Below are 57,671 nucleotides of genomic sequence, written 5' to 3' on the forward strand. Positions count from 1 at the left end.
GTCTTACCTGACGCAGCAGACGCAGAGTTTCCGGCGCGATACCTTTGAGCTTGTCCTCATGTTCAGCGATAAGGCGGAACATAATCAGGATCTGTTTACGCTCGATAAAGACATCTTCGTCACGGGCACGGATAAGGCCGTTGTCTATCTCAAAATGTTCATTGAGCACCAGTGGCGATGAGGGTACCTCACTGGCCAGTACATTGTGCTCGAAGTGGGCCATCAACATCTGGTTCAATTCCCGTACCCGGCTCAGTGCCCGGTACAGCTGGCGCATCATTTTCTCAATGGCAGTATTGTTTTCACCACCAAAGCCCATACGACGGGCGACTTCCGACTGGTTTTCAATCTGCAGGCGGTTTTCGCTGCGACGCACGGCCATATGCAAAGCCCAGCGAACCCGCCAGATAAAGTTTTGAGCTTCCATCAATTCGGCGTATTCATCAGCAGTGAAGTAGCCCATCCTCCTCAGGGTTTGTTCATCCTGAGAGCCAAAATGTTTGTTGGCTATCCAACCCAGGGTCTGAATATCCCGTAAGCCACCCGGGCTGGTTTTCAGATTGGGCTCCAGGCTGAAACCACTGCCACTGGACTTGGTGTGGCGTCGGCTTTGTTCATCCTGTTTTAGTTTGAAAAAAGTGGCGCTGGAGTAGATATCCCGTTCAAGCAGGGTCGCTGAGATGATTTGGCTGTGTTCAGGATCGCCCGCCAGGCGGCGCATATCCAGCATGCTGGTGGCCGCGGTCACATCCTCGGCGCACAGGGACTTTGCCTGCTCAACCGAGAGCACCCCATGACCCAGGGTAATGTTGAAGTCCCACAGTGAGGTAATAAAGGATCTGAGCTTATCTTCCAGTTCCGGGCTTAAAGGGTCACGATGGAGTACACAGATGTCGATGTCAGAAAAGGGATGAAGAGTTCGGCGGCCATAGCCCCCGACGGCATTGAGAGAGAGGTCTGAATCTCCGAATCCATACTCTTGCCAAAGGGCGGTCAGCAGGCTGTCGAAGCAATCGGATCTGGCCTGCAATACCTCGCGGATTGCGTGATCTGCACAGTTATGGTCCAGAAACTCCAACTGATCCGCCAGCGCCTGTTTGATACCGCCGACGTCACTGCTTTGGGGCCAGTCGATACCATAGTGCAATCCGTTCATATTACTTCCCTTTGGTTTCTGCTCACGCCTTATTAGGTTAGGGAATAATCACTGCCGGAACAAGGTCAGCTCAGTATATCGCCACTGCAGACTGGCTTTTGGCTATATAAATTCAGTGGTTTGCATTCATCTTGAGAAATTGGAGTGATACATTGAAAGCTCAATTGGCGGTCGGTTCAGGCCTCCTGTTCCCATGCAAGGAGAGAAGTATGTTGAAAGTTATCCTGACTATGGTGTTGGCATTCTGGTCAATGGCCGGTTTTGCACAAACCCAGGGAACCCAGGAGGAGATTATTCAGGCCAATAAGGAGATTATGGAAAAGTCTCTGATGGAGCGTTACGTCATGGATGAGCTCAAAGCGCTTAGGCAAAACCAGCTGGATCTGGAGCGGCGCATGATTATTGAGATCACTGACCGCGAGCTGTCAGTGGCCGATAAATCCCTTAACTATGCCAATGTTACCGTGACCTACTTCTTCTACATTATCGCTGGTGTGGCTTCCATGATCGCCTTTATTGGTTGGCAGTCTTTCCGCGAGATTAAGGCCAACACCAACCGGTTGGCAGAGGAGCAATTGCAGGCGATTGCCGAGCAGTATGAGGCCAAGTTCAAGGAGCTGGAGCGGGAGCTTAAGCGCAAGACCCGCATTATTACCGAGAATAACCGCGAAATTGAGATCATCAACGAGGTGCATAACCTCTGGCTGAGGGCACAGGGGGCAGTGACACCTGAGCAGAAGATTGAGATTTACGACGAAATTCTTACCATCAGACCCGGCGACCTGGAGGCTTTGACCTACAAGGCGGATGCGGCCATGGAGATCCGTGAATTCAACTGGGCGCTGAGTCTGTGTAACCGGGTATTGGAAGTGGATAATGCCAACAGCCATGCTCTGTACCAAAGGGCCTGTGCTTTGGCATCCATGGGGGCGGATTCGCGGGCGATATCGGATCTGTCCCGGGCTATCTCTCTGGCACCTTCTTTCCGCGAACTGGCTCAGGATGAACCCGATTTCGACATGCTCAGAGGTAAGCCGGAATTTGAGCAGTTGCTGGAGTCAATCACCGAAGAGTGAAGCAGGCTTGATTTGAAAAATTAAACACCTGTCCATCTTTGTAACCGGCCCAAAAGGGTCGGTTCAGTTTCTGTACTACCTCATTGTAAATAACCACTTGCAGTGTGACGTATCTCACGCTCAGGCCTTTTCTTAGTGCTTGCCTGATCACCTTTTGTGATGCGGTTTTTACAGCTTTGTGATCATTCGCGCAGGCTGAAAATAACCTTTTGCTGACCCGCAATTTCCCTGATAGACTCCGCGCCCTTTGGCACCACTTCATGGACTGAGAATATGCCAATTCCGATGAATTTTGCAGTTGGTCGTCCGTGGTGGAGTCCGACTGTCAGTTGATTAAGCCTGATAGAGTCGAAAGATGAACAAATTGAACAAAGCTACCGGTGTATTGGCCGCTGGCTTCTTTATCAATATGTGTATCGGTATCCTGTACGCCTGGTCTGTATTCAAGCAGTCTCTGGTTGAGCAGGGTTGGTCCAATGCCGATGCTTCCATGCCTTACACAGTAGCGACTATCTGTTTTGCCCTGTCTCTGTTGGTTGCCGGTAACCTGCAGGACCGTATGGGTCCCCGTAAAGTGCTGATCCTGGGTACCATCATGGTTGGCCTGGGTATGATTATCTCCAGCTTTGCTACTTCTCCAATGACTCTGCTGCTGAGCTTCGGTGTGATCACCGGCTGTGGTATCGGTTTTGGTTACGCCTGTCTGTCTCCCGCGGCGATGAAGTGGTTCCACCCATCCAAAAAGGGTCTGGTTAACGGCCTGATTGCGGCCGGTTTTGGTCTGGCTGCCGTTTATCTGGCGCCGCTGACCTCAGTGCTGATCGAAGGTTTTGGTATCAATACCAGCTTCCTGATCCTGGGTCTGGGTGTGCTGGCTATTGCTGTACCTCTGGCCTGTACCATCAATAACCCACCTGCAGACTATGTGCCTGAAGCTCCGGCTGGTTACAAAGCCAAGAGTGGCAGCGCTGAAGTGAGCATGGGCTGGCGCGAAATGGTGAAGACTCCTCAGTTTTACTCTCTGTGGATGATGTATGCACTGGCGTCTTCTGCCGGCCTGATGGTTATCGGTAACATCACCTCTATCGCCGTGAAGCAGGCTAACCTGACTCAGGCTGCATTCTTGGTGGTTGTACTGGCTATCTTCAACTCTGGTGGCCGTGTTGCTGCCGGTATCCTGTCTGACAAGATCGGTGGCGTAAAGACTCTGCTGCTGGCCTTCATCATGCAGGGCGTGAACATGGCAATGTTCTCTACCTACGACAACGAAATTATGCTGATGGTAGGCGCTGCGCTGGCGGGTGTGGGTTACGGTACCCTGCTGGCAGTATTCCCTTCTATCACAGCCGACTACTATGGTCTGAAGAACTATGGCGGTAACTATGGCGTGCTGTACACCGCATGGGGTGTGAGCGGCTTTATCGGTCCTGTTGTGGCTGCAACTGCAGTGGACATGACAGGTAACTATGTGATGGCTTACACCATCTGCGCCGTTATGCTGGCCGTAGCTGTAGTACTGGCGCTGTTTACCAAACCAGTTACCGCTGACGACATTGCTGCTGAGCCTGTAGCAGCCTAATTGGAGTTTGGAGCAAATTTGCTTCTCTCCCAGGCACCCAGTTTGCTGTCTCTCCGCAGCTGCTGACAAAAAGTGGAAATAGACCAGGAATAGCTGGCGCTTAATCCGGGTCAGAAAAGGCCGTTGCAGTTTTGCAGCGGCCTTTTTTTCATTTCAGTAAAGCTAAATAAGCCGCCAGGGTGAAGCCCAGCAGTGCAAGGTAGTTGACCAGTATCAGGGGGTAACTGGATATTGGCAGACTGAGTCCTTGAAGACACATCAGTATCAGAAAACTGCTGAGCATCAATAGCAAACCCTGGTACCAATTGGCCGCGTAGAAGAAGCTGAGACAGATAAAGGTGGCAAACGCCAGTATGGTACCAAAGAAAAACAGAGGCATAAGAACGGCTTCAGCAGTCCCGGCCCAGGTCATACTCATGAAGTTGCCAGTTTTCCATTTGGGCTCAACCACAAAAAACCGAAACACAAAGGCCAGTATTGCCAACTGCAGATACCAGACGTAGCTTGCTGTAAAAAATGCTTTCATCGTTCCCTTTTTTGCTGTCTCTTTTTCCTCTCTTTACCCTGTCACAGTTTCTGCTTGAGATCATCTGACTGTGGTATGCCAATATGGTTTGAAAATCCCTGAAAGCAAAAAGCCATCCCGGAGGATGGCTTTGAAATGGATATTAGGATTTTATCTTGCCGCAGATAAAAGCGTTTGCCTCATCATTCAGTACCCGGCGGGACACATAGCTGCGACCTTTGCCGATATTGAGCAGGTAACCACGGTCGGTAGCGTCAATACTGTCTATCTGTTGCCAACGAATGGACTGGTTTACATAGTCTGAGCTGATGCGTATCCCGTCATCATCCAACTCGAAATTGACACTGTGATTGGCTGCCTTGCTCATGAGTTGGCGCCAAAGCCACCACGGACGGCGAAACTTAACACTGAGTCCTTCCACCGCTGCCAGACCGATAAACAGGTAACCGATCACGTCCTCAATCGGCATGGCAATCAATACGAAGCCGAAAACAACAAATCCCATGGCTTTGGCGTAAGGTCGCCAGCCTGGCTGTGGTTTGGCCGACTCATCGAAGCACTCTTCATAGTGGCTGCGGTCCAGCACGAACTCAGTTTGATAGTGAAATGGTTCACTCATAGCAAAATAAAAAGCTGATAGATTTTTGCCATTATATCTCCGACAGACTGAATTAGGCATTAAAGTCGGAATAACTGATAATCAGCGACAGTTAACGACACTCAGCGGATATTGGTGAATTGGAAAGTAAACGCGCACGGCTGGACAGATATCTGGCCAAAGCCCTGCAGATCCCCCGTAAACAGGTTCGATTGTTATTGATGTCTGGCAAAGTTGAGGTAGATGGCCAGCTTGCCAAAGATATGGACCTCTTGATAGATGAGTTCAATACCATCAGCTGTGATGGCAGGGTGTTGCAAGCCTGCTCGCCCAGATATTTTATGGTGCACAAGCCGGTTGGTGTGGTGTCTGCCACCAAAGATGATGAGCACAAGACAGTGCTTGAACTGTTGCCCGAAGCGGAGCGTTCCGGGTTGCATATCGTCGGTCGGCTGGATCTCAATACCTCAGGTTTATTGCTGCTGACCAATGACAGCCGTTGGTCCGAAGCGTTGATGCAACCCGGCGCCCACGTCTCCAAAGAGTATCTGGTCACTCTGGGTAACCCGCTGACGGAAGAGTATGCCCCGGCTTTTGCTGCCGGTATGTACTTCAGCTTTGAAGATATCACCACAGCCCCCGCGAGACTTGAGATGTTGGATAGCCATATTGCCAGAGTCGTGCTGACCGAAGGTAAGTACCATCAAATCAAGCGCATGTTCGGACGTTTTCGTAACCCTGTGGTGGCTTTGCATCGCAGTCGGGTCGGTGGTTTGAGCCTGGATGAAAACCTGGCTCCGGGTCAGTGGCGGGCGTTGACAGAGGATGAAGTACAGCTGGCGCTGCGGGATATTGGCTCATAAAAATATCGCTGCGACAATTGTTTGCTCCTCTAGCAACCTGCTTGGTATTATCCACCGGTACTGATCATCAAGCTGGGCAGCTTAGCTGCTGACGTGGCTTGCAAGATCAGTCTGACTTAGTCGGGGAGCCTGATGTCATTGAATGGCAGCAGGCTGAGACCGCTGTGCGGGACCCGTAGAACCTGATCCAGTTAATACTGGCGTAGGGAACTAAGCCCGGACACTGGAAAACCAGACTGAATGTGTCCGGATCTGCTTCCTTCTCTGCGCCCTTTGAGGGCAACTCTTTGAACACTCCTATTACCTTAACCATTGCCGGTAGTGACAGCGGCGGTGGGGCCGGCATTCAGGCCGATATCAAGGCGATTTCAGCCACCGGCGGCTATGCCTGCTCTGTCATTACCGCATTAACAGCGCAAAATACGCAGGGCGTCAGTGGTGTTTATCCTGTGGCACCTGACTTTGTGTGTCAGCAGCTGGACGCGGTGTTTTCCGATCTGGAAGTCAGAGCGGTCAAAATTGGCATGTTGGCAGACAGTGAGATCATCTCGGCTGTAGCGCACAAGCTCAGACAGTACAAACCCAGTTGGGTGGTGCTGGACCCAGTGATGGTGGCTACCAGTGGCGATCTGCTGCTTCAAACCTCAGCAATTGACACCCTCAAGCGTGAACTGTTGCCGTTGGCCAATATTATTGCGCCAAACCTGCCGGAAGCCGCGCAGCTGCTGGATCTGCCCGAGGTCACAGATCAGGCCGGAATATCCGCTATGCTGGATGCCTGTCAGACTCTGCTAACTCAGGCATCTCCACAAGTAAGCTCCCAGTCATTGTTGCTCAAAGGTGGGCATTTGCATCAGCAGCCCATGAGTCAGGACTGGTTGGTCACCCCCGCTGGTATTGAGTTGTTGCAGGCCCCCAGAGTATTGACTCGCAATACCCATGGGACAGGCTGCACTCTGTCGGCGGCTATTGCTTCCTATCTTGCCCAGGGAATGACCGTCAGCCAGGCGGTAACCAAAGCCAAACATTACCTTACTGAGGCATTGAAATGTGCTGACAAATGGCAGATAGGACTTGGGCACGGGCCAGTTGATCACTTTTTCAGCCTGCATAACTGAAACACACCACAGCCAGGATAGCTTGGCTAAACTTTATTGAGAGAAAGAGAGCCAGTCTGGATAAGAAGGAACGCTGAATGAAAGATCCCCGACAATATCTGGCCGATCAGCTTGCGCTGCTGAGGCAAACCCATCCTCTGGTGGTCAATATCACCAACTATGTAGTGATGAATAACACTGCCAATGCGCTGTTGGCGCTGGGAGCGTCTCCCATTATGGCTCACAGTCATGAGGAGATGGAGGAGATGCTGACGATCGCCGGCGCTTTGGTCATTAATATCGGCACCCTAGACAGACAATGGATCGCGCGAATGAAGCACGCTGCCCAATTGGCGGTACAGATGAACAAACCTTTGGTACTTGACCCGGTCGGTTGCGGCGCCAGTGAGCTGAGAACCCATACCAGCCGTGAGCTGTGTGAAATAGCCAAAGCCTTGGGGCCGAAATTTATCGTTCGTGGTAACGCCTCGGAAATTATGGCCCTGTCCGGTGAGATCCGCAGTACCAAAGGGGTCGACAGTTTAGAAACCAGCGACAATGCCCTGGGGGCCGCGATGGCGCTTTATCGTCAATATGGCTGTGAAGTGGTGGTATCCGGCGAAACTGACTATGTGGTGGGGCGGCGGATTTTTACCCTGCACGATGGTCATGACATTATGCCCAGAGTGACAGGCATGGGATGTACTTTCACTGCACTGACCGCAGCTTTTGCTGCCCAGCCTCAACAGGAATATCTCTCCCCCGGGCTGGCTTCTGCAGCTGTAATGGGCGTTGCCGGCAAGCTGGCTGCGGCTCAAAGTCAGGGGCCTGGCAGTTTTCAAATGCAGATGTTAGATGCTCTGTATCAGTTAACGCCTGAGCAGCTGGCGGCTTCAGTCACTGTGTCGGAGTTGTCATGAGCCCGGATTATCGTTTGTATCTGGTGACAGATGAGCGCCTCAGTGATGAAGCGCTTTGCCATGTCGTCACTCAAGCTGTTGAAGGTGGCGTAACCATGGTGCAACTGAGAGAGAAGCAGGGGAAACTCCGTCGGTTTATCCAGAGGGGGCAGTTACTCAAAACTATTCTGGCGGGCACAGAGGTACCTTTGATCATCAATGACAGGGTGGATGTGGCCCTTGCCATTAATGCTGACGGCGTACACCTGGGGCAGTCAGATATGCCTGCTGAAATGGCAAGGGAACTGCTGGGTCAAGATAAACTGCTGGGACTGACGGTTGAATCTATGGCGCAGTTGGAGCAGGCTCAGAGTCTGCCGGTGGATTATCTGGGGATCAGTACTGTGTTCGCTACGCCAACCAAAACTGATACCTGTTTTGAATGGGGTATAGCGGGGCTGGAGTTGGCGCAGAGTTGTTCTCGTTTACCCCTGGTGGCAATTGGCGGAATAGATCTGGCCAATATCGAGCAGGTCAAGGCGACCGGGGTAGCGGGAATTGCTTTAGTATCTGCAATTTGTGGTGCGGCGGAACCTCGTCTTGCTGCCCGGGAACTGCTGGCAAGGATATAAACCTGGTCTACGCTTATATAGATAGCAAGGGACAGGGAAGTTGTTATGCGGGCACCGGAAAAGCCGGAAAATGAAGTTGAGCGATTGCAGACGTTAAGGGCGTTGGGATTGTTGGATACCCCGCCCGAAACCAGATTTGATGCCATTACCAGAATGGCAAAGTTGATGTTTGATGTACCTACCACGGTGATCTCTCTGGTGGATGAAGACCGTCAATGGTTCAAATCCAAACAGGGAACTCACCTGACCGAAACTCCCAGAGATATTTCTTTCTGTGGTCACACTATTCTGGGGTCGGACATTTTCGTTGTCTCTGATGCAATAGATGACGACAGATTTGTCGACAATCCTCTGGTTGTTGGTGAACCGGGAATTCGTTTCTATGCCGGCTGTCCTATCCAGGCTCAGGATGGTTGTGTTCTTGGCACCCTTTGTCTGATCGATGTGAAGCCCAAGGACTTATCGGCCAAAGAGCGCCAGATTCTTAAGTCCATGGCGTCACTGGTGGAGTGCGAACTTGAAACCTTGCAAACGGCCCACCATGATGAGCTGTCCGGTTTGGTCAATGGGCGGGGCCTGGTTTTGCTGGGGGAACACTGCACTAAGCTGTGTCATCGTTCTGGCATCAATCTGACTATGCTGCTGTTCGATATCGATAACTTCGATGCGTTCAATGAAAGCTATGGCGAGGATATCGGCGACCTGGTGTTGATGGATTTTGCCATGTTGCTCAGAAAGGTGTTCCGGGAGTCTGATCTGCTGGCCCGCACCGGGGATGACGAGTTTGTGGTGCTGTTGGCCAACGCAGATAATGCCAAAGCAGGTTTGGCGTTGGAGAGATTCAGGCTGGCGGTTCATGACTATAATCGCCGCCAGAATCGTACCACCCATCTGAAGTTCACTTCGGTAGCGGTCGAGCTGGATCATGGCCACCATGGCGATATTGAAGCTTTGTTGGCGGATGCCTGGAGTCGGATGGCTAAACTGAGTTAAAAAACGCGGCAACTGCCGCGTTTTTTTATGACTGTACTTATGCCTGAGTTTTCTGCATCTGCAGCAGCCACTTGCCATAGATATAGATACCCACGGCAGAGATAGAACCAATAGCGGCAATGATGTACCAGGCCATACCGATATTATGAGCGTTGTATAGCGTCTGAGTCAGTTGCTGAGCGCTCTCGCCCGTATAGCTCACCAAAGTCGTAAAGGCTTCGCCCTGGGGAATTGCGGCAACTTCTGTCGCGCTCATGCCTTCCTGTTCAAGCATCTGGCGGGAGAAGTTTTCCTTGGAGGCATAGTGCTCATAAAGTTTGGGACCAAAGTAACCCTCCAGACCCCAGCCGATACCCTGAGGCAGCATCACAAAGCCCAGATACATGGCTTTTTTGCCTTCGGGGGCAATATTGCCCATGAACTCATTCTTTTTGGGAGAGATCATCATCTCACCCAGAGAGAACATGGCAATCGCAAGCACTATCATCCAGGCGGCATTGGTATAACCGATCAGCACAAAGGCAAAGATACTCAGCAGACAGCCGCCCAGCATCGCCGTGGTGATACGGTACTTGGCCGTCAGGGCGGCGACCAGGAAGCAGGTGGTCATGATCATACCTGCATTGAGGTTCAGCATGCCCTCTGGCATCACCTTGGTGCCTTCGTTGTTCAGGCCCAGCCAGAACTGCAGAATGCCATTGCTGGTGCCCTCAGGACCAAACAGGCTGGTCACAATCACACTGGTGTCCACCCATTCAGAGATATGAATAGGCAGTACATCGAACAGTGCGTTGAACAGGAACCAGAAGCCGGAAAACACCAGCATATAGTAGATGACGACAGGCTTTTTCAGTTCATGCCAGGCGTCTTTCCACAGTGCTTCCTGTTGGATCTCACCAGACTTAATTTTGGCGGCGCGTTCCAGCCGCTCCTCTTTACCTGGCTCTTTATAAGCCAGCAGGAACAGGAAGTTGAGAGAGATAATGGCTGCGCAGGCGTAGAACACATTGTCCCAGGACAGCTGACGCATATGCACCGCGACCAATGGGCCAAGGAAGCCACCGATATTCACTACCTGGTAGAAGATCCCCCAGGCCATGGAGGAGTTATCCCGTCGGGTCGCCAGTACCAGAGTGCCCTGAATCCCGGGTTTAAAGATACCCGTACCGGCTGCCAGTAACATGGCGCCACCCAGGAAGCCCCAGAAGCTTGGGAAGAAAGCCATACACAGGTAACCGGCTATCTTGATAATGGTGGAGGCAAAGATAGTCTCTTTATATCCCACCCGGTCAGAGATGCCGCCGGTAAACACAGGGATAAAGGTTTGCAGGATTGCCCACACTGAAATGATGATACCGTAGTCAGACAGTGTGATACCAAGACCACCTTCAGACACAGGGGCTTTAGCGTACAGACCGGCACTGGCTTTTACGCCGTAATAGGCGATTCGCTCTACCAGTTCCATACCGCCAACCAGCCAGAACACATAGCTCAGACTGGCAATGGAGGCCCACATCCCCAGTTGTTTGACCTCCCGCAGATCGTTGTCTGCAAGATTATTGTTGTTAGCCATACCCTTCCTTTGATTATTATTTTTTTGTTTATGGTTTTTCTAAATTTTGCACCGCTTAAGTTAAGCGATGTAGCGCAGCGGAAAACTGTAACGCGAAATCGTCCAAAAACCAAAGTTCCCGGCGTTGATTCTGGTGTTTTTAGCCAAAGGTGTGAGTGTGGGCAAAAAATCATCCTGAACTGCTCAAGCTTTCAGCCGGGCTGCCGTTTGATAGTAACGGCATCAGTTTCAACTCATTGAACAAATTTAGTTATTTGGGAATGAAACCTGCATAAGCCGATGTCAGTTACGGGTTTTTGACACAACCGGAACCCGTGTCCGGTATTTCAGTTGTCGCGAGCAAAACAATAACGAGGAACTCGCATGAAAGGATTATCAAATATGTCCATCCGCAGTCGGTTATGGGGTGTGATTGTGCTGGTGGTGATAACAGGTGTAGTCATATTGGCATCGCTGATGTTTAAACTCGGCAAGATCGAGAAGGCCTATCAGGAGTTTGAGTTGGGTGCTGTCGCGACTCAGCAGTCGATTTTATCCATCAGTCGGGATATGAACTATGTCTCCCGGTTGACCCGGGCGATTATGCTGGGGGACGACTACGACAAGAACTTTGCCAAACTGGAGAGTTACAGAAGTGCTATATATGGCCACTTCGACAAACTTGATACAGCGATCAGCCAAATATCCGATGTCGGCCAGCGAGATAAGTTGCAGCAAATTGCAGATCTTGCCCAAAAGGACACCCGCGCGTTTGTTGATGATGGCTACCAGCGTATGTTGGCGCTGGCGGACTCTCCAAGACGCACGTTCGACTTAACCCGTGCTTATCAGGAGTACCGGAAGGGAGCGACGCCGGTTGCCAATGCTGCCCGGGAGAGCTTTAAACAGCTGGTGTCCCTTGAGCAGTCGATTCGTGCAGACATTCAGCGTCATGCCAATGCCGAACTGGACAATACCCAATATCAACTGACCGTCACCCTGATCCTGATGTTTGCTCTGGTGTGCGGCATCATCTTTATGATTCTGAAATCCATTCTTGTTCCAGTGGTGACACTGCAAACCGCGATTGAAGAGATTGAGCAACACTCAGATCTCAGCCGTCGAATCCCGGTTCAGGGCAAGGATGAACTGGCTGCACTGTCAGGCTCATTTAACAATATGCTGGATAAGTTCCACCACAGTATTACCCAGGTAGCAGCGGCTGCCGCCCAATTGTCTGTATCCGCCAATGAAACCCGCAGTGCCACAGCATCGGCGCTGGAAGCGATTGACAACCAGAAGCGGGAACTGGACATGGTGGCCACCGCCATGAATGAGATGAGTGCCACAGTGACTGATGTTGCTCGCAATGCCGTCGCGGCTGCAGACGCAGCGACTGAAGCAGATACCAGTGCTCACAATGGGGAACAGGTTGTTGAGCAAACCGTTGGTCGAATCAAGCATCTGGCCGGAGAGGTGAATCAGGCATCTGATGCTGTAGTGGAATTGGAGCAGCACAGCCAGCAAGTATTCAATATTCTGGAAGTGATTCAGGCGATTGCCGAGCAGACTAACCTGTTGGCACTGAATGCGGCCATTGAAGCTGCCCGGGCGGGAGAGCAGGGCAGAGGCTTTGCTGTCGTCGCTGATGAGGTTCGGACGCTGGCCAGCCGGACCCAGGCTTCCACCGAGGAGATCCGTACCACTATCGATAAACTGCAGCAGGGCGCAGCCCGCAGTGCTGAGATGATGTTGAACAGCCGCCGCTACTCTGATGACAGTGTCGCCACGGCCACCAAGGCAGGTGAAGCACTGGGGTCTATCACCCGCAGCGTTGCCCACATCAACGATATGAATACCCAGATTGCAACGGCCGCAGAGGAGCAATCTCAGGTTGCCGAGGAGATTAACTCCAACCTCGTCAGTGTTCATCAGGGTATGACAATATCTGTTACCGGCGCACAGCAGATCCATGCCAACACTGAGGTATTGGCTCAGACTGCCAGAGAGCTGGAAAACATGGTGGGTGAGTTCAGAGTCTAGGTAGGCTTAGACGAGACAGTAAAAAGGCGCCCAGGGGCGCCTTTTTTGTGGGATTTGCCAACCTTGGCTGAGATAATCCCCGCATCTGCGCGGCTGCAGCAGTTAATCCGCGAATCTTATCCACTGGGAGTTTCTAACCATGTCTGAGTTATATGGTAAGCACGCGCATCAATACGATCAGGTGATTAAAAACAATATCTATAATGCCATGCTGGACCTGCCCAGTATGAAGCGTCTGATTGGTGATATCCGCGGACGTCGCGTTCTGGACTTAGGGGCTGGCTCAGGCGTTTATGCAGAGTATTTCCTGCAATCCGGCGTGTCAGAGCTGACCTGTATTGACCGCTCTCCCCACATGCTGGCTTTGCTTAACCAGAAGGTAGCCAGGCTTGGGGCTGAAGCCAGAGTTCATACCTATGCACATGATCTCGAACTGGGCCTGAAAGGTGAAGCCGACACAGGCTATGATCTGGTGGTCAGCGCCCTGATGCTGCATTACCTCGAGGATCTGCCCAGTTTCTTTGCTGAGGTTGCCAGAGTACTGAGAAATAGCGGTGAGCTGGTGTTTTCCACCCATCACCCCTTTGCGGATTATGAATGCTCCAGCAGTGGCAATTACTTCGAGCAGGAGCTGATCACTGAGGAGTGGAATACCGTGGGTGAGCCTGTGCAGGTGAGTTTCTATCGTCGCTCACTAACTGAGATTACCCAGGCGCTCACTGACAATGGCTTTGTCATCACAGCCCTGAATGAAGGGGAGGTTCTGCCTGAAGCCAAGGCCTTGAGCGAGTCTACCTATGAATATCTGAGTACCAGACCCAACTTCCTGTTTGTGAAAGCCCGCAAGCTGTGATTGGCAGGAAAAGTAAAAGGGCGCACAAGGCGCCCTTTTTTATTGTCGAAGGGAGTTATCAGGCGGTGGCCTGAGGTGCTGCTTCTTCCTGTGCAGCCAGCTCCTCTTTCTCACGCATCAGATCGTTAAAGCGGATACGGGCTTCCTGAGCTTGCTCAGAGGCTTCCAGTTTGCGCTCTTTGGCGTTGATTGCTTCGGTGGTCAGACGCTGTAACTCTTCAATCATCTCGTCTGGTGCATCACCCAGCTCCATACCTGACTCGCCTCGCTCCAGCGCCTCTTTACGGATGCGCTTCTTCAGCTTCCAGATAGCATTCAGGGCATCGCGCTCAGCTTCTGCGGCTTCAATGGCTGCATCGCGCAGCTGCTCGAACTTTGCCATGGCAGTACCTTCACGGCTCCATGGGTCCACTTCCGGCAGGTCTTCGATGTTGATAACAGGGTCGACATAGCCATCCTGATGAGTCAAATCGAGTGTGGCAGCTTTAACACCGGAGATCATCAGCATTACCGCGATAATCAGCAGTGGCAGACCGCCAACAATTGCTGCAGTTTGCAGGGTAGCCAGACCACCCATAAACATCAGCACTGAAGGCATGATTGACAGGGTAAAGGCCCAGAACAGGCGGTTCCAGCGCATTGGGTCTTCAGTTACATTGTTCTGAACCACTGAGGCCAGAATGTAAGAGATAGAATCAAAGGTGGTGGCGGTGAAGATGATACACAGCAGGGTAAACACCACAATTACACCATAGCTGAACGGCAGTTGCTCCAGCATGGCGAAAATCGCTCTGGTTGGGCCCTGATCCTGCAGAATGCCAACAATATCCAACTGTCCGGACAGCTGCAGCGACAGGCCGTAGTTACCCAGGACCATAAAGTACAGCGCACATCCTAGAGAACCGAAGAAAATAGAACCGGTTACCATCTGCTTAATGGTGCGACCACGGGAGATGCGAGCAACAAACAGACCCATGCTTGGAGCGAATACCAACCACCAGGCCCAATAGAAGATGGTCCAGTCCTGAGGGAAGTGGGTATCTTTAAAGCTGCCCATGCCGCCGAAAGGTTCTGCCCAGGTGGCCATCACAAAGAAGTTGGACAGCATACGGCCTATAGAGTCCAGGCCGGTTTCCAGCATAAATACGGTAGGGCCGGCAACCAGTACGAAGGCCAGCAGTGCCAGCGCTCCCCAGAAGTTGATATTGGATAACAACTTAATACCGCCATCCATCCCCTTATAAGAGGAGTAGGCGAACAGAGCAGTACACAACATCAACACGCCAATCTGGCTGCCGGTGCTGGTAGGGATATCAAACAGGTAGCTGATACCTTCGTTAATCAGAGGCGCTGCCAGACCCAGAGTTGTCGCGGCACCCCCCAACAAACCGAAGATAAAGAGTACGTCGATAAATTTACCCAGCTTACCGTGGCTGCGAGCTTCGCCAATAACAGGCATCAGTGCGGCGGAAACCTTAAGCACAGGCTGTTTACGTACATAAAAGAAATAGGCGATAGGCAGAGCAGGGATCAGGTAGATGGACCAGGCGATCGGGCCCCAGTGGAAAATGCCGTATGTGGCAGCCCAGCGCACCGCTTCTTCACTTCCCGGTTCCAACTGGAATGGGGGATTCATGTAGTAGTAGGCCCATTCAATACATCCCCAGTACAGAATACTGGCACCGATACCACCACAGAACAGCATGGCTGCCCATGAGCCGGTGGCGTATTCAGGCTTTTCATCCGGGTCGCCCAGTTTGATCTGGCCGATGTCGGAGAAAATGATGTAAATCATAAAGAAAAACGCGGCTAACCCGAGTGTCAGGTAAGCGAAGCCGAGTTTATCAGTCATAAATGTTTTGGCGACGGCGATCCAGTCTGCCCCTTCCGCCGGGAATAGAGCCAACGGAACAATCACAGAGACCAGCAAGGCCAATGCGCCAAAAAAAGTGGGTTTATCGATTAGTTCGAAATGCTTCTTCATCGCTGTATATCCTTCAAAACAGCTCTTGGGAAGAGTTGATTGCGTCACCCTTCCCTAGGTTCTAACTTGTTATTTTGATTTTTGACAGAAGTCCGTAGAACGGGAAATCTGTGATGGAGTTAACTCTCAAATCGCTTTTCTGTCGACAAAAATGTTGTGTCGCCAAATCCTTTTTGTGATTCAGGTCAACTCAATGATACAGGGTGTTACCAGTGTGTCTTTGTGGTGTGCTAGGTGTGGGTGGTGTTGTGGCTTTTGTGTCGGTTTTTTGGGTATAAAATTCAGGTGTGATGAGCGATGAGGAGCAGTGGTTACTCACTTTTTGAATAAGTGTGATGGCCGACCATTACATCATTACGATCGGCCATAGGTGTCACTCTATTTTTGCTCCTGGGGCAGTTGAACCGGCCCCAGACCGATACGGCATTTCTGGAATCCCTGTTTCCAGCCATCCAAATAATCTGCTTTGGTTCCGGTTAGTTTGGGCGCATTGCCCCAGTCGCTTTCTGGTGTGCCCACATTCTGCAGTGCAGCCTTACACCCCATGTCGACACCATAGGCGCGCAGGTCGGTATAGGTCACTCCGGCAGCAGATGCTGGCTCCCGAGGTTGCGAACTGTTGCATCCTGCCAACAGCCCGATACTGAGCAGCAAGCCGGTCGCGGCTATTACTTTTGCCATAACGACCCCGGCCTTATCTGGCGTTGGTAGGGGCGGTTAATTCCGCTTTACCCACCACATGCTGCAGGATGTTGTAACCAGCCAGCGCTGCCGTGGCATTGCCGGGAAGTTCGATTTTGTCGGTATCCAGTGCATACAGAGTAATGTGGTACTGGTGTGGTTTGGAATTTGGTGGAGGGCAGGCGCCGCCATAACCTTTAAAGCCGAAATCATTGGTGATCATGGTTGCGCCTTTTGGCAGCTTTGCGCCACCCTCGACACCGGCACCTGCCGGTAAGCCTCTGGCGTCAGCAGGCAGATTGATCACCAGCCAATGCCACCAACCACTGCCTGTGGGTGCATCAGGATCATACATGGTTAAGGCAAAGCTCTTGGTGCCTTTGGGAACATCCGACCAACTGAGTTGAGGAGAGATATTATCTCCTGTGCATCCCCATTGATTGAAAATTTGTGGATTTTTAAAGCTCTGGTCATTGGTCACTGAGTCACTGGACAAAGTTAACGCCTGACAGGCCATGGAAGAAAAGAGTAAACCTGAGAGAGTAAGCAGTTTGATGCCTGTATTCATGGTGCCTCCTTGTCCCCTCCTGCAATATAAACAGCATCAGCCGGGAGAGGTGGGAAAAGGGAACCATGAGTCTAACGGTTTTATCGGGCAGGTTTGATTTTGTGAAGTCGATTTAATACAAAAGCCCCGCTTGGCGGGGCTTTGTCTACTGGCGTCCGGGACTACAGCTTACCGGTTAGGCTGGCGTACTTCAGCAGCAACTCATCCTGAGACTCTTCATGCTCGGGATCCGGGTCAATACAATCGATAGGGCATACAGACACACAGGTTGGCTTATCGTAGTGACCAACACATTCGGTGCACAGGTTGGGATCAATCTCATAGATCTCTTCGCCCATGCTGATGGCCTGGTTGGGGCACTCAGGCTCACACATGTCGCAGTTAATGCAACTGTCATCAATGATTAAGGCCATAGCCTTCGAATACCTCAGAATTTCTGCCCAGAAACAAGCCAAACCTTGTGATTGACTGAGTCTGTATGGGCGCGGTCATTAATGGCGGGATTTTAGCACAGCCGGGCTTGTGGACTGCAACACTATTAAGTGTGATGTTAATTTAGCCACACCAGATTCTGATTCCAATCCCTCTTTGTTCTTTGTCCCGCAGCAACAGTGGTGTACAGAAATTGAACAAATTGCTTTTGGCTCTGTCCAATTGCTGAACCCTGTTGGGAAACAACACAAGGAAGAAGATTATGACCAAGCGAGCTATATGGGTGTTATTTGGCTTATTGACGCTGGCCTCATGCTCTCAGTTGATGAGTGCCAATACCGGCAAAAAATCTGTCTCCAGCAGTCTGACCAGCTTTCTCTATCCGGATGAATCTGCGCGGGTAGAGCATCAACCTCAAATGCCGTTGCTGCGGCTTCCTGTAACTGTTGGACTTGCGTTCGTTCCCCCCAAAGATCAATACAATGATGCTGTTCATCGCAAGGCTGAACAAGAGCTGCTGGAAAAAGTTCGAGAGGCTTTTGTGAAACATGAATTCATTGACCGTATCGAGATAATTCCCAGTACCTATCTGCAGCCAGAAGGCGGGTTTACCAACCTTGAGCAGGTCTCCCGATTGTATGACGTCGATGTGATGGCGTTGGTGTCCTACGACCAGTTGTCTCAGTCCACAGAGAACAATGCCGCAGTCCTCTATTGGACGATAGTTGGTATGTATCTCATTCCCGGGAATGAAAATAAGGTACAAACCTTTGTAGATACAGCTGTTTTCGATGTGTCCAGTCGCAAGATGTTGTTCCGGGCGCCTGGGTTGAGCAAGGTGGAGGCGGCATCATCGGCCATCAGGTCAAATGAGGCTCTTTCAATGCAGTCGAGTGAGGGGTTTAAGTTGGCCGTGGATGACATGATAGTCAATCTGGACAGTGAACTGGGGAGGTTCAAGACCCGGGTTAAAGAGGAGAAGATTGCTAAGGTCGAGCATAAAGAGGGATACAGTGGCGGAGCTGTCAGTGTATTGTTTCTTCTGTTTACCTGTGGAGCTCTCGGGTGGCGTCGCCTGGCAATAAGACGCGGGTGATAAATCAACAGGAGCTCTCGCAAAGAGGGAGAGCACCTGTACTTTCTTCTTAGAAGTAGAAACTAAAAGCCTCATTTTGTTGAATTATCAGTGGGATTACTTTCATGTAGTCTGACCAATAATGACACGCCTGACTTGGGTCTTGCCGATAATGGATACTGCGGGGTAAGGATTGGAAGATAACAACAGGGATAAGAGTGAGCTGCAACGACTGGCCCGTGAACTGGAGCGGGTTGAAACCTTGCAGCAAAAGAATCACAGGGCATTGGTTGAACATCTGGCAGGGCTGAAACAACAGCTGTTTGAGTTGGAAAGCCGAATCATGGCCGGCGATCAGATGCAAGCCTCTGAATCCCTTAAAAATCCTGTCGTCGACTCTGCCCCCGTGTCTGAGCAGCTTATTGCTGATAATACGTCTGCCCCCGAACAATCTCCTGCTCATCAAACGCATCCCGATAACCCCAAAACTGATAAAGCGGCAAAGCAGAGTGCCATTTCAGCATCGCTGAGTGGTGTTGGTGAGCAGCTTGGCAATGCACTTGGTCAGTCCCTGATGGCGGTCAATGGCCCTTTTGCCCGGGTATTTGATCAGGTGCTGGGCTGGTATCGGCATTACCAGCAAAAAGGTCAGGGCCCGGTACTGTTAATGACCCTTGCCGGGATTATTACGCTGATTATTGGCTTTGGTTATCTGTTGCAGTACTCCTTCACCCACTGGCTGTCAGAAATGGGGAAGGTGGGGCTGGCAACACTGGTGTCCAACCTGATTATTGGTACCGGCATCTTTGTGCAGCGGCGACACTCAGGGCTGGCTGATTACAGCTCAGGACTGATGGGCCTCGGCGTGGTGCTTAATTTCCTCTGCATTTACTTTGTTGGCCCTTACTATGGGGCGATACCCGATGTCGCCTGCTTTGGCTTGATGTTTGGTAATACCTTGCTGGGTTATGGCCTGGCTTATCGTTACCAAACCCGGGTGGTCGCTCTGGTTGCCGCCGTTGGTGGTAGTTTGGCGCCCTTGTTGCTGTTTTCGTCCCAGGGCTTCCCGTTAATCTACTTTCCTTACCTTCTGTTGCTGGGTATTGGTGCCCTGTTTCAGGCGCGCAGAATTGATTGGCATCCCCTGTTGGAGTCCACTGCCCTGGTGCAGATTGGTGCGGTGCAGTGGTTGGCCTATCGCCTGGTGCTGCCGCTGGACAATCAGGGTCTCATGGGGGCTGTGGTGCTGGTAAGTATTGCCGCACAGTTTTTCCTGTTCGGCGTGATTCCGCTTTTGCTCAGTGCCACAAAACAGACCGAAGAGAACAAACTGCCATTGCGGCATTTGTTGCTCGGGGTGTCGGTATTGGTGCTGAGTATCAGCGCCATCATGGATTACGCGTTTTACTCCGGCTACTGGCTTGCGGCCTGTGCCGGTTTCATCAGTCTGCTGTTTGTTAAGTACCGTAAATATCCTCAGTTGAGCGCCTTTCTGGTTTGTGGCGCAGCAGCTATGGCGGGTTTTGCGGCACTCTACTTTATCGGCTTGCACTACCTGGGGGCGGTGCTCTTGCTGGAGGCATTTTTACTGCTTTGGCTGGGGTGCCGCGAGCAGAATCTGGCTGTGCGGGTTGAAGCCTATGTCTTGTATGTGATCGCCACAGCCACCTCACTGTTCAGCTTAATCTCCGGGTTTGAGTATCTGGTGCTTGGGGTCTTACAGGCCAGGATTCTGTTTTTGACTGTAGTGAGCTTGCTGTTTTTTTCCTTGCATCAAAGCTATCGCCAGTTGCAATCCTATGCCAGTATCCTGGCTGCACAGGAACAAAAGGCTGTCTGGGTGATTGGCGAGGGTTTCAGTCTGTTTGGTGGTCTGGCAGTGATTCTGCTTTGTTATCTGATAACGCCTGATTACTGGTTGAATATGCTTCCTGTCGCCAGTGCGCTCTGGTTTGTATTTGCATTGAAAGAGAAGCTCAAGCTGGCTCAGTGGCTTGCCTGGGGGGGGCTGTTTGGCTTGTTTGTGCCCCTGGCGCTGGGGGCGATGGAAGTGGGCAGCATGCGTTTTTCCACCCAACCTCTTGTTGCAAAGCTGGCGAGACTGGAGCTTTTTACTGCGCTGATGCTGGCCTATCCCCTGTACCTCAAATATATGTGGCGTTCGAGTTGGTTAAAGACAGCACGTCTGTTATTTATCACCTGTCTGGCACTTATTCCTTTGTTCTTCCTGCCAAAAGTTGCCCGGGAATTTGAGTCTCTGCTACCGGCAACTCTGTGGCTATCCCTTGCTATCTCGTTAAAGCTGGCTCATATGACGGGTTACAAGCTGCTGCGGACCGAGAGCCAGTGGTTATTTGCTGCCGCCGTCACTTTGACCGCTATCGCTGTTTTTGCTGCAGACTGGCAGGGGGCTGTAGCCCTGGTTATTGGTTTGCTGTTTACCGGGGTTGCACTCAAGCAGTTTTTGGTGGTGGATAAGAGATGGCGCTTACTGCTGAAAGAGGGCTGGTACTTTGCTCCCTATTATGGCGCGCTGGTTATTGTCGCGCTGGTGTTCTACCCGACTTATGCTCTCGGCAGCGGCCTCACCTTTATCGCCCTGGCGCTCAGTGCTTACTTCATGCTGTTGATACTGGGCTCCGGGAAATTGATCACCTTGCTTAGTAGACCCCTGCGCAGCTCATTAGGGTTGGCCTATGGATTGGTTTTTGGTGCGGCAGTCGCGCCTGTCGTTGTCCATTGGTGGACTTTACCCCTCAAGATCTTTGTATCGCCAATCGATGTTCTGGTTGAGTTGGCCGTCCTGGTATTAATGGCCTGGTTCCTGACACAAAAGTCCGGCGTGGCCAGGCTGTTTGCATCTAAAGTCAACCGGTCTCAGCTCTGGGTTGGCTGGAATCTGATGCTGTTTGCCAGTTATCTGCTGTGGGGGCAGGAGTTTGCCGGAACTGTGTCCGGACCTCTTATTACTGTGCTCATGGTCTTGCACGCCAGTGTGCTTATGTATTTTAGTCTGCGTCCGGGTTGCGACATGCTGCTGAAGCTGGCGGGAGGCTTGTATGCGCTGGTGCTGATCAAGCTGCTGGCCTTTGATATGACCCGTTTCGCCATGATCCACAAGATAGGAGCCTTTATGCTGTGTGGCGCGATTTTGCTGCTGGTCTCTTTTTACTATCAGAAGGCAAGAAATCAGAGGCTCGCGCAATCAGCTGCTGAGGATGAAACAGCCTGACCGCTTTATATTAGCTACTCATCCTGTTAGCTTGGTCGTGAGGGTCTATTGACCTTTAGAGATGGTTTTTGCAGCACTTTGTCGTTGTTTTATACAAAGCAACGCGATTGCGGTGTAGTTGTTCTACATAACTGAGCGTTAATGCAGTAGAAAGCGACGACAAATGCTGCCCGAAGGGCTCGGCTATATGCGCTTTACTCTTTGTTGCAAGGTATTTGCTTAGGCCCACTAGGCGGCACACCATGCGTCGCGATTAAAGCGCGTCTATCTCGAGCAAAATTCAACCACTAAAGGTCAATAGACCCTAGGTTACATAAAAACAACAAGATGACTGAGCTGACATTTGCAGAGGCTACTGCCGCCTTTGCATCCTTTTCATGGGGCCCTCATATGTTGGTGCTGCTGGTAGGCGGTGGCACTTTCTTTCTTCTCTATTCCGGGCTGGTTCCTTTCCGGTATTTAAAACACGCAATCAATATTGTCAGGGGGAAATACCCTGAGCCCGGTGCTGCCGGCAATATCAGTCATGCCGGGGCTCTATCCAGTGCCATGGCCGGTACCGTGGGTATGGGTAATATCGGTGGCGTGGCCCTGGCGATAGTTGCAGGAGGGCCGGGGGCGATATTCTGGATGTGGGTAGCAGCATTGGTGGGGATGGCCACCAAGTTTTTTACCTGCACTCTGGCGATTATGTATCGGGGAGAGGATGAAACCGGCAAGGTGCGCGGTGGTCCCATGTATATCATCACCCGGGGATTGGGAGAAAAGTGGAAGCCCCTGGCGATCTTCTTTTGTGTGGTTGGGCTGATAGGCAATCTGCCTCTGTTTAACACCAATCAACTGGTGCAAATACTGAAAGAGAATCTGTTTCTGGCCCCCGGCAGTGAGGGTGTTGCCGTAGGCAGTGGCGATCACTTCCTGTTGGAACTGACGCTGGGGATTGCCATTATGCTGCTGGTTGCTGTGGTGATTCTGGGGGGAATTAAGCGTATTGCTGCTGTGGCGACCCGGGTAGTTCCTGCGATGATCCTGCTTTATATCGGCTGCGCCCTGTATGTGATTGCCGGTCACCTTGCCGATGTGCCCATGTATTTGTGGCGTATTGTTGAGGATGCTTTTTCGGTGCAATCAGTGGCTGGCGGTATTCTCGGAACCATGTTAACCGGGGTGAAACGGGCCGCGTTTTCCAATGAAGCCGGGATAGGGACTGAGGTGATGGCGCACAGTAACGCCAAAACGGCAGAGCCGGTGAAAGAGGGATTAGTTGCCATGTTGGGCCCGGGAATCGATACCTTGTTGGTATGTACAGCGACCGCGTTGATCATACTGATCTCCGGCGTGTGGGAAGCGGGGGGCGCCAATGGTATCAGTCTGTCCAGCGCGGCCTTTGACGCGACCATGCCGGGTATCGGCCCCAAGATGCTGCTGGTTTGTGTCAGCTTCTTTGCCATTACCACCATTTTTACTCAGGCATTTTATGGCAGTCAGTGTTTCGCTTTTTTGTTTGGGGCAAAACTGGAGCGCTGGTATCTCTACTTTTACCTGCTTGCGATTCTGTTTGCGGCGACCACCAGTCTCAGCGATATAGTGAATATCATTGATGGCGCGTATGGATTGATGGCAATCCCCACTATGCTGTCTGCGCTATTGTTGGCTCCAAAAGTAAAAGCCGCGGCAAAGGATTATTTTGCCAGACTCAAGCACACAGCCAGGAATTGAGTTGGTGGCATAGTCGGATGTCACTCAGGGCTTTGAGTAATCTGAATTTCGGATTGCGACAATAGAATCAATCTGTTTTACCTTTGTTCGTCAGTGCTCAATAATCTTCTCATCGACCGGAAACGGCCGTAATGATGAAAGACACTTGAGCACTGTCTTCCGGGTTACTCCTCCATCTTAATTCGGATTCATCATTCATTCCCTTGCAAGCCCGGTTGTCACTTTTGTGGCTCCGGGCTTTGTTTCTTGTGCGCGTTGAAATGTTCAGCGCTTCTCTCCGGAAAGCATCACAGCTCAGGGGTGGGGCGGGCCCGTCATTCGTTATCTATTTAACATCGATTTATCGTTTTGCTGTCGTTTCCTTAGCAGAGAGCTTGTTCAGCGTATCTGCTTTGTTAGGTTGGAAGAAATTAATTGTCACAGCCAAAAAAAGAAGAATATGAAGCGATTAATTCTGCTCCTGCTGCTGTTGCCTCATACATTGATGGCGGACGTGCTGCCATTGGAGCATTTTGCCGAGCCCGCCAAATTCAACCGCCTTAAGCTGTCCCCCAATGGACAGTATTTCGCAGCCACTGTGCCGAAAGAGGAATCCAATGCGCTGGTGGTGATCGACAGAAAGAGCAACACCAGCCTCATTGCCTATGGTTTTGGCCGAAATGAATATGTCGGTGATTTCTACTGGGTGAATAATGAGCGCCTGGTTTACACCAAAAGTTATAAAAAGCAGGGCTATGAAAGACGCTCTTATAAAGGGGAGATCTTTGCTGGCAATATCGATGGCAGCAAACGGGAGCAATTATTCGGATTCAGTAAGCAGGATAAGCTGTCCAAAAGGCGGGGTGACAAGGCCCATGGTTACATAGTCAATCTGCTGCCTCAGGACGACAGACATATTCTTATCCGCTCTTCTAAATGGGGCTCAGACCGTGATGCGCCGGACATGCTGTACAAGGTCAATGTCTACAGCCAACGTAAAACCCGGGTTGCCCAATTACCGCTGGGGAATGTCAGTGTGGTGGTCGACAGTGAAGGGATGCCGGTCATTGCCAAGGGGAAAACCCGTGAGGGTAAAACCAGGCGCTTTTACTATCGCAATGGTGAGTGGGTGCCGATCAACAAACAAGATCCTTTGTACGGCTACTCCTATAAGTCTTTGAGTGATGACGGCAAGTTGCTCTATATGACTAAATCGGTGGATGGCGGCACAACCGGGCTGTATCAATACAACCTGGAGACCCAAAAGACGACCTTGCTGTTCAATCATCCGGATTTCGATATCAATGCCTATATCCGCTCCCCGGACAGCAGAAACATCGTCGCTGTGGAGATTATGCATCAGGGCATGGAGTATCACTATCTGAATGACTCGCCCTTCAGCAAAATACACCAGAGGGTTAGCGCCACCTTTCCCGGTGCGGATATCAGCATCCGCAGTAACAGAGTCAGTGACAAAGAGATGATTGTTAAGGTCATCACTGACAAGAGTCCCGGCGATTTCTATCTGTACAACCAGGAAAAGGGTAGCCTGGATTATCTGTTAAGTACCAAACCCTGGCTTTATCCGGAAGATATGGCCGCCAGACAGTTGGTGCAATTTAATGCCAGGGATGGCCAGAAAATCCATGGTTACCTCACTTTGCCAAACTCAGGTAACAAGCCTTTCCCACTGATTGTGGATGTTCACGGCGGCCCCTATGGTGTGCAGGATGACTGGCAATTTGATACCAGTGCCCAGATGTGGGCGAATAATGGTTTTGCTGTGCTGCAGGTCAATTTTCGTGGCTCTGGAGGTTATGGAAAAGCATTTGAGAAGGTGGCCTACCAGAAACGTAGCTCCCTTATCCAGCATGACATTATCGATGGTACCCGCTGGGCTCTGGCGAGGCCGGATATCAGTGACAGCAAGGTATGCATTGTGGGTGGTAGTTTCGGTGGCTATTCGGCACTGATGTCACCCCTGATTGAACCAGATCTCTATCAGTGCGCGATTCCAATGTATGGCGCCTATGACCTGCTGCATCAAATGAGGCATGCAGACTATATGGATGGTAGCTCAGTATCCATTGGTGCCATGGAAAAATATGGCGACAACGAAGAACACTGGCACAAGGCGTCGCCACTGACCTACATAGATAAGTTAAAAACCCCTTTGCTGATAGTGACCGGTGGTAGGGATACCCGTGTGGTGCCTGAGAATGCCATGCACCTCAAAGCGGCGTTGGACGAACGTAATATCAGCTACGAATGGCTATACAAACCCACGGAAGGGCATGGATTTATTAATAAAGATAATAAAATCGAGCTCTTCCAGAGGAGCCTGGACTTTGTCCGAAAGCATATGCAGTAACTCTGGGCTTGCCCCAGTCCGGATGCATAACTGAGCATGTGATCTCCGTGTCCTTTGGCTGCCGCAAGGCAGCTTTTTTTTGCCTGACGATGGGCAGAATTATTCCACGGAGTTCAGAGTACGTGTGGTCTGGGTCATCATGCTCCGGCTTTTCTGTGGTGCCGGCCCCTGATGGCTGATGGTGGCGACTGAAAACACGAATACGATAAAGAACATAAAAGCTGACAGCAGCACATAAACTCCGTAACCGCTGGTCATAATTACCAGCGCGGTACTGGCTATCACATCGACGGCCAGAATGGCATAAAGTGCATGCAAAGACAGACTGCTGCTTTCTATCCAGTGGAGGTAGTGCATGGCAGCGACCAGGATAGTGGCACACAGACACAGTGCCGGGATCATCACCAGATACTTGTTGGTAGTTTGCAAGAATACCCCCTTTATGATGTTTGTCGTAACAGCTTGAGACATCTGTATTGAATCTGTCTCAAACCGGTTTCATATCTGTTGTGACTGGTATTGTGTCAAAAAGGTTCTGCCCGGGGCAGGGATTGGCGCTAAGGCTTATCATAACTGTGAAGGGGGTCACGGCACCTTGGTGAAAATGAGTAATCTGTTTTCTGGATTGTAGCAATAGGGTTAATCAATTTTACCTTGTTACTCAGATGCTTAATAATGGCTCCAACGACCTGAACGGTCTTAATGATGAAAGACACTTGAGCACTGTCTTCCGGATAACTCCTCCATCTTTGTCCGGATTAATTTCATCATTCACTCCCTGCGAGCCCGGTAGCCTCTCATCATGGCACCGGGCTTTTGTTTACCAGTTCCTTTCCGTGTTAGGTTGAATTTTCGTTTCAGCCATAAGGGTCTTTGGATGACAGTCAACAAGAGCTTTAATGCAAAACAAAAAGCAATGGGTCTTGGTGTAGGGATGGGGATCGCAATCGGTGCTGTGGTTGGTGCATTGACAGACGATGTTGGGCTTTGGATTTCCCTGGGCATCGCGCTGGGGGCGGCTATTGGTGTGACTATCGGCTCTGTGTCTGAACCGGGTGACAATAATAACTCCAAATAGCCGGGGTTTAATTGGCAGACTGAAAAACAGGCGCCAGACATCTTCCCCTTCCACTCTGCTGTAACTTACTCCGACCCTGTCCAGTGTGATGGGGTCTATGCCTACCGGACGGTCAAACGCCAGGCTGATGCCGGTTTCCAGCGTTGTATCATGCATTAATGCCCCCGCCAGGTCATCTGCCAACTGGCCACGATTAAAAAACCAGTGCATGGCAGCAAATACTCTGGGATCAACCTGCCTGTCCCAGGCCTGAAAAGACAGCCCCAGTCCCATATCGACGCCGGTTCGCAGTGCCGAATAGCTATCACCTTTGTCTGACTCCAGATCCCGGTAGCCAGCGCTGTAAAAGCGGCTCACCCACAGGGGCGACAGCTCTGCTGGGCCAAATGAGTAGAGGGTAGAAACCCCGAGTGAAATAATGCCCACATTGGTGTGGTCACCAAAGTTATGGCCATACCCCAGGTCCCCATAGGCCTCCATTTTCAACTGCTCAGTGGCTTGCCAGTGGTACTCAATGCCGGGTGTCAGGGTCATGCTGCCGACAGTATCGGGCAACTCCAGCTCAGGTATCTGGTCCCACTGGTAGTTGGCAAAACCAACAGAGAAGGGCAAGCGCAGCATCAACTTGCTGGTGTCATCCTGGCTGAGGTCAAAACTCAACGGAATATTGACCACGGCTGCTGTATTACCGGTAGAGCCATAAATACCACTGCCCAAATAATTGGCAAAAGCATAATGCACGCTTTGAGGTTGCTCATTGGCGGCAACAAGGGAGTGCAGCAAGCCGCTGCCCATTACAATGACTGCAGAGAACAAGCGGGTTGGAGTCGATAAAAACCTTGGTTTCACAGCGCCGGGCGTTAGTGGTTAATGTTCTGACTATAAAAGTAAATCTAATCAGACTCCAGTTAACTTCTGCTGAGGAGTCTCAGGGCAAATTCACAGCTGTGTTTATCTATTTTTGAAGGCCTTAAATAGAGAGAAAAAAGATACTGGATGCCTGTTAATCCCCCTGTTGATTTGTATATACCTGAAGGTCTGTATCACTCAGTGGTGATGCGCCTATTGGAAATTCCAGCAGTCCCCGGGATTTCAAAAGTTATGGAAAACTTTCAGGGGAAATTCAATGCGAAAACGTCTTGTAACTCAATCAATTGCTTTGCTGATGATGACAACAGCCACCTCGGTGTTGGCAGCGCCACCATCCTTGCTAATTGAGATGCCCAGCCAGGCCCGGCAAGCTGTGTCAGCAGGGCCGTCAGATCCAGAAATCATTCAATCCCAAACCTATGGTGTTGCCCGCAGCGCCTTGGGCCTTGGTACTGCCAGTCTTACGCTGGCCTTACCAACAGGGGGGAGTATTTCGGTTGAACGCCTGAAGGCATTTCACAGCACCAGTGGTGCGCTTGTTTGGCAGGGCAGGGTTAACAACAAAGGTAAGTCACTGTCGCCGGGTGACAATCAAATCATCCTGGTCAGCAGAGATGGGTATTTATCAGGGACAGTCAGGGTCAATGGCAAGCTATACAAGTTGATGCCTCAGTCTGCTGACAGCGTGGTTATGCAGCTGATTGATGAAAGCCTGACACCTCAGGACCACTCAGGTGACCTGCCTGAACCCATGAGTCAGATGCGCTCACTGCCATCTTTCCCGGTTGCTCAATCGGTGACCACTACAACGACCTCTGTTATCAAGGTGCTGGTGGGGTATACCACGGAAGCAGCAAGACAAAATCCCGGTATCCTGTCGCTGATTGACCTGGCCGTGGCTGAGACCAATCAGGGCTTTACCGACTCTGGCGTCAATGCCATGGTTGAATTGGCCCATGTCTACGAGCTGAACTATGCGGAAACCGGCAATCATGGTACCGACCTTGATCGCTTCGAGACGCCCAACGACGGCTATATGGATGAAGTGCATGGTTTGCGGGATCAGTATGGCGCCGATGTCGCGGCAATTTTGATCGGTGATGCCGGAGCCTGTGGGCGCGCCGGTGCGATTGGCGCAACTGTGGATACCGCCTTTATGGTAGTGAAAGACTCCTGTGCTACGGGGTACTACTCATTTGGCCATGAGCTGGGACACCTGATGTCGGCAAGGCATAACCCGGAGAAGGACAGCAAAACCACGCCCTATGCGTTTGGTCATGGCTTCCTGTACACCAGCGGTGGCTGGCGTTCCATCATGTCATACAACAGTAATTCATGTTGTACCCGACAGAACTTCTGGTCAGATCCAACCCGGAGCTTTCAGGGCGTTACGCGGGGAACCACAGACACCCATGATAACGCCAGAGTACTGAACCTGACTGCATCAACCATTGCCGCATTCAAGTCAGACCCTTCCGGTGGAAATCAGCCTCCGGTTGCTGATTTCAGCAGTAGTGTGAATGGGATGACAGTGACCTTTACCGACGCGAGTTCTGACGCCGATGGCAGCGTGGATCTTTACAGTTGGGACTTTGGTGATGGAAATCAGTCTGCCCAGGCGTCTCCGGTACACACCTATGCAGCGACGGGCAGCTATAACGTCTCTTTGACTGTGACTGATGATAATGGTGCCACCAACACCAGGTCGGCGCGGGTGTCCGTCAGTGCAGCCGTTAACCAGCCTCCTGTGGCAGATTTTGTAGTGAACACCAGTGGATTGACTGCCAACTTCATTGACCAAAGCCAGGACAGCGATGGCAGCATTGTGGAGTGGATGTGGGACTTTGGTGATGGCGCTCAATCTTCGTCGGCGTCTCCGGCTCACACCTATGCCAGCGTCGGAACATATCAGGTCAGTTTAACCGTGACAGATGATGAGGGGGCCAGCCACAGCCAGACTAAGAGTGTTGGTGTGAGTAATGCGTCTCAGCTGTCCATGGATGACTTTGAGTCCGATTTTGGCAGCTGGAGTAATTCAGCGTCCAACACCTGGGATTGGAGTCGACGTTCCGGCAGTACGCCTTCCAGTTCAACCGGTCCCCAGTCAGGTGCCGCAGGCAGCGATTACTACCTGTATGTTGAAACCTCCAATAACAAAGGAGCCTACAACGCCGGTGATGTTGTTTCCCTTGAGAGCCCGATGTTTGTTGCACAGGAGATGCGTCTGGCATTTGATTACCATATGTATGGTGCCAATATTGGCAGTTTGAGTGTCGATATCAGGGACAATGGTAACTGGATAGAGGATATCTGGCAGCTCAGTGGCGAGCAGCACTCATCATCCGATGAGTTCTCCTCTGCCAGTGTCGACTTCTCCGGCTATTCCGGTGAACTGCAACTGCGTTTACGTGTGGTCGCTGCTGGGGGCTGGAAAGGGGACATTGCCGTCGACAATCTGCAAATATATGGCACCCGTTCAGGTAATGGTAATCAGCTATTGGCTGGTTTGGACTTTGAAACCGGTATAGATGGAGGCTGGAGCAACAGCCAGGCCGCAACCGACAGTTGGTTTGAAGAGCCGGGTACCACGCCATCTAACAGCACTGGCCCTGACAGTGGTGCACAAACCACGGGTCAGTACGGTTACTTTGAAACCTCAAGTAGTTATGCCTATAACGCTGGAGATACAGCTTATCTGGATAGCCCGGTTATCAGCGGTCACAGCCGCACTCTGAGCTTCTTCTATCATATGTATGGTGCCAATATTGGCAGCCTGCATGTGGATGTGCTGAACAATGGCGTGTGGACTGAAGATCTGTTTGTGGTATCAGGGCAGCAGCATGAGTCGGAGGCGGCTGACTACACTCAGGCCAATGTGGATTTAAGTGGCTTCAGCGGTGATATTCAAGTGCGCTTCCGTGCCGAGGCTGTGGGCGGCTGGAAAGGCGATATCGCCATCGATGACATCAGGGTTGAAGGTCAGCTTTAACCATCTCCAAAGGTCAACAGACCATGGTGATCAGCAGTTGAAAGCGCGCTCAGTGAGCGCGCTTTCTGTTTAGCGTATTCCCTTCTTACCTTGTCAATCCAGTCCTTTGCAGAGCCGAGGGTGATTGAAACGGCTGAATTCACTGTGTGTAATATATACCTTCAGCTGATCCCTATTGTCAGCCGGTTTGGCTAGTTTGGTGTGTTGTGGCATTGAGATAACGACAATAAGAGGAAAATAAATTGAGAAAGTTACTGGTTTTAATTTGGGCCTTTATGGCGACAGCTTGCATGTCGACACCTGAGTCGGTGCAATTTAACGGTAAGACTGTGGGCACCTATAGCGTTGCAGCCGGTTGCGGCACCATGAAACTCGACACCGATTGCTCTGAGATGAGTGGTGCTACCCGAGATATCGAACTGGATGGAACTGCGCTTCGTATCGCGGGAGGAAACAATGGGCAGGTGGTTTTTATTATGTCTGAATCTATGTTCTCCACGGATATGAAAGCGTTAAGGAAGGCGTCTGACAAATGTGAGGCGTTATTCGCATCCAAGGGGATTGAGGTTAAAGACAGGAAGGTGATGTACGGTTCGGGAGATATATACGGCGTGCATTTTACTTTGTCCGGTGATGGCTATGAGTTGCTGATACCCTATTCGGTTGAAGATTGATTTCCCGCGAGCCGATGTGAACCATCGGCTCATTATTATTTGAGGGTGTCATCAGCCCATCACATCTTCAAAGGTCAACAGACCCTGGTAAAACCTGAATAATCAGGGAAATGATAAATAACGGTATATTTGGATTCTTATTGGTTTAGTTCTTTCTAAACTGTCTATGAGGCCTATAAATGTCAACGCAGTGGCGCCGCAGTTGGGAATATCCCAACTTATGGGTAGAAGCCGATACCCACAGTTAATGCTTTAGGATGATTGTGTTTGGTGCCTGGCTGATATTTGATTTCACGTCCGAAAGCGAATGATTTCAACAAGAGGCCTTGTGGCTTCAATGCCTGATAACTAACTACTCCAGGGAGGTAAGGTGGAATTTTATCTGAGAGGATGGCGACGCTGTTTTGATTTCAGCGGCAGAGCGAGTCGACAGGAATTTTGGATGTTCAATCTTGTTAGCTTGATTTTCGCTTTTCTGGCAACTGTGCTGGACGATATAGTCATCGGCTACCGCTTCATTAAACTCGAGATAGATGATTACTACAGCGCGACAGAGGCCTTTGTATTGGTCCTCAATGATGTCGTGTTCGGGCCTTTTTACTTCATTTACATCACCCTTGCAGTGTTACCCGGACTGGCCATTATGGTTCGTCGACTGCATGATACTGGTAAAACTGGATGGATGTTGCTGCTGCCAGTTATTCCCCTCATAGGTACCATTTGGCTGCTTGTGCTGCTTCTCAGTCGGTCACAGGATAGTGACAACCAATATGGTGTAAAACCTGTTGGTGACGAGCAGGACTCCCGCCATCGGGATAGTCTGGTGCTTTTGGGCGTCATTCTGATCTTGTATGGAATTGGAGGACATTACGTTTTCACCATCAGTGACCTGCTGTCGATTCAGTATGACTCACCGCCGATATACTTTGCCTATATAGACGTTGTCTATGATCTACTGACTTACACCCTGAGGACTCTGGATCTTGCTTCGCTATTTGGTATCGTGCTGATATTGCTGAGTTTAAAAAGTAGATTGATGAAAGCTATAATGTTCACTGTGGTTTTCTTCATGGTAGCTTGGGTGTGGGTTTCCTATTCCTATTGGTTCAGCTGAGCCTGGTCATTGAAACGTTTGCTCACGATTTTGACAACTTTGTGTATATCCTGACTATTCAATAGGTTGTCACGGATTACAGGGCTTTCCTGGCGGGGAGCTCCCGGAGCAGAGGGCGGGCGGGTGTATCCCGGCGGACAAGCTGTATAAGTTAGGGATAAATCCACTCTAGGGAAACCAGCAATGAGCCAACCCCCAGTCAGCATTTTGCGATTAAACCTGCTCAGGGCCATGTATCTGTTTATGGCGTTTGGCCTTGGTATGACAATCTGGCCGGAGATCATCAGTTTCTCATGGGGCGTAGCGGATACCGACTCAGTGGTTTATGCCATGCTCGGTGCCCTGGGCCTCTTGTGTCTGCTGGGTGTGCTGTATCCGCTGAAGATGTTGCCTTTACTGATTTTTGAGCTTGCCTGGAAACTCATCTGGGTATTGGGGTTTGCTCTGCGTATGCACCTGGACGCAGGTCTCGATGAGTACGCCACAGAAACTCTGGCCGCCTGTCTGCTGGGGATTATTCTGGTGCCCCTTGTTGTGCCCTGGGGCTATTTCTTTAGTCACTACATCAAAGCCCCTGCAGAACCCTGGCGGCGCAGCGCCTGATTGCCCCGGTTGTTGGTCCGGGCTTTGCCCAGGGTTAAGCCAAACCTACTAACCGGGTGAGCAAAATATAGTAAACCCAGTGATTTATCCTCCCTTCAATCTGCTCTAGTGTGAAATCAGCAAGATGTGAGCGGCGCTCGCCCACTCGCATCTTCCCGTGGCGACATGCTCACCCTAACTATTGCGTACCCTGTTGGTGCGCTTTCTTGAGAGTAATAAAAACAGTCATAAATGTGCCTTAAGGCGCAGGCTCTCATGTCAGAGAGGAAGGTCTGAAAATGAAATATATAACTGATTTTTCGATGGGTCGTGTAAAAAGTATGGTCAAAGGCGGCGCAGCCGCAATGGTGGTTACTCTGCTGAGTTTTAGTGCAGGGGCTAACGGGATTTCGCCTTCCAACGGTTTCCCTGAACTGCAAACCCCGAGCTATGTCACCACGCTGTTTACCCGGGAAACCAATTTTATGCAGGCCGATGAAGGCGTGTTCGACTTTGTTATCTTTATCGGTGAAATAAAAGGAGTCGACAGTAACGGCGTGCAAAACGTGCAGTTCTCTGTACCGGTTGGCAAGTATTTCACCGTGGATTACGACAACACTGTCCAGTATATGCATGGCCGCAACGTCAGCAATGATGAATGGCAGTATAGTACCGATGGGCAATTTCATACCTTCACTTATATCGGTAACAATGGGGTGTTTCAGGGTGGCGGTTACTCATTTATAGGTGTGAATGCACGCTTTGTTCGTCCAGAGAGAGAGCAGGTGCTGCTTGAAGTGAATCTTGCGCCTGACTCTGGTGGTCAGGTTGACTCCCCAAGGGATTACGACTCCGACTATATCTATTACTGATCCTCAGCAGGGATAACAGGGCTGAGGTGGCCCTGTTATCCAGAGCTGTACCATACATACCAACCCAGCCAACAAATGGAATTGAGAGTGTTTAAACATGGAAGCCAGCCATTCAAATTATCTGCACAATTTTAGCTTTCTTGCCTTTGCCAAATTCTTCGAGCGCACCGCTTACTATGCAATGATGACCTATCTGGTTATCTATATTACCGACGCCTATGATGGTGCGGGCTGGAGCTCAGATGAGGCGCGTACACTGTATGTGATTTTCACCGGATTGGTGGTGATTCTGCAAATTGCTGGTGGACTGCTGTCAGACTTTGTCATCGGGACTCGCAGAGTATTATTGCTTGGGTCGCTTTCCGTGTTAGTTGGCTATTTGATGTTGGCTTTGGGGGCTGACCAGAGTCTTTATGCCGCAGTTTGTCTGATAGCCTTTGGCAGCGGCTGTATTAAACCAAGTTATTGGGGACTGCTTGGGCAGATATTCTCAAATCATAAAAACAAACTGGACAGCGTATCTTTACTGGCTATCCCTCTAGGCAATTTCGGCGCTATGGTGAGCGGTCTGTCAGTGATTGTTGTCGTTCAGGCTTACAGCTTAACCGCGGCGTTTCTATTGGCTTTTGTGGCTCAACTGTTGAGCGTGATTTTTATTTTGATGACTTATAAAAAGTTGCCTCAGGTCAGTTTTCAGAAAAGTACATTGCAAGCCGATTCTCCTCAGTCTCCAAACAGCTGGAAATGGGTGAGGTTTATCCTGGTCACTCTGGTGTTGCTGGATATCCTCGATCTGTTCAGGCATGAGTTACCTACTCTTGAAGTTGAAGCGATGATGTTTAGCTCCTTTTTGTCGACCTGGCTTATTCCTCTGGGACTCATTATTTATAGTGCCTGGTGCTGGTTCAGGCCCTCTTCATCCTATACCAAGTGGTTGGTTGGCTTGGTGTTATACCTTGTCACTATCGGCCTGAGCAGGGTATTTGCGTTTCCTGAGCTGGAGATTATCAATACATTTTTGTACAGCTACATCATAGTCATGAGTTTGGCAGGGGGGCTGTTTCACTCTATTTCGATGTCTATTGTGCTTCAAAATGGAAACCCAAGGTATATTGCAACGACGGCTGCTGCTGTAACTGTTATTCCCTCGGCTGCATTGGTATTGGTGGGCTCTTTGGCGTCTATGATGGGTTTATAGGGGGCACGATGAAACCAAGCAAACTGCCATCTGAAATTTTGCCCCTGAAGTATCAGGCGCAGTATTCAAATGCTGAGGCTGCGAAGATCCGCGCTGGGTTGGAACCTACTGACATGGAAGATAAATGGCGAATCTTTGCCGATGGCGATTGGGTTTATTTTCAACGCAGCTGGACAGGCTATCTGATTTTTGCCCTGAAATTAGAAAGTACGCCAACGGGCATGAGAGTTGTTGAGAGCTGGGTGAATGCCAACCCGGATGAGTATAACTCTCAGGGGAGGGAGCAGGATATCGCGATGCTCGACAAACTGATTACCTACAAATTCGGCGTAGAGTCTGCCAGATAGTTAGCCTTGTATGTTCGATATTGTGTCAGGCTGCATAGTGGTTTGCTAAGAGGCGTGAAGCTAAAAAAACCGGAACATGAGTTCCGGTTTTTTGTTGTTCAGCGTTTCGATTAGCTGGTGGCTTCACGCATAGCGTCTTCAACCTTGTCGTGAACCTGTTTCATTGAGTCAGATGGCTCAGCAGTGAGCTTGCTGACCACAACACAGGTGATGGTACAAAGGATAAAGCCGGGCACAATCTCATAGATGACTGAGCTCAAAGAGGCGCCATTGATGGTGACCGGCGCATAAATCCAGAACAGCACAGTGGCGGCACCAACCAGCATACCTGCCAGGGCGCCATTGCGGGTGAAGCGTTTCCAGTACAGGCTCAGAATAACCACAGGGCCGAATGCGGCACCAAAGCCTGCCCAGGCATTACTCACCAGATTCAGAATCGAGTTCTGAGGATCCCAAGACAGCATGATGGCAACCACAGACACCAGTAATACTGAAATTCTGCCAACCGTTACCTGCTCCTTTTGAGTCGCGTCTTTACGCAGGAAGGCTTTATAAAAGTCTTCGGTCAGTGAGCTTGAGGTCACTAGCAGCTGCGACGAAATAGTACTCATAATCGCTGCCAAAATCGCGGCCAGCAAGAATCCACCAATCAGGGGGTGAAACAGGAACTGGGAGAAGATAATGAAGATGGTTTCAGGGTCATCCAGCGTCATTTGGGTTTCGTTGACATAGGCAATCCCCACAAAGCCGGTTGCCAGCGCACCGATAATAGATACCAGCATCCAGGTCATGCCGATATTACGCGCCGCAGGAATCGCTTTGACTGAGCGTATCGCCATAAAACGCACAATGATATGTGGCTGACCAAAATAACCCAGGCCCCATGCCAGCAGGGAGATGATCCCCAGTGCCGTCAGTGCTTCCCCGGTATTGGCATTGGTGAACAGTTCCAGATATTTGGGATCCAGGCTGGCCACTTCATTGGTCACGCTGCCAAGGCCGCCAAGCTCGGTAAAGGCCACCACGGGCACCAAAACCAGAGACACAAACATAATGCAGCCCTGTACAAAGTCGGTCATGCTCACTGCTAAAAAGCCCCCGAACAGTGTGTAAGCACATACCACACTGGCGGTTACAATCAGGCCTGTGCTGTAGTCCATACCAAATGAGCTATCAAACAGCTTGCCGCCAGCAACCAGACTGGCTGAGGTGTACAGGGTAAAGAAGATGATGATCACCACGGAGGCGAATACCCGCAGGTAGCGTTCTTTGTCTTCAAAGCGGTTGGCAAAGAAGTCCGGAATGGTGATGGAATCATTGGCCAGTTCGGTATAAACACGAAGTCTCGGGGCCACAATCAGGTAGTTGGCGAATGCGCCAATCAGCAGGCCAACGGCAATCCAGATTTGCGACATACCAGCCACGTACATGGCGCCGGGCAGACCCATCAGCATCCAGCCACTCATGTCGGATGCACCGGCGGAAAGTGCCGTAATGCCGGGGCCGAGGCGACGTCCACCCAGCATATAGCCGGACACATCGTCGGTAGAGGTTTTATAGGCGTACAGCCCAATCGCCAACATGGCGATAAAATACAATCCAATTGAAATAAGCGTATAAGTATTAGGTTCCACTGGGACTCCCGGTTGTTTTCTTATTCTCCTGACAGCCAAACTTGGATGGATATCCAAAAATGAAAAAATTCAGCCAATTAGCCCCTATGCTAACAAGCCAGTAACCATGTCTCCACCCAAGTGTGACAAACTTCATGTTTTAGACTGTAAAGTCTGGGGGATGAAAGGGCCGGTCAGGTGGTTGGTCTGTGCTTTGGTCTGCTACTGGTGTTGTGTGCTATCGGCAGTAGTAAGGGACTGTCCATTCAATGACTTTATTCCCCCGAACCAGGCTTTGTCGGTTGGTGTTAACCATCAACTGACAGATATCAATGGCGGTAGTTTGGCTTTGAGATAATCGGCCAACACCTGAACCCCGGGTTGAATGCCTGCGCGGGTGGGCATCAGCAGGGAAAACGTTGCCACGCCTGCATGCCAGTCTGGTAATACCCGTTCCAGAGTGCCATCAGTTAATTCTGCTTTGCAGGTATAGCCGGGCAGCGCCACAATTCCCAGGCCTTCAATGGCGGCCTGTTTCAAGCTGCTGATGTCATCACAGCAAAAGCGCGGACTGAAGGGCACGCTGGCTTCTATTCCGTCTTTGTTGAACAAACACCAGTTGCCGGTTTGTGGCCGCCACCCCAGTTTCAGCCCGACATGTTGAGCGAGCTGCGAGGTATCACAGGGACGACCGGCGATATCCAGATACCTGGAGCTGGCAAACAGCAACCACTGAGTGTTGCCCAATGTTCGCTGTACCATGCTGGAATCCGGCAGGGGACCCATATGTGCCCGCAGTGCCAGATCCAACCCATCTTCAAGCAAATTGACGGTTTCATTGGTGACCTGCAGTACCAGATTAATGGCGGGGTAGGTTTGCATAAAAGTGCCCATTAACTTGCTCAGGGCAAACTGGGCGACACCGATAGAACAGGATAGACGAACTGTACCTGACACACCCTGGGTTTGACGGTTAACCAGCGCCTCGGCTGCCTCCACCTGATCCAGCATCAACCTGGCATGACGATAAAATTCAGCGCCTATATCAGTCACTGAAAAGTGACGGGAGGAGCGATGCAGCAGTCGCACTCCCAGCCTTGCCTCCAGCGCTGAAACATGCCTGCTCAGGCGGGACTTGGGGACATTTAACGCCCTGCCTGCCGGAGCAAATCCCCCTTTTTCGACTATGTGCACAAAGTAGTAGTAGTCATTTAAGTCCGTCATTCTGAGCTTCCTGCTTTTATGGCCATGGGGCTTGTTAGCCAAAATTGACCTGTCCATTGATTAGCTGCTTTATCGTTCCATATATGGATTCATGGTTTCCATATATGGCTGTTTTCAAAGTCATTGTTCCATATTTAAATGTAAAACATCAGATGAGCACAGAGAAATTCCCTCAAGGCTCCAATAACAATCAGAACTGAATCAAGGAAGGTAACTATGCAAACTCACACAGACGGCTTTACCCCAAAAAACACTCAAACCTCTCAGGTTCCTGCGGCAAATCTGCACCAGAGCTCAGGCATAATCAGTCCCCAAACTGATAGATAACCATAAAGGATTTAAGGCGCTGGGATTTAGAGAGAAGCAATTCAGTGGATTGATGGATCCTTTGGTGATGGTGGATCACTTCACCATGGACAGGCCGACATTTGGGGCCCATCCCCATGCGGGTATGTCAGCTGTGACAGTGATGTTTGAGGACAGTGAGGGTCTGTTCCACAACCAAGACTCCCTGGGCAATGAATTGGATCTGCTGCCCGGCGATCTCTACTGGCTGAAGGCCGGGCAGGGGGCGGTACATGATGAGGCCCCCCGTCCTGGCAGTAAAACCCATGCATTGCAGGTGTTTGTGAACTTACCTGCAACGCTTAAGCAATCGGCTCCCGAGGCATTACATGTCAGTGCAGCAACTATGCCGATATTGGCTACTCAGGATTATCGGGTGCGTCTGGTACTGGGTAGTAGCAACGGTGTCGAGGGCGTACAGGCTCCTGCGGGAGGGGTAACGATTTTGGATGGCACTTTGTCCAATAAAGGCAAATTCCGGCATACAGCGAAAGCTTCACAGGGCGTTTGGGTGCACGCTATCGATGGCACCCTGAGTGTTAACGTCCAAGGAGAGTCGCTGACCATACCCGCAGGAAAATCCGCGGCATTTAGAAATGATCAACAGGATTTACCCTTGATATTTGAAGGAGAAGGTCCGGTGCACTTTGTGATGCTGTCCGGTGACGCTATTCAGGAACCATTTGTACAGCAGGGGCCGTTTGTCATGAGTAATGAACGCGAGATTGTTGCCGTTCAGCAGGCTTATCAGGATGGTTTACTGGGCAGTATTGATTAATCTTTCGGAATGTAAATAAAAAGCCCCCGTCGCAATGTGTCGACGGGGGACTGAGAGTGACACCAAGTGTCAGCCGGGTTGGAGAGATCAGGCCTTTTGAGGCTTCAGGGCAGTTGCACCTTCCGCGACTTCGGCAGTGTCGTCCGTTTTGGTTTCATATTTGGTAAACACATACAGGGCCACCACAATCAGAGACACAATGATGGTTTTGCTCAGCTCCATCTGCTCGCCCAGAGTCAGTACGGCAACCACATAGCCCACCAGAGGCATCAAGTTCAGTGCCATAGTGGCCTTCTCTACACCGATGCGTTTGAAAGAGTACAGCTGAATCAGGTAGCTACCACCCGAGATACCGGTACCCAGGAAGATCAGCAGAACAATCAGCAATGGGCTGTCCAGGATGATAAAGATCTGGCTCAAATCAAGGCCCATCGCCATTACCGCGAAGAAACCGACAATGGCCACAGAGATGTACTGGTACAGCATAGAAACTACAGAGCCATACTTGTCAGCCAGGCTGGCACGCAGGTGAGCAGTCCAGGCCAGAGACAACATGGAGCAGGTGACATAGATATAGCCCAGCATAGGTGTGCCACCTTCAATGCTGTTGGTTGGCCCCACACTCATGGCGTAAATACACAAAGCTGAGGTAATAAAGGCGGCCCACTGGATTTTATTCATGCGGAAGTTCATAAACAGCATGCCGAAAAAGACGGTGGCAAATGGCTGCATACCCTGAATGACGCCGTTTTCAGTGGCGCCGATATGAGAAAGAGACAGGAAGTTAAACAAGGAAAAGGCACCTTGACCAATAATGCCGCACAGCGCAATTTTCAGAATATCTTTCTTGTCGATTTTCAGCGAGCCACCCAGATCTTTGCTCAGACTCTGACTGCGGGAGGTAAAGAAGAAGATGATTGAAAGGCCAATGACTGCTGTTACGTAGCGGAAAAATACCAGTGTCATTGGGTCTACGGCCTGGGAAAGTGGCTTGGACACTACACCTGTTACCCCCCATATTACCGCAACCGCAATGGCCGCCGTCCATCCTAAAACAACGTCTTTATTGGTGATGTTCATATCATTCTTCCTTAAGTGTCCTGCCTGTTAAGACTGAAGCAGGAACCGGGGATCTGTCGCTGGGCCACTATCAACACGCTTGTGTGCAAGAGAGTGGGAAAGGGAAGCTAAGATTTCGGTTAAGTATTGTTTACTGTGTGGGCATTTTACTCATAGCTAAGTTAAAAAATGTGACCTGATACGTATGCTGGAATTTAGTGAGCCAAAGTCGCTATATTTGAAATGAGCTTGGGATTTGCGTCTAGCAATCAACTGACTTTGTGAGGTAAATCAAAATTTTGCGGGCTTTTGAGAAAGGTTTTAGCAGGCTGGATAACCTTTAAGGGTTACTAATATATGGAGTTATGAAACTCGGCAGTCAACTAAAGTTAACTGTGTCGGCGTTTGTGTGATCTGGCGCAAGGCTTTTGTGGTTTACAAAATGGAACTGAAATTTAGGTAATGGCCTGGATGACTTATGTCGCTTGCCGGGTATGGGGCGATTCTGCCTGGTTGGAGCGTTTGGCGTTGCTTTGCATAAAACAATGACAAAGTGCTGCAAAAGCATCTTCAAAGGTCAACTGACCTTGGTGCAAGTGGTTATTATTGTTGGAGATAATCAATTAGCGATGAGGTTGTATTTGGCTTTTTTGCTGTCAAATGCAAATGGACTCAGATCAAGTAGCCGCCATAATATTAACTTCAGATACATTTTGTTACAAAGTCTAAGGTGTTAGTGTAGCTGAGGAGATATATCGCAAAGTCTGCAAATAAAATTAATAATAAGTTTTGGAGAAAGTTATGCGGAAAATCTACCAGTCTGTTTTTTTCATTTTAATCTTATCTATCCTCAGTGGCTGCGCCAGTATGGACCAATCTGAATGTAATCATGCCGATTGGTTATCCCAGGGCTTAACAGATGGGCAAAGTGGTCAACCCGAAAATACCTATAGTTTATATGCTGATGATTGTGCTGAGTTTGGTGTCTCTGTATCCGTTCCTGAATATAAAAAAGGTTGGCAGCAGGGGATAGCACAATACTGCACCAGAGATAATGGCTGGAGTGTTGGTATAAGCGGAGGGTGCTACCAAAATGCTTGCCCCAAATCGCTGGAAGCCGAGTTTTATAGCGCCTATCAATCTGCTCACAATATCCATATAAAACAACAAAAAATCGCGACTCTTGGATACGAAATAGAGTCTCTGGGAGATAAGCTGGCGAAAAGTGGACTCAGCACCAGCGAGCGGGACAAGCTCAGTGAGGAGCGTAACAGGAAAAAGAAAGAGAAAAGAAATTTGAACTTTGAATTAGGTTTGGCAAAAGATGATGCCAGAAGAATGGGATTTCCTGTCGGATATTAATGGGGATGCCAACATCGGGCCGCGGAACACCATGGCGGCCTGATGATTTCAGGGATGATAACGCCAGCCGGTCTGCTCGAGTTCCGCGTCGGTGAGGTTAGATTGAAACAGTATCATCCATTGAGTGCCGTCGAATACGACAACCTCATTTCCACCCGCTACCAGCAATAAATCATCACAGCTACATATGGTATTGGGCGCGCCAGGCACTGTTGGGCCAGGCTTGTCACTGAGTCTAATGGCTTCGAGGATATTGTCAGTGAACATATTGCTGGTATCTACTCGCAGGCTACCCAACTGGCTGGGGAGCAGTTGCTTTCCATCATATTCGTAGGCACCATCGACGCTATTGGCAGGGATAATATAAAGACGTTCCTGAAACCAGTGAAGCAGGGTAATAAGCGTGGTATCGTCATAGGCTTTAATAGGGATTTGTTGCCAATTATCGCCGCGGCCTTCCAGCAAAATCCCGCCACCACAGCCTAAATAGACTTTGCCGTTGCCTGCGCAGCATACGGTATGAATATCCTGATCGGTAGGAATATCCAGGGGCTGCCACTGCTGACCATTATAGTGCCAACAGTCACCATCAACCCCGGCAGCGTAAATATCATCAGCAGCAAAGCCATCAAAAGATAAAAAAGTCCCTCCCAATAACGTTGCTGATTCCTCTTCGACGGCGGTACCACCGGGCCCAAAACCATGCCAGGGTTTATTCTCTTCTTTAATCAGCAGGCTCCGCCTGTTACCCCCAATATACAGACCACCATTGATGCATTTTAGCGTATTGAAACTATTTCCTTGTTCAATAGGTATTTGGGGTACATCAATAAAGTCATAGCCATCACTCAGCCCCTGTTTGTAAGCATTGCCATCCCAATCGGTGAAAAGCATGGTTTTTTGTTTATCCGGCAGGCAGACGCCCATCACACGATAAAAGTTATTAAACCCTTGCCCGCCCCATACTTTGTCTGTTTTTGGGCGATAATAGACGATGCGTGTCTCTTGTTGCCAATCATCCCCATCTCTATCTTCATCGTAGTGGTTTTCAAAAGACAAAAAGATATTGTGCCTGTCGCGTATAGCGGCCCCTTTAATGCTGAAGCCTTTTGTGAACTGGATAGCTTTATCGTAAGCCTTCATCTTGTGGTCCTTGTTTTAAATGGCTCAAGCTTGGTGATTGACTTATTGATATATTTACCAGGGCGTCTGATGATTTCAGGGCTGATAACGCCAGCCGGTCTGCTCGAGTTCCGCGTCGGTGAGGTTAGATTGAAACAGTGTCATCCATTGAGTGCCGTCGAATACGACAACCTCATTTCCACCGGCTACCAGCAATAAATCATCACAGCTACATATGGTATTGGGCGCGCCAGGCACTGTTGGGCCAGGCTTGTCACTGGGTCTAATGGCTTCGAGGATATTGTCAGTGAACATGTTGCTGGTATCTACTCGCAGGCTACCCAATTGGCTTGGGAGCAGTTGCTTTCCATCATACTCGTAGGCACCTTCAACGCTATTTGCAGGGATGATATAAAGACGTTCCTGAAACCAGTGAAGCAGGGTAATGAGCGTGGTATCGTCATAGGCTTTAATAGGGAGCTGCTGCCAATTATCGCCGCGGCCTTCCAGCAAAATGCCGCCACTGCAGCCTAAATAGACTTTGCCGTTGCCTGCACAGCATAGGGTATAAATATCTTGATCAGTAGGAATATCCAGAGGCTGCCACTGCTGGCCATTATAGTGCCAACAGTCACCATCAACCCCGGCAGCGTAAATATCATCAGCAGCAAATCCATCAAAGCATAAGAAGGTTGCCCCTAATAGCGTTATTAATTCCCTTTCCGCATCTGTTCCTCCTGGTCCAAATTCATGCCAGGTCATATTATCCCGTCTAATACGTAATGTACGCCGATTCCCGCCGATAAATATGTCACTATCGATGCACCTTAGCGTATTTAAGCGGCTACCTTGTTCAATCTGAATTTTAGGTACATCAATAAAGTCATAGCCATCACTTAATCCCTGTTGATAAGCATTGCCATAACGATCACTAAAAAGCATGGTTTTTTGTTTATCCGGCAGGCAGATACCCATGACATCAAACAAGTTATAATAACCTTTCCCTCCCCATACTTTGTCTGTTTGAGGGCGATAATAGACAATGCGCGACTCTTGCTGCCAATCTTTGCCATGTTTTTTCTCATCGTAATGGTTTTCAAAAAACAAAAAGATATTTTGCCTGTCGCGTATAGCGGCCCCTTTAATGCTGAAGCCTTTTGTGTATTGGATAGCTTTATCGTAAGCCTTCATCTAGTGGTCCTTTTTAAATGACTTAAGCCTGGTGATTGACTTGTTCACACATTCGTATTGGGTCTGTCCGTTGAGAGCTTCCATTCAGCCAATATATCGACATCGATAGGCCGCGGCGCCTTGTCAAACTCTGAGTTGATCAGATTGGTATCGGTACTCATCAAATGCTGACCATCAGTGGCAACGAATATAAAGTGGTCGTGGTAACGAAATACGGCTGGTTTATCAATCGTGTAGGACTTATTGAGTGGGGTATTCATTGAGTCGCTGTTACCGCTGAACTCAACACTAACCGGATCTCCCTTTACAACCTGCATGTTCAGGGATGAGCTTTCTAAAGGTATTTCTACCTGATAAAAGTAGCCCTCCTGACCCACCAACTCAGGCGAAAGTACATTTTGTGACCCCTGGAATTTTCGTTTTGCGACATAGTCATCTGAAGTGGAGAAACTGACCTTACCTGTTTCTTTGGAGGCTCTGATCTCCCAATTGTCAGTCACGGTGACCACAGCGGCTTCAAATTGATAAACCTTGAAGTTATATTCCCGCAAACGCAATTGTTCCGGGGTTGGACAGTGGCTGTCTATGCAGATCACCAGGTGTCGGGCGCGCTCGAATCCGCCGTCAAGATAACCAACGGCATAATAGGGGATGTCTTTGGTCAGGGTTGTGAACAAACCAATGTTGATATCGTCCAGAAATTCCACCATATACCCCAGCCGGGCCCGCTGAATATGAATCTGGGCTACGTCAGCATCAGTCCAAACATCTTCCCTGGTCACGTCGATGATCTGCTCAATGGTGGTAAAGGTTTTGATGGTGTACTTCTTTTCAGCTTCGGACTGACCACAACCGGCAATGGTTAAGGCTAACCACAACGACAACACTAATCTCATCAGCTAAAACCCAGCTCAAATTATGATAGTTGGAAGTTATCCTCCCACGGGACTTACAAGGTAACTATCGGTCATTTGTCTATTGATTGGGTTAAAAAAGCGAGTGCATCTTTGGGCTTAGTCAGTTTGGGGCAGGGAAAGCAGGCGTTGTAACAACCTCAGGGGCTGCTTGTTTCCAGCCTTGGAGAGACCTTAAACAAAAGATGCCTGCATGGGATTATTGCAGGCATCAGGTGGACTGAGGTTATTGCCAGCCCTGGTCCTCAAGGTCGACAGTGCGGCTGTTATCGTTTGCGGTTAGTACACTGGCGAGCAACTTGTCCAGATACTCCCGAGATAAAAGCTTGCCGCCAATAATGACGGATTCGATAGACTGAGTAGCGCGAATATCTTCGCCTGGGTTATCGCGAAGAAGAACCAGGTTAGCCTGGTATCCCGGGCTGATTTGGCCGACATTTTGCTGCATCCAGTTACCGGGCGAGAGAGTCGCATCTCTTAAAACCTCTGTCGGTTTCATTCCAGCTTCCTGCATCGCCAGCATCTCCTCATGCAAAGAGAAACCCGGCACGATAACAGGGACATTGGTGTCGGTTCCTGCCTGAATATGTACCCCTTTTTTCCGCAACTCGTCGAACATAATGTATTGGGCCTCAGCATAGGCCTGCCAGTATTCAAGTACCTCTTCCCGACGTTCCGGTGTCATCCCCTCATAAAGGCGATAGATATTGACATCCGGCAGCCAGCCCATGCCCTGGGAAGTGATAATTACCCCTTCAGCGATGCCGGGATTGACGTATTTAAGCTCCACCCGCTTAAGCTCGCTGGCCAGGTCTGATTTTTGTGGATGGAAACTGTCAATAATCGCCAGGGTCGTTGTGACTGACTTATTACGTTCCAACAACTGCTCTGCCACCTGAGGGCTTCGCCCACGCAGCCACGTCAGAAAGGCTTCTTTATTTTCCGGTTTGAAGCCGCCATATTCTCTGGCGAGCGCTTTAACCAGCTCCTCCACATGGGCTGTTTCACTTTGTGAGGACGCAATAAAATCATCAAGCCTGACTGCAATGGGAATGTGTCCGACCATGGGGATTTGGTGTTGTTGAGTGGCGTCACTGAGTGCCTGATATCCTGCTTTATCCAAAAAGCTGCTGGCTTTAACCGCATCATAGCCCTGCTGCTTAAAGTCCTTTACCGCAGTTTCAACCTCTTCGGCACTGCTGACAATGGTCTTGTTTTGTGTCCAGCCCACGAACCACCCCTCAACCGGACCAAAGGTTGCCAGCTGTGGCGACACCACATAGATATTTGGCCCCAATGCTCCGGCTTCAATCTCGTCCCGCCAGCGAATATGCTGCTCACTGCCATTCATTTCCCTTACCTGGGTGACGCCATTGGCCAGATAAAGCAGCAGGTCATTTTTGCTTTGCCATAGGTGAACATGGGAATCAGTAAAGCCGGGAACCAGATAGCCCCCCTGACCATCAACCACAGTGATATCGGCAGACAATGAATCTTCGGGAACAATATCCGCTATCTCACCATCATCAATAATGACAGCCAGGCCCGATTGAAAGTGGTGGGCGTCGCTTCCCCAAATATGAGAGTTGGTCACAGCATAACGGGAGTGAGAAAAGTCCAGCTCGGGAATCTCGGCCAACTCGGTATGGCCGCCATACATCTTGTCCAGCTGGTAATCTACAAAGAAATAGCTTGAGACAGCCCAGATCAGGGTTAATAAAGAACCGCCAATAAAAATCCTGAGAATCCACTTTTTTATATTCATATTATTCCCATCATTCCGTTAGTGAGCTTTTAAATGCGTGTTTTACTCCTGAGGTCTTGCTCAAGCTAACAGAATGTTCTGGTTATGTGCCAGATTACCGCCTTTTGAACTGTAAATGCTTATTGCAGTGCGCAAAAAGACAAAGGTGTCGGCGGGCTCTTATGCTTGACGGTGATTTTGGTCACACATTTAGCAACTCTGATCGAATTTTACCGCTGTTTGAGGTTTAATTAGGCAAGACCCACTGGCTCAGAGCCGGTGGGTTTTTTTTTTAACCCGAGCTAACCATCCATGCACCATCCGCAAAGTTCCTCTGTTAACAAGGCACCTGACGTTAACTACCAACCTACGTCTAAATTTGGCCAGCTACTGAACCGTATGTTCGCGTTGAGCGCAAATCGCACTTCGCCCTCTACCGAAGTGGTCGCCGGTTTCACTACCTTTATGACCATGGTGTATATCGTGTTCGTTAACCCACAAATTCTGGGTGCGGCGGGCATGGATACCAAAGCTGTGTTTGTGGTCACCTGTTTGGCGGCAGCGCTGGGCAGTATCTCAATGGGCCTGATTGCGAATCTACCCATTGCCCTGGCACCCGCCATGGGCCTGAACGCCTTCTTTGCGTTCTCGGTTACCCTGGGTATGGGCGTAAGCTGGCAGGTCGCCATGGGTACAGTATTCTGGGGCGCTGTGGTGTTTGCTCTGGTATCTGTCGTTGGTTTGCGTCAGTGGCTGCTGGAAAATATCCCTGCGGGCCTGAGAACCGGTATCCCGGCAGGTATTGGTTTGTTGATTGCGCTGCTGGGCTTTAAAAACAGTGGCCTGGTAGTGGCAGACCCGAATACTCTGGTGAAGGTGGGCGATTTGACCTCACTACCTGTGGTATTGGGCTCTTTGGGCTTCTTTATCATCATTATTCTGGCTTACCGCGGCGTTAACTCAGCCGTGCTGATCTCTACCCTGGTAGTCACTTTGCTGGCAGCCCTGTGCGGTGATGTGCAGTTTAGCGGTATCGTTTCTATGCCACCTGCCATTGGTCATGTATTTGGTCAGCTGGATCTGAGCGCCATTTTGAATATCGGCCTTGCTGGCGTGATCTTCTCCTTCGCGCTGGTAAGCATGTTTGACAGCTCGGGCACCATGATTGCCGTCGCCGAGCGCTGCGGCATCAGTGATGACAAAGGTCGTTTCCCGAACATGGGTAAAGCCCTGAAAGTGGATTCACTGAGCAGTGTAGCTGGCGCTTATATGGGCACTTCAAGTGTGACCGCCTACATTGAAAGTTCTTCCGGTGCATCTGTGGGCGGCCGTACAGGCTTGACCTCGGTTGTTGTGGGTCTGCTGTTCCTTGGTGTGATCTTCCTGTCTCCGCTGGCTGCCATGGTTCCGCCTTATGCAGTGGCCGGTGCGCTAATCTATGTAGGCGTGATGATGACTGCAGGTCTGACCAAGGTGAAGTGGAGCGATCTGAGTGAAGCCGCTCCAGCCTTTATTACTGCGGTAATGATGCCATTTACCTTCTCTATCACCGAAGGCATTGCAGCAGGCTTTATCAGCTACTGCGTCATTAAAGCCGGCTGTGGCAGATGGCGTGATATCCACCCTTGCGTGGTAGTGGTTGCCGTACTCTTCCTGATTAAGTTCATCTTTATTGATGGTCATTAATTGGCTGCGCCAGTCTGACATTTTCGTCCCATAAAACAACGCCGCTGAGCTAATAAGCCAGCGGCGTTTTTGTATCTGTTATCGAGAGATATGACTGCTATCGACGTTAGCGCCCGGCAAGCATCGCTTCTTGCATCACATCGCTCACCCATTGCAGGAACTCAGTCCAGGCATCCCTGACCTCGGGAGAGAAATCAGAACTTAGGTGTTGTTGAAGCGAAAAAATTAATGCACTCGTCATAGGGGGAAAGTGTTCAGGTTTTACTCCGTAACCTATGTGTCTTCGCCCCATTTCCTGTATTGCCGGTACCAGAGCCTGCTGATCAGATAACCCCGCTACAGTGGAATAGAGCATCTGCATCAGTTTTTGCCCTTGAATATTCATGCTGTTTTTAAACAGTGGTCGGGTATTCGGTTCCAGCTCAAACAGGGTGTCGTAGAAAAGGTCAGCCACTCGGGAAGTGTCAGGGGCTATTTGGCAAAATGAGCGCTGGATTAGCTCGACTTGATCTTGGGTCAGGGACATATCAGCCTCGTAAAGTGTGAGTCAGTTTAAGGTTAGTTGATATTTCCCCAAACTATATAAAAGCCTTTGTATACCTGTTTGATGAGTCTAAGTGATTGACTGGTAATCGTTATAACATGGCTGTCCGGCCTTCATATGAATCGCCTTTCAGGCGATATAAAGTCGTGGGTCTCCAACCCACACCCGGGCAAAGGGGAGAGTTTCGACATCCCCCCTTTGCAAACCTCCTGCGACTCCCGGCGAAGCCGACAACTCTTCGGTCTTACGCCTAAAATCCCGACCAGAAGGGATTCGCGTCCCTGCTCAACCTTCTTCACTCGACGTCCCTGTCTCGTGTCCGGTATTTTTGGCAACGCCCTTCAGCGGCATCGAGGGAGACAAGGTGTATCCTGCCGGTATCAAGTACAAGTTGTGCCTTTCCGGTCTTTTTGGAGAGTTCGCTGTCCTTTGTACGCAGAGTTATAACCCTGTACTGTTAGGTCTTGGGCGGATTGGAGACTTTTAAGCAAAGGGAAAAGCTAAAGGATATGCGTACGTTTACGAAGAAATACCTCGGTGGGAATGCGATTAATGAAGATAGCTACCGTATCGATATTATTGTTCTGGAAAAGTATCAGTCATTTTCTACAGAGCTCCTGCGTTTGGCGCTTTTGGGAATAGCGGGGTACGGATTCCTGGTGTCTAATGTTGCCCTGAAAGTAAAAGATGGTGGGATGCACCTTTTTACTGATGGATTTCTTGGGCCAGTATTTCTTGTTCTCGGAGCATTGGCTTTTGCAATATCGGCGTTGTCCGCTCTTGCGCATAGGTATTACTCATCAGACTGCCTAACGCACTTTGTCAGACTGTTGAGGTTGAAGGAGTCCGAAAATGATCTTCTTGAGTCTATTGATAGTGAAGAAGCTAGTTTGGACAAGGATTTGAACAGGTGTAAGAGATATCTAATCATGTCTTGTTTGGCGTTGGTTGTTGGTGCTTTCTCTGTCGCAGTGTCTTTCACCGTTGTTCTGATCAACAGCTAGCCTGTCTATTTTCAGGCGGTTCCGCTACCTTTGATGAAACGCCTCGAAGTAAGAGCCAAGTTAGTAGCCAAGTGAAGAGACAATCTATGGACAGAGTATGTCGTCAATGCCAGCGTGAACTGCAGCTCACCGAGCATAAGATCTGCATGTATTGTGGTGCCGAGATTACGGAAGAGCAGCACCTGACTGACGCGCAATTACAAACGCTTCAGCAACAACGGCAAAGATGGAAGCGGGAAGAACAGGAGCTGAACTACATTCACGAGCGCTCAAGGGAAGTCACCCGGGAACATAACCAACGCCACAGCAGGAAAGGCCCCTTCGTCGATGACGACTTCGTCAGCAACATCCTGGACATACTCAAAGGCGGCTGATTGCCAACTCACTTAGCTTAAACCCCGCACTTCGTTCCTGAACGGCTCCAACCCTCGTCAGTCTTACGTACTACCAATCTGCAGGGGAGTGCACGACTGACCAGATCTAACCGCTCTGTTTTAAGTCCCCACATCAGCACAGCTCACCATTTAGTCGTCCCAACCTGACATAAAAACAAGAACTGTATCCTGCGTCACAATTATTCCACTAAATCAATGGGATGTAAGCATTCTCCTACAGACTCCAATGCCTGCTGCTGCTAAATTACCGCAACAATTTCATATACCTGCGTGCCTGAGCCAAACAGACGGGCGGTAGCGTGTACAACGGGCTTGTTAACTCTTTTGTGGAGGGAACTATCCCTAAGTCGTCATAAAACGAATAAGCAGTAATGATAAAAGTAACTCAAAGGGAAATTGAACGGATCAAGCGCTTTAACTTAACCCTTAGGAAAGGGGGAAAGTCCAGTCGTGTAAAAAAAAAGGGACGTGTACAATATATAAACAATTGGTTTCAAGAGAATTCAGATTTTATCTCGCTAGAGAAAAGTTCCGGTCGGTATACAGTAGTTTTTCCCGAGTCTCTCAATCTTTATGATGGATTTAATCAGTCAATAAAACCAATTAACTCACTAAGGAAAATACTAAGTTTTAAGAGGGGGGGGGTTAGGTTAAGAGCACTTGACCTGAATGCTATTCAAGATATATCTACACCTGCTAGTTTAGTGCTAACTGCTGAAATAGATAACTGGAATACTAAAAATGGGAGGAAACTAACCCCTCAGACAGAACGATGGCATCCAAATGTTCGTGGCACTCTATCTGAACTGGGTTTTTTTGAGTTGTTTAATTATCAGCCATGTGCACCTAATAGCAATGGGTTGGTAAAAGTCGTGAAATTTATTAAAGGAAAACCTGGAGATGAGGATAAAGCTAAACATCTTAGGGAGCAAATTGAAAAAATAGTCGGAAGTAGAGTTAAAAGGCCTCCCTTGTTTCAAGCTCTATCAGAAGCAATTACGAATGTGACACATCATGCGTATCCTAAAGAGATAATAAAAGCAAGAAAGCACTGGTATATGACAGCATCATTCTGTGAACAGTCAAGGAAATTGAAAGTTGCTTTCTATGACCAGGGGATTGGCATTCCATCTAGTTTACCAAAGTCAAAGTTTTGGGAGAGTGCAAAAGGTTATATAGCAAAGATGGGATTAATAAATGATCACCCTTCACTAATTGCGGCTGCGGTAGAGATGGGGAGAACTAGCACCAATTCAGGGAATAGAGGCAAAGGACTACAGGATTTACTAGAATTCATTAGACAATATGGGAATGGCTATTTGTCTATCATGAGCCAAAGAGGGCACTATCGCTTTAGTTGCATAGAACGACAAGAAAAGATACAAAAAAATTCGCTAGACTTCCCTATCATGGGTACACTTATTATCTGGAGCGTAACGATACCTGAAAGAGGTGTAATGCAATGAGAATAAACATTGGTAAGGACTTCAGTGATACTCCTGCTGGCCGGTTCAGAAGCGATGGTAAGCATAGCGGTGAAGCATTTAGGGATGACTTGTTAGAAAAAAGACTTTCCGAGGTTGCCGAAGATGAGAAGCTTTACATCAAAATTGACGATGTGGAGGGATACGGTTCATCTTTTCTAGAAGAGGCCTTTGGTGGCTTGGTGAGGAAAGGTAAATATAGCTCTATAGATTTATTAAATAAGTTAGTGTTTGAGTTTGAAGATGTTGACTTTGAGTTTTATAAAAAGAAAATCATTGAATACATTAAAGATGCAAAGTAGAGTGATATAAGTGGATATATTTGATAAAGTTGTGGCCGGTGTCGTTGCTGCTGTAGTCGGTGCATTCTCTGCTTTTGTTTTTGGTTATTTAAATGGAAGGATTGCGAACAAAAGAAGTTCTATAATTAAACTTGAAGAACATTTGACGGATATATTAGATGAACTTGCTAAAAGTACAATTGAGTATTGGTCAGTCGAACAGTCTAAGTTAGATAATCCAATATTGATAGAGTCAAATATAAAGTTTCTGTTTAGGAAGTTGGAACCAGCATATAGAAGTTTGTCATATCGACATGGCAAAATATCTGCAGGTAAACACAACAAGATAAAAAATAACATTGGCGAGCTTTATGACATAATAACTGGTGATGATTTTGAAGGGGCGAGAAGAAAATCTAATGTGCGGAAAATAACGAGGTCTTGCGGCAAGATATCTACTTTAAAACTTGACATTATATCGATAGTTCATGTTGATTGATATGGGTATGGATAAATTAGGTGTTTGAAACGCGTCCTGTTTTAAATTGATGTTGATAGTCTTAATTTTCTCGGAATATGTGAGCTCAATTTTTAATAGCTTCAGGGTTTGGTTTTAACCTAATATATTGGCTGGGCTATATTTAAAATTGCGTAGAACGATAATTTAATCAGTTAATTCACTCAGAAAGTGAAGTATAAACTAATGCTTCCTCGAAGCGGCCGCGGGGGATTGATTCGAATGCGGTGGGCGAGTATCGCGAAGCGATAAGCTCACGAAGGCGAGGCAGGATAGCCGAGCTGGAAGGATTTACAGGGAAGTAAATCGAGCTTCTGATACGATAAGCAAACCCCGAGGGGCTTTCGATAACTGTTCCCTGCGTTGATCTAACTCCAACATCCATGTCGTCCGCATCTTTGGTAGTCTCTCTGGAATGGGCAAGTGCATTAAGTGTGAGAGTTACCCATGTCCCCGTCCGAAGTTGCCGGAGGGAAATGGCTTCAATAGCAAGTCCCGTCATGGATGACGGGGCAGCTACCGCTGAACCATGGATGGTGAATCGGTGGCGGTTGCGTAATTGAAGTCATTTCACGATGGATAACAACTTCGGTTGGGGTGTCCTTGGGGTTGTTAGGGGTATTGGACAAGCAATACCCCTGACCCGGGTGAAGCCTGGAAGGCTTCGATCTCCGCCAAGCGCAGCTTGGCATGCCGCAAGGCATCACAAACTAAAAAGGAGCGTAGCTCCTTCCCCCCTCCGTCTCCGAAGGAGACAAAAAAGGCTACCAATCGGTAGCCTTTTCAGTTTCAGCGCTTACTCAAAGCGCAACAAAATCACTTCGCTGCATGCGGATTGCGAGTATCCATGCCCTCAGGCAGGTTACGCAGCAAAATACCCGCATTCAAATCCAGATCTGCAGGGACTGGCATATACACAGTGTGACCACTGCCTAAACCTGCTTCCACTGCTTCACCTTTACGGTTCTCCAGTGACTCCAGGGTCAGATTGATGTTGCCCTGTGGGGTCATCATCTCCAGGCTGTCGCCAACCAGGAACTTGTTCTTCACTTCAATTTCGGCCAGACCGGCGGCGTTACGGTTACCAGTGAATTCACCCACGAACTGCTGGTTATCACTGATGGAGTGGCCGTACTCGTAGTTCTGGTACTCATCATGTACGTGACGGCGCAGGAAGCCTTCGGTGTAACCACGGTGAGCCAGACCTTCCAGACGGTTCATCAGGCCGCGGTCGAAGTCTTTACCGGCAACGGCATCTTCAATCGCCTGACGGTACAGCTGAGCGGTACGGGCCACGTAGTAGAAGGACTTGGTACGGCCTTCAATCTTCAGTGAGTCGATACCCATCTTGGCCAGACGCTCTACGTGCTGGATGGCGCGCAGATCTTTGGAGTTCATGATGTAGGTGCCGTGCTCATCTTCAAACGCCGGCATATATTCGCCAGGGCGGTTGTTTTCCTGCAGCAGGAAGATCTTGTCTGTTGGTTCACCGGCACCCAGAGTGGTGGCTGGTTGAATCGCCACTACGTCACCGGCTTCGTTTTCGGTGGCTTCGTGGGCGTCGTATTTCCAGCGACAGGCGTTGGTGCAGGTACCCTGGTTAGGGTCACGCTTGTTGATGTAACCGGACAGCAGGCAGCGGCCTGAGTAAGCCATACACAGCGCGCCGTGTACGAACACTTCCAGTTCGATATCCGGGCAGCGCTGACGGATCTCTTCAATCTCGTCCAGTGACAGTTCGCGGGACAGGATCACACGCTTGATGCCCTGAGACTCCCAGAATTTTACCGATGCCCAGTTGATGGCATTGGCCTGAACAGACAGGTGAACCACCTGATCCGGGAAGGCTTCACGCACCATCATAATCAGACCCGGATCAGACATGATCAGGGCGTCAGGGTTCATGGCAACCACAGGTTCCATGTCCTTGATATAAGTCTTCAGCTTGGCGTTGTGGGGAGCGATGTTGCTCACCACGTACAGCTTCTTGCCCAGAGAGTGAGCTTCCTGGATACCCTGAGCCAGGTTCTCCATTTTGAAGTCGTTGTTACGTACACGCAGACTGTATCTTGGCTGGCCGGCGTAAACCGCATCTGCACCATAGGCAAAAGCGTAACGCATGTTTTTCAGCGTCCCGGCAGGGGACAATAGCTCAGGTTTAAACATAATCACTCTCTTCTCGGGTTGGCGCTCATGTTCAGTGTCTGCTCTGGCAGCATCTGGCTCGGTTCAAGTGAGCAAGCGCGGGGGGCGGCATTTTACTCAATCCCGGCCGGCACATCAATTCCTGAGCGTTCGACAGGGGTATTTATTCCGGCATTTAATGCAACAGAACTAACACAGGCAACTAAGCTATTAGATGGGAGGGGGTGAGTGACACCGGACAGTGTGGATTAACGGTTTGGATTTAATGGATTACAGAATTTGGACGCTTTGTTAATTTGTCGGCGTGAATGTGATAAAAATCTTGTGGAATTAAGGATATACTGAGGGATGGTGAAGGCGTGTTCACCCGCTTTTGGTTGCAGGATATAAGAAGATAGAAAGGGAATAGCTATGTCAGTTGAACAGCAGATTTTGGTGGGACTGCTCAGAAAACTTAAAAACGACACGCTGGTGTTGCCCACGCTGCCGGAAGCAGCGATGCAGGTTCAGGAGATCGCAGGTCGGCCTGACGCCAGCCTTAAGCAGGTTGCTGAAATCATCGGTCATGATGCCTCTATGTCAGCCCGTCTTATCAAGGTGGCCAACTCGGTGATGTACTCCCGGGGAGCCAAAAGGGCGGACAATATCAATGTTGCCGTTAACCGTATCGGGCTGGACCAAATCCGTAAAATTGCCACTTCTATCGCGATGGAGCAGTTGTTTGTCTCTACCAATGAGATGGTATGGGAAGTGATGGATGAGGTGTGGTTGACCTCTATTGAAGTGACGGCGGCCGCCGGTGCCATGCTGCAGTTATACCAGATGCGCCATGGCAAGGGTGAGCTGGATATGGAAACCCTCGGTCTGGCGGGTCTGGTGCATAATATCGGGGCTTTGCCTGTGCTGACCGAGGCGGAGTCACACCCTGAACTGTTTACCAATGTTGACCAACTCAGAGCCATAGTGCGTAAACTGCAGGGCCCTCTTGGCGGTGCCGTGCTGAAGAGTTGGGATTTTTCTGCGTCTGTAATGGAAGTGGTCGACCGCTGGGCGGATCTGCATTACTTGCCAAAGAGAGTAGGCTATATTGACTTTATTCGTGCCGCCGCTTTTTACACGGGCGAGTTGAGGGCCGGGGATGCGTTTGCAGAACGTATGAACGTTTTTGTAGAACGTGGCCTTCCGGTCTCCCCAGAGGAGCTGGATAGTGATACCTTTCAGGATCTCTACCATTCAATCAAGCACAGCTATGAATAACTCCAACAGCAGGGTTTACCTGTGATGGATTGGTCATCTGCGGCCGGGCTGGCAATTGTGCTGCTGGCTCTGATGGTGTTGGTGTTGCTGGTTATCCAGTATCGCCAGCAACAATTTCTGCGGCGGCTGGTTGCCAGTATTCGCCGTCGAAAGCTTCCTGCTGAACCGCTTAATATCCACGGTATTCCCGTCAGTTTTAAACCCCTTTGTGACAACCTCGAAGAGCTGCTGGATTCGCTGCCTGCGGACCTTGGGACAGATAAACTCACAGGTTTGCTGAACCGGCTTGGCTTCAAAAGTGCGGTGGGCAGAATGTCGCCCATTACCTCAGGCACCTTCGTGATTCTGGATATCCATCGCTTTCGCTACGTCAATGATCTGTTCGGCTTTAACTTTGGCGACAAGCTGCTGATTATGTTGACCGAGCGTTTGCAGACCCTGCATCGTCAACCTGAGTTACTGGCCCGGGTGAAGGGGGATGAGTTCCTGCTCTATTACGATGAGGAGGTAGACAGGGAAAAGCTGAACCAGTTGAGGGGGCGACTGCAGGTTCCCTTCGATATCAACGGCACGCCTATCAGCATCAAGCTGCAGTTTGGTTGTCTGACCCACGAACATATTCCCGATGATGTCAGTTTGTTATTGCGCAGGCTGGATCTGTCTTTAAAGCAGAGCCGGGAGTCGAAAGATCTTATCGGCTTTTATGGCGAAGGCGACGACAGGCATCAGGTGCGGGAGCTGACTCTGATCCATGACCTGCCCAGAGGTCTGATGCAGGGGCAGTTGTTTATGATGTATCAGCCCAAGCAGGGGGTAAATGAGTCCGGCTTCCGTCAGGTTGAAGCCCTTATTCGCTGGCAGCACCCCAGATTGGGCATGGTGTCGCCCGGTGAGTTTATTCCCCTGGCCGAGTATGCGGGCATGATAGAACTGGTCAGCCGCTGGGCCTTGATGACGGTATTGGAGCAGCAACAACAGTGGCGCTCTCAGGGGCTGGCGTTGCAGGTGGCAGTGAATCTGTCGACTCAGGATCTGTCCAGTAACAGCCTGTCCCAGGAGATAGAGACCCGGCTGAAACAGTACGACCTGCCAGCAGATGCGCTGATGGTAGAGATTACCGAAAGCACCCTGATGGCCAATGTCGACAAGTCGTTGGCAACCCTGAACCGGCTCAGAGAGCTGGGCGTTAAGCTGGCTATTGATGACTTTGGTACCGGTCACTCATCGCTGGCGTATCTTAAACACCTGCCAGTGGATGAGGTGAAAATCGATAAGGCGTTTCTGGATGAGCTGCTGACCGATCCCCACGCTCAACACATTATGGAAACCAGTATCCTGCTGGCGAGAAAGTTGGGATTTGAGGTGACAGTGGAA

At 49.8% G+C, this 57,671-nt stretch carries 49 protein-coding genes and 1 riboswitch (2 of these 50 running past the window's edge); of the genes, 31 read left to right on the forward strand and 18 right to left on the reverse strand.

Annotation, left to right across the window (positions count from 1 at the left end; all coding sequences use genetic code 11):
- Window positions 1–1,156: the 5' end (the start) of a [protein-PII] uridylyltransferase gene (gene glnD / locus L2725_RS03015; RefSeq protein WP_249247583.1), read on the reverse strand. The gene continues 1,457 nt to the left of window position 1, outside the view; 1,156 of the gene's 2,613 nt are visible here — the first part of the coding sequence; the start codon lies at window positions 1,154–1,156; its stop codon lies off the left edge, out of view.
- Between the two features lie 209 nt (window positions 1,157–1,365).
- On the opposite strand from glnD, the gene L2725_RS03020 reads away from it, so the two are divergent.
- Together L2725_RS03020 and L2725_RS03025 are read left to right on the forward strand one after the other, a co-directional pair.
- Window positions 1,366–2,232: a TPR end-of-group domain-containing protein gene (locus tag L2725_RS03020; protein ID WP_248934380.1), complete on the forward strand. Its 867-nt coding sequence runs from the start codon at window positions 1,366–1,368 to the stop codon at window positions 2,230–2,232.
- A gap of 355 nt (window positions 2,233–2,587) precedes the next feature.
- Window positions 2,588–3,811, forward strand: a complete 1,224-nt coding sequence (locus L2725_RS03025) for an L-lactate MFS transporter (protein WP_248934381.1) — start codon at window positions 2,588–2,590, stop codon at window positions 3,809–3,811.
- Window positions 3,812–3,959: 148 nt separating this feature from the next.
- On the opposite strand, the gene L2725_RS03030 is transcribed toward L2725_RS03025, so the two are convergent.
- A complete protein-coding gene (locus L2725_RS03030; protein ID WP_249247584.1) occupies window positions 3,960–4,337 on the reverse strand; it encodes a hypothetical protein in 378 nt (125 codons plus the stop codon).
- A gap of 142 nt (window positions 4,338–4,479) precedes the next feature.
- Window positions 4,480–4,956 carry a YcxB family protein gene (locus L2725_RS03035; RefSeq protein ID WP_249247585.1) on the reverse strand — a complete coding sequence of 159 codons (477 nt, stop codon included), beginning with the start codon at window positions 4,954–4,956 and terminating at the stop codon, window positions 4,480–4,482.
- 119 nt (window positions 4,957–5,075) lie between these two features.
- On the opposite strand from L2725_RS03035, the gene L2725_RS03040 reads away from it, so the two are divergent.
- The 5 genes from L2725_RS03040 to L2725_RS03060 all read left to right on the forward strand — a co-directional run bounded on the left by L2725_RS03040 (window position 5,076) and on the right by L2725_RS03060 (window position 9,419).
- Window positions 5,076–5,798 carry a pseudouridine synthase gene (locus L2725_RS03040; protein WP_249247586.1) on the forward strand — a complete coding sequence of 241 codons (723 nt, stop codon included), beginning with the start codon at window positions 5,076–5,078 and terminating at the stop codon, window positions 5,796–5,798.
- 111 nt (window positions 5,799–5,909) lie between these two features.
- A riboswitch (TPP riboswitch) is annotated at window positions 5,910–6,024 on the forward strand.
- A 61-nt stretch (window positions 6,025–6,085) separates the two neighbouring features.
- Window positions 6,086–6,916, forward strand: coding sequence for a bifunctional hydroxymethylpyrimidine kinase/phosphomethylpyrimidine kinase (gene thiD / locus L2725_RS03045; protein WP_249247587.1), 831 nt, complete (start codon window positions 6,086–6,088; stop codon window positions 6,914–6,916).
- Between the two features lie 77 nt (window positions 6,917–6,993).
- Window positions 6,994–7,815, forward strand: a complete 822-nt coding sequence (gene thiM / locus L2725_RS03050) for a hydroxyethylthiazole kinase (RefSeq protein WP_249247589.1) — start codon at window positions 6,994–6,996, stop codon at window positions 7,813–7,815.
- Window positions 7,812–8,426, forward strand: coding sequence for a thiamine phosphate synthase (thiE, locus tag L2725_RS03055; RefSeq protein WP_249247590.1), 615 nt, complete (start codon window positions 7,812–7,814; stop codon window positions 8,424–8,426). The genes thiM and thiE overlap by 4 nt, the downstream gene beginning before the upstream one ends.
- A 45-nt stretch (window positions 8,427–8,471) precedes the next feature.
- Entirely contained in the window at window positions 8,472–9,419 is a 948-nt protein-coding gene (locus L2725_RS03060; RefSeq protein WP_249247591.1) for a sensor domain-containing diguanylate cyclase, read from the forward strand.
- A 37-nt stretch (window positions 9,420–9,456) separates the two neighbouring features.
- Here L2725_RS03060 and L2725_RS03065 read toward each other — a convergent pair whose 3' ends face one another.
- Window positions 9,457–10,992: an MFS transporter gene (locus L2725_RS03065; protein WP_249247592.1), complete on the reverse strand. Its 1,536-nt coding sequence runs from the start codon at window positions 10,990–10,992 to the stop codon at window positions 9,457–9,459.
- Window positions 10,993–11,355: 363 nt separating this feature from the next.
- Here L2725_RS03065 and L2725_RS03070 point away from each other — a divergent pair, with 363 nt between their 5' ends.
- Window positions 11,356–13,014: a methyl-accepting chemotaxis protein gene (locus L2725_RS03070; protein WP_249247593.1), complete on the forward strand. Its 1,659-nt coding sequence runs from the start codon at window positions 11,356–11,358 to the stop codon at window positions 13,012–13,014.
- 139 nt (window positions 13,015–13,153) lie between these two features.
- A complete protein-coding gene (locus L2725_RS03075; RefSeq protein WP_249247594.1) occupies window positions 13,154–13,867 on the forward strand; it encodes a class I SAM-dependent methyltransferase in 714 nt (237 codons plus the stop codon).
- Window positions 13,868–13,925: 58 nt separating this feature from the next.
- Here the strand turns inward: L2725_RS03075 and L2725_RS03080 are convergent, their stop codons facing one another.
- The 4 genes from L2725_RS03080 to L2725_RS03095 all read right to left on the reverse strand — a co-directional run bounded on the left by L2725_RS03080 (window position 13,926) and on the right by L2725_RS03095 (window position 17,513).
- The gene (locus L2725_RS03080) at window positions 13,926–15,851 is read right to left on the reverse strand and encodes a BCCT family transporter (RefSeq protein ID WP_249247595.1); all 1,926 of its coding nucleotides are present in this window, start codon (window positions 15,849–15,851) and stop codon (window positions 13,926–13,928) included.
- A 378-nt stretch (window positions 15,852–16,229) separates the two neighbouring features.
- On the reverse strand, window positions 16,230–16,532 hold the full coding sequence (locus L2725_RS03085; protein WP_249247596.1) for a hypothetical protein: 303 nt from the start codon (window positions 16,530–16,532) through the stop codon (window positions 16,230–16,232).
- Window positions 16,533–16,545: 13 nt separating this feature from the next.
- Window positions 16,546–17,100 (reverse strand): YbhB/YbcL family Raf kinase inhibitor-like protein, encoded by a 555-nt coding sequence (locus L2725_RS03090; protein WP_249247598.1) that lies wholly within the window; start codon window positions 17,098–17,100, stop codon window positions 16,546–16,548.
- A gap of 161 nt (window positions 17,101–17,261) precedes the next feature.
- A complete protein-coding gene (locus L2725_RS03095) occupies window positions 17,262–17,513 on the reverse strand; it encodes a YfhL family 4Fe-4S dicluster ferredoxin (RefSeq protein ID WP_115135400.1) in 252 nt (83 codons plus the stop codon).
- Between the two features lie 281 nt (window positions 17,514–17,794).
- Here L2725_RS03095 and rhlP point away from each other — a divergent pair, with 281 nt between their 5' ends.
- The 4 genes from rhlP (at window position 17,795) to L2725_RS03120 (ending at window position 25,908) form a co-directional block, all read left to right on the forward strand.
- Window positions 17,795–18,628, forward strand: coding sequence for a rhombotarget lipoprotein (gene rhlP / locus L2725_RS03100; RefSeq protein ID WP_249247599.1), 834 nt, complete (start codon window positions 17,795–17,797; stop codon window positions 18,626–18,628).
- A gap of 172 nt (window positions 18,629–18,800) precedes the next feature.
- Window positions 18,801–21,839, forward strand: a complete 3,039-nt coding sequence (locus L2725_RS03105; RefSeq protein ID WP_249247600.1) for a DUF2339 domain-containing protein — start codon at window positions 18,801–18,803, stop codon at window positions 21,837–21,839.
- A gap of 327 nt (window positions 21,840–22,166) precedes the next feature.
- Entirely contained in the window at window positions 22,167–23,558 is a 1,392-nt protein-coding gene (locus L2725_RS03115; RefSeq protein WP_249247601.1) for an alanine/glycine:cation symporter family protein, read from the forward strand.
- Between the two features lie 439 nt (window positions 23,559–23,997).
- A complete protein-coding gene (locus L2725_RS03120; protein WP_249247602.1) occupies window positions 23,998–25,908 on the forward strand; it encodes an alpha/beta hydrolase family protein in 1,911 nt (636 codons plus the stop codon).
- A 99-nt stretch (window positions 25,909–26,007) separates the two neighbouring features.
- Here the strand turns inward: L2725_RS03120 and L2725_RS03125 are convergent, their stop codons facing one another.
- Window positions 26,008–26,337, reverse strand: coding sequence for a hypothetical protein (locus L2725_RS03125; RefSeq protein ID WP_249247603.1), 330 nt, complete (start codon window positions 26,335–26,337; stop codon window positions 26,008–26,010).
- A 505-nt stretch (window positions 26,338–26,842) separates the two neighbouring features.
- On the opposite strand from L2725_RS03125, the gene L2725_RS23405 reads away from it, so the two are divergent.
- From L2725_RS23405 to L2725_RS03165, 8 genes are all read left to right on the forward strand, one after another.
- Window positions 26,843–26,986, forward strand: coding sequence for a glycine zipper domain-containing protein (locus L2725_RS23405; protein WP_487392535.1), 144 nt, complete (start codon window positions 26,843–26,845; stop codon window positions 26,984–26,986).
- A gap of 1,126 nt (window positions 26,987–28,112) precedes the next feature.
- Window positions 28,113–30,845, forward strand: coding sequence for a PKD domain-containing protein (locus L2725_RS03135; RefSeq protein WP_249247605.1), 2,733 nt, complete (start codon window positions 28,113–28,115; stop codon window positions 30,843–30,845).
- Between the two features lie 242 nt (window positions 30,846–31,087).
- Window positions 31,088–31,519, forward strand: coding sequence for a hypothetical protein (locus L2725_RS03140; RefSeq protein ID WP_249247606.1), 432 nt, complete (start codon window positions 31,088–31,090; stop codon window positions 31,517–31,519).
- Between the two features lie 370 nt (window positions 31,520–31,889).
- Entirely contained in the window at window positions 31,890–32,633 is a 744-nt protein-coding gene (locus L2725_RS03145) for a DUF805 domain-containing protein (protein WP_346429378.1), read from the forward strand.
- 183 nt (window positions 32,634–32,816) lie between these two features.
- A complete protein-coding gene (locus L2725_RS03150; RefSeq protein ID WP_115135386.1) occupies window positions 32,817–33,236 on the forward strand; it encodes a hypothetical protein in 420 nt (139 codons plus the stop codon).
- A 278-nt stretch (window positions 33,237–33,514) separates the two neighbouring features.
- The gene (locus L2725_RS03155) at window positions 33,515–34,087 is read left to right on the forward strand and encodes a hypothetical protein (RefSeq protein ID WP_249247608.1); all 573 of its coding nucleotides are present in this window, start codon (window positions 33,515–33,517) and stop codon (window positions 34,085–34,087) included.
- A 97-nt stretch (window positions 34,088–34,184) separates the two neighbouring features.
- On the forward strand, window positions 34,185–35,285 hold the full coding sequence (locus tag L2725_RS03160) for an MFS transporter (protein ID WP_249247609.1): 1,101 nt from the start codon (window positions 34,185–34,187) through the stop codon (window positions 35,283–35,285).
- 8 nt (window positions 35,286–35,293) lie between these two features.
- Complete coding sequence (locus tag L2725_RS03165) at window positions 35,294–35,632, forward strand: hypothetical protein (RefSeq protein WP_249247610.1); 339 nt, start codon at window positions 35,294–35,296, stop codon at window positions 35,630–35,632.
- 110 nt (window positions 35,633–35,742) lie between these two features.
- Here L2725_RS03165 and putP read toward each other — a convergent pair whose 3' ends face one another.
- Both putP and L2725_RS03175 read right to left on the reverse strand, forming a co-directional pair.
- Window positions 35,743–37,215 (reverse strand): sodium/proline symporter PutP, encoded by a 1,473-nt coding sequence (gene putP / locus L2725_RS03170; RefSeq protein WP_249247983.1) that lies wholly within the window; start codon window positions 37,213–37,215, stop codon window positions 35,743–35,745.
- A gap of 345 nt (window positions 37,216–37,560) precedes the next feature.
- Window positions 37,561–38,469, reverse strand: coding sequence for a LysR substrate-binding domain-containing protein (locus L2725_RS03175; RefSeq protein ID WP_249247611.1), 909 nt, complete (start codon window positions 38,467–38,469; stop codon window positions 37,561–37,563).
- Between the two features lie 379 nt (window positions 38,470–38,848).
- Between L2725_RS03175 and L2725_RS03180 the strand changes: the two genes are divergently transcribed.
- On the forward strand, window positions 38,849–39,592 hold the full coding sequence (locus L2725_RS03180; RefSeq protein ID WP_249247612.1) for a pirin family protein: 744 nt from the start codon (window positions 38,849–38,851) through the stop codon (window positions 39,590–39,592).
- An 87-nt stretch (window positions 39,593–39,679) separates the two neighbouring features.
- Here the strand turns inward: L2725_RS03180 and L2725_RS03185 are convergent, their stop codons facing one another.
- On the reverse strand, window positions 39,680–40,672 hold the full coding sequence (locus tag L2725_RS03185) for a DMT family transporter (protein WP_249247613.1): 993 nt from the start codon (window positions 40,670–40,672) through the stop codon (window positions 39,680–39,682).
- A 780-nt stretch (window positions 40,673–41,452) separates the two neighbouring features.
- Between L2725_RS03185 and L2725_RS03190 the strand changes: the two genes are divergently transcribed.
- A complete protein-coding gene (locus tag L2725_RS03190; protein WP_249247614.1) occupies window positions 41,453–42,013 on the forward strand; it encodes a DUF2799 domain-containing protein in 561 nt (186 codons plus the stop codon).
- Between the two features lie 48 nt (window positions 42,014–42,061).
- Here the strand turns inward: L2725_RS03190 and L2725_RS03195 are convergent, their stop codons facing one another.
- The 4 genes from L2725_RS03195 to L2725_RS03210 form a co-directional block, all read right to left on the reverse strand.
- Entirely contained in the window at window positions 42,062–43,156 is a 1,095-nt protein-coding gene (locus L2725_RS03195) for a hypothetical protein (RefSeq protein ID WP_249247616.1), read from the reverse strand.
- A gap of 75 nt (window positions 43,157–43,231) precedes the next feature.
- Window positions 43,232–44,326 (reverse strand): hypothetical protein, encoded by a 1,095-nt coding sequence (locus L2725_RS03200; RefSeq protein ID WP_249247618.1) that lies wholly within the window; start codon window positions 44,324–44,326, stop codon window positions 43,232–43,234.
- Window positions 44,327–44,370: 44 nt separating this feature from the next.
- Window positions 44,371–45,210, reverse strand: coding sequence for a hypothetical protein (locus L2725_RS03205; RefSeq protein ID WP_249247619.1), 840 nt, complete (start codon window positions 45,208–45,210; stop codon window positions 44,371–44,373).
- A 256-nt stretch (window positions 45,211–45,466) separates the two neighbouring features.
- Complete coding sequence (locus tag L2725_RS03210) at window positions 45,467–47,005, reverse strand: amidohydrolase family protein (RefSeq protein ID WP_249247621.1); 1,539 nt, start codon at window positions 47,003–47,005, stop codon at window positions 45,467–45,469.
- Window positions 47,006–47,383: 378 nt separating this feature from the next.
- On the opposite strand from L2725_RS03210, the gene L2725_RS03215 reads away from it, so the two are divergent.
- Window positions 47,384–48,670 carry an NCS2 family permease gene (locus L2725_RS03215; RefSeq protein ID WP_249247985.1) on the forward strand — a complete coding sequence of 429 codons (1,287 nt, stop codon included), beginning with the start codon at window positions 47,384–47,386 and terminating at the stop codon, window positions 48,668–48,670.
- 106 nt (window positions 48,671–48,776) lie between these two features.
- Here L2725_RS03215 and L2725_RS03220 read toward each other — a convergent pair whose 3' ends face one another.
- Window positions 48,777–49,196 (reverse strand): globin family protein, encoded by a 420-nt coding sequence (locus L2725_RS03220; RefSeq protein WP_249247623.1) that lies wholly within the window; start codon window positions 49,194–49,196, stop codon window positions 48,777–48,779.
- A 527-nt stretch (window positions 49,197–49,723) separates the two neighbouring features.
- On the opposite strand from L2725_RS03220, the gene L2725_RS03225 reads away from it, so the two are divergent.
- The 5 genes from L2725_RS03225 to L2725_RS03245 all read left to right on the forward strand — a co-directional run bounded on the left by L2725_RS03225 (window position 49,724) and on the right by L2725_RS03245 (window position 52,877).
- Entirely contained in the window at window positions 49,724–50,218 is a 495-nt protein-coding gene (locus tag L2725_RS03225; RefSeq protein WP_248934421.1) for a hypothetical protein, read from the forward strand.
- 86 nt (window positions 50,219–50,304) lie between these two features.
- On the forward strand, window positions 50,305–50,592 hold the full coding sequence (locus L2725_RS03230) for a hypothetical protein (protein ID WP_249247625.1): 288 nt from the start codon (window positions 50,305–50,307) through the stop codon (window positions 50,590–50,592).
- A gap of 392 nt (window positions 50,593–50,984) precedes the next feature.
- Window positions 50,985–52,079: an ATP-binding protein gene (locus L2725_RS03235; RefSeq protein WP_249247626.1), complete on the forward strand. Its 1,095-nt coding sequence runs from the start codon at window positions 50,985–50,987 to the stop codon at window positions 52,077–52,079.
- Window positions 52,076–52,399, forward strand: a complete 324-nt coding sequence (locus L2725_RS03240; RefSeq protein ID WP_249247628.1) for an STAS-like domain-containing protein — start codon at window positions 52,076–52,078, stop codon at window positions 52,397–52,399. Before L2725_RS03235 ends, L2725_RS03240 begins: the two co-directional genes overlap by 4 nt.
- 10 nt (window positions 52,400–52,409) lie before the next feature.
- On the forward strand, window positions 52,410–52,877 hold the full coding sequence (locus L2725_RS03245; protein WP_249247630.1) for a hypothetical protein: 468 nt from the start codon (window positions 52,410–52,412) through the stop codon (window positions 52,875–52,877).
- A gap of 834 nt (window positions 52,878–53,711) precedes the next feature.
- Here L2725_RS03245 and trhP read toward each other — a convergent pair.
- Window positions 53,712–55,061 carry a prephenate-dependent tRNA uridine(34) hydroxylase TrhP gene (trhP, locus tag L2725_RS03250; RefSeq protein WP_249247631.1) on the reverse strand — a complete coding sequence of 450 codons (1,350 nt, stop codon included), beginning with the start codon at window positions 55,059–55,061 and terminating at the stop codon, window positions 53,712–53,714.
- A 390-nt stretch (window positions 55,062–55,451) separates the two neighbouring features.
- Here trhP and L2725_RS03255 point away from each other — a divergent pair, with 390 nt between their 5' ends.
- Together L2725_RS03255 and L2725_RS03260 are read left to right on the forward strand one after the other, a co-directional pair.
- Window positions 55,452–56,297 (forward strand): HDOD domain-containing protein, encoded by an 846-nt coding sequence (locus L2725_RS03255; protein ID WP_115135361.1) that lies wholly within the window; start codon window positions 55,452–55,454, stop codon window positions 56,295–56,297.
- A 24-nt stretch (window positions 56,298–56,321) separates the two neighbouring features.
- On the forward strand, window positions 56,322–57,671 hold the 5' portion of the coding sequence (locus L2725_RS03260) for a putative bifunctional diguanylate cyclase/phosphodiesterase (protein ID WP_249247632.1). Its footprint extends 147 nt past the window's final position; the window shows 1,350 of its 1,497 coding nt (coding positions 1–1,350); its start codon is at window positions 56,322–56,324; its stop codon lies beyond the right edge, outside the window.

The organism is Shewanella corallii, from assembly GCF_023349125.1.
GTDB lineage: Bacteria > Pseudomonadota > Gammaproteobacteria > Enterobacterales > Shewanellaceae > Shewanella > Shewanella corallii.

Bases quoted from the DNA above. Each gene is read 5' to 3' on its own strand.
- L2725_RS03020 (WP_248934380.1), top strand. From the start codon at position 1,366: ATGTTGAAAGTTATCCTGACTATGGTGTTGGCATTCTGGTCAATGGCC.
- L2725_RS03025 (WP_248934381.1), top strand. From the start codon at position 2,588: ATGAACAAATTGAACAAAGCTACCGGTGTATTGGCCGCTGGCTTCTTT.
- L2725_RS03030 (WP_249247584.1), bottom strand. From the start codon at position 4,337: ATGAAAGCATTTTTTACAGCAAGCTACGTCTGGTATCTGCAGTTGGCA.
- L2725_RS03035 (WP_249247585.1), bottom strand. From the start codon at position 4,956: ATGAGTGAACCATTTCACTATCAAACTGAGTTCGTGCTGGACCGCAGC.
- thiM (WP_249247589.1), top strand. From the start codon at position 6,994: ATGAAAGATCCCCGACAATATCTGGCCGATCAGCTTGCGCTGCTGAGG.
- thiE (WP_249247590.1), top strand. From the start codon at position 7,812: ATGAGCCCGGATTATCGTTTGTATCTGGTGACAGATGAGCGCCTCAGT.
- L2725_RS03060 (WP_249247591.1), top strand. From the start codon at position 8,472: ATGCGGGCACCGGAAAAGCCGGAAAATGAAGTTGAGCGATTGCAGACG.
- L2725_RS03065 (WP_249247592.1), bottom strand. From the start codon at position 10,992: ATGGCTAACAACAATAATCTTGCAGACAACGATCTGCGGGAGGTCAAA.
- L2725_RS03070 (WP_249247593.1), top strand. From the start codon at position 11,356: ATGAAAGGATTATCAAATATGTCCATCCGCAGTCGGTTATGGGGTGTG.
- L2725_RS03075 (WP_249247594.1), top strand. From the start codon at position 13,154: ATGTCTGAGTTATATGGTAAGCACGCGCATCAATACGATCAGGTGATT.
- L2725_RS03080 (WP_249247595.1), bottom strand. From the start codon at position 15,851: ATGAAGAAGCATTTCGAACTAATCGATAAACCCACTTTTTTTGGCGCA.
- L2725_RS03085 (WP_249247596.1), bottom strand. From the start codon at position 16,532: ATGGCAAAAGTAATAGCCGCGACCGGCTTGCTGCTCAGTATCGGGCTG.
- L2725_RS03090 (WP_249247598.1), bottom strand. From the start codon at position 17,100: ATGAATACAGGCATCAAACTGCTTACTCTCTCAGGTTTACTCTTTTCT.
- L2725_RS03095 (WP_115135400.1), bottom strand. From the start codon at position 17,513: ATGGCCTTAATCATTGATGACAGTTGCATTAACTGCGACATGTGTGAG.
- rhlP (WP_249247599.1), top strand. From the start codon at position 17,795: ATGACCAAGCGAGCTATATGGGTGTTATTTGGCTTATTGACGCTGGCC.
- L2725_RS03115 (WP_249247601.1), top strand. From the start codon at position 22,167: ATGACTGAGCTGACATTTGCAGAGGCTACTGCCGCCTTTGCATCCTTT.
- L2725_RS03120 (WP_249247602.1), top strand. From the start codon at position 23,998: ATGAAGCGATTAATTCTGCTCCTGCTGCTGTTGCCTCATACATTGATG.
- L2725_RS23405 (WP_487392535.1), top strand. From the start codon at position 26,843: ATGGGGATCGCAATCGGTGCTGTGGTTGGTGCATTGACAGACGATGTT.
- L2725_RS03135 (WP_249247605.1), top strand. From the start codon at position 28,113: ATGCGAAAACGTCTTGTAACTCAATCAATTGCTTTGCTGATGATGACA.
- L2725_RS03150 (WP_115135386.1), top strand. From the start codon at position 32,817: ATGAGCCAACCCCCAGTCAGCATTTTGCGATTAAACCTGCTCAGGGCC.
- L2725_RS03155 (WP_249247608.1), top strand. From the start codon at position 33,515: ATGAAATATATAACTGATTTTTCGATGGGTCGTGTAAAAAGTATGGTC.
- L2725_RS03160 (WP_249247609.1), top strand. From the start codon at position 34,185: ATGGAAGCCAGCCATTCAAATTATCTGCACAATTTTAGCTTTCTTGCC.
- L2725_RS03165 (WP_249247610.1), top strand. From the start codon at position 35,294: ATGAAACCAAGCAAACTGCCATCTGAAATTTTGCCCCTGAAGTATCAG.
- putP (WP_249247983.1), bottom strand. From the start codon at position 37,215: ATGTTGGCGATTGGGCTGTACGCCTATAAAACCTCTACCGACGATGTG.
- L2725_RS03175 (WP_249247611.1), bottom strand. From the start codon at position 38,469: ATGACGGACTTAAATGACTACTACTACTTTGTGCACATAGTCGAAAAA.
- L2725_RS03180 (WP_249247612.1), top strand. From the start codon at position 38,849: ATGGATCCTTTGGTGATGGTGGATCACTTCACCATGGACAGGCCGACA.
- L2725_RS03185 (WP_249247613.1), bottom strand. From the start codon at position 40,672: ATGAACATCACCAATAAAGACGTTGTTTTAGGATGGACGGCGGCCATT.
- L2725_RS03190 (WP_249247614.1), top strand. From the start codon at position 41,453: ATGCGGAAAATCTACCAGTCTGTTTTTTTCATTTTAATCTTATCTATC.
- L2725_RS03195 (WP_249247616.1), bottom strand. From the start codon at position 43,156: ATGAAGGCTTACGATAAAGCTATCCAGTTCACAAAAGGCTTCAGCATT.
- L2725_RS03200 (WP_249247618.1), bottom strand. From the start codon at position 44,326: ATGAAGGCTTACGATAAAGCTATCCAATACACAAAAGGCTTCAGCATT.
- L2725_RS03210 (WP_249247621.1), bottom strand. From the start codon at position 47,005: ATGAATATAAAAAAGTGGATTCTCAGGATTTTTATTGGCGGTTCTTTA.
- L2725_RS03215 (WP_249247985.1), top strand. From the start codon at position 47,384: ATGTTCGCGTTGAGCGCAAATCGCACTTCGCCCTCTACCGAAGTGGTC.
- L2725_RS03220 (WP_249247623.1), bottom strand. From the start codon at position 49,196: ATGTCCCTGACCCAAGATCAAGTCGAGCTAATCCAGCGCTCATTTTGC.
- L2725_RS03225 (WP_248934421.1), top strand. From the start codon at position 49,724: ATGCGTACGTTTACGAAGAAATACCTCGGTGGGAATGCGATTAATGAA.
- L2725_RS03230 (WP_249247625.1), top strand. From the start codon at position 50,305: ATGGACAGAGTATGTCGTCAATGCCAGCGTGAACTGCAGCTCACCGAG.
- L2725_RS03235 (WP_249247626.1), top strand. From the start codon at position 50,985: ATGATAAAAGTAACTCAAAGGGAAATTGAACGGATCAAGCGCTTTAAC.
- L2725_RS03240 (WP_249247628.1), top strand. From the start codon at position 52,076: ATGAGAATAAACATTGGTAAGGACTTCAGTGATACTCCTGCTGGCCGG.
- trhP (WP_249247631.1), bottom strand. From the start codon at position 55,061: ATGTTTAAACCTGAGCTATTGTCCCCTGCCGGGACGCTGAAAAACATG.
- L2725_RS03255 (WP_115135361.1), top strand. From the start codon at position 55,452: ATGTCAGTTGAACAGCAGATTTTGGTGGGACTGCTCAGAAAACTTAAA.